38 protein-coding genes and 2 pseudogenes (1 of these 40 only partly in view) are annotated in these 57,671 nt (G+C 72.5%); 26 read left to right on the plus strand and 14 right to left on the minus strand.

What is annotated here, in order from left to right:
• The 9 genes from ACIRST_RS20565 to argS form a co-directional block, all read left to right on the plus strand.
• Window positions 1-1,452, plus strand: a 1,452-nt coding sequence (locus ACIRST_RS20565) for a condensation domain-containing protein (protein ID WP_402803388.1), incomplete at its 5' end; no start/stop codon positions are given.
• Window positions 1,453-1,563: 111 nt separating this feature from the next.
• Entirely contained in the window at window positions 1,564-2,898 is a 1,335-nt protein-coding gene (locus ACIRST_RS20570) for an MFS transporter (protein WP_350520488.1), read from the plus strand.
• A 17-nt stretch (window positions 2,899-2,915) separates the two neighbouring features.
• On the plus strand, window positions 2,916-3,950 hold the full coding sequence (locus ACIRST_RS20575; protein ID WP_350520489.1) for a TauD/TfdA family dioxygenase: 1,035 nt from the start codon (window positions 2,916-2,918) through the stop codon (window positions 3,948-3,950).
• Window positions 3,947-7,729, plus strand: a complete 3,783-nt coding sequence (locus tag ACIRST_RS20580) for an amino acid adenylation domain-containing protein (RefSeq protein WP_402803392.1) — start codon at window positions 3,947-3,949, stop codon at window positions 7,727-7,729. Before ACIRST_RS20575 ends, ACIRST_RS20580 begins: the two co-directional genes overlap by 4 nt.
• A gap of 155 nt (window positions 7,730-7,884) precedes the next feature.
• Window positions 7,885-8,868: a TauD/TfdA family dioxygenase gene (locus ACIRST_RS20585; protein ID WP_350520491.1), complete on the plus strand. Its 984-nt coding sequence runs from the start codon at window positions 7,885-7,887 to the stop codon at window positions 8,866-8,868.
• 131 nt (window positions 8,869-8,999) lie between these two features.
• On the plus strand, window positions 9,000-14,825 hold the full coding sequence (locus tag ACIRST_RS20590; protein WP_402803394.1) for an amino acid adenylation domain-containing protein: 5,826 nt from the start codon (window positions 9,000-9,002) through the stop codon (window positions 14,823-14,825).
• Window positions 14,818-22,089: an amino acid adenylation domain-containing protein gene (locus ACIRST_RS20595; RefSeq protein WP_402803396.1), complete on the plus strand. Its 7,272-nt coding sequence runs from the start codon at window positions 14,818-14,820 to the stop codon at window positions 22,087-22,089. Before ACIRST_RS20590 ends, ACIRST_RS20595 begins: the two co-directional genes overlap by 8 nt.
• 23 nt (window positions 22,090-22,112) lie before the next feature.
• Window positions 22,113-22,907: a thioesterase II family protein gene (locus ACIRST_RS20600; RefSeq protein ID WP_402803398.1), complete on the plus strand. Its 795-nt coding sequence runs from the start codon at window positions 22,113-22,115 to the stop codon at window positions 22,905-22,907.
• A gap of 302 nt (window positions 22,908-23,209) precedes the next feature.
• Window positions 23,210-24,970, plus strand: a complete 1,761-nt coding sequence (gene argS, locus ACIRST_RS20605; RefSeq protein ID WP_350520495.1) for an arginine--tRNA ligase — start codon at window positions 23,210-23,212, stop codon at window positions 24,968-24,970.
• Between the two features lie 353 nt (window positions 24,971-25,323).
• On the opposite strand, the gene ACIRST_RS20610 is transcribed toward argS, so the two are convergent.
• Window positions 25,324-25,737, minus strand: coding sequence for a hypothetical protein (locus ACIRST_RS20610; RefSeq protein ID WP_402803400.1), 414 nt, complete (start codon window positions 25,735-25,737; stop codon window positions 25,324-25,326).
• A 385-nt stretch (window positions 25,738-26,122) separates the two neighbouring features.
• Window positions 26,123-27,010, minus strand: coding sequence for a helix-turn-helix domain-containing protein (locus ACIRST_RS20615; protein ID WP_402803402.1), 888 nt, complete (start codon window positions 27,008-27,010; stop codon window positions 26,123-26,125).
• A gap of 165 nt (window positions 27,011-27,175) precedes the next feature.
• Between ACIRST_RS20615 and ACIRST_RS20620 the strand changes: the two genes are divergently transcribed.
• Window positions 27,176-27,898, plus strand: a complete 723-nt coding sequence (locus ACIRST_RS20620) for an SDR family oxidoreductase (protein WP_402803404.1) — start codon at window positions 27,176-27,178, stop codon at window positions 27,896-27,898.
• Between the two features lie 63 nt (window positions 27,899-27,961).
• On the opposite strand, the gene ACIRST_RS20625 is transcribed toward ACIRST_RS20620, so the two are convergent.
• On the minus strand, window positions 27,962-28,999 hold the full coding sequence (locus ACIRST_RS20625) for an NAD(P)-dependent alcohol dehydrogenase (protein ID WP_402803406.1): 1,038 nt from the start codon (window positions 28,997-28,999) through the stop codon (window positions 27,962-27,964).
• A 156-nt stretch (window positions 29,000-29,155) separates the two neighbouring features.
• On the opposite strand from ACIRST_RS20625, the gene ACIRST_RS20630 reads away from it, so the two are divergent.
• Complete coding sequence (locus ACIRST_RS20630) at window positions 29,156-29,830, plus strand: TetR/AcrR family transcriptional regulator (protein WP_402803408.1); 675 nt, start codon at window positions 29,156-29,158, stop codon at window positions 29,828-29,830.
• A gap of 308 nt (window positions 29,831-30,138) precedes the next feature.
• Window positions 30,139-31,305, plus strand: coding sequence for an alanine--tRNA ligase-related protein (locus ACIRST_RS20635; RefSeq protein WP_402803410.1), 1,167 nt, complete (start codon window positions 30,139-30,141; stop codon window positions 31,303-31,305).
• Window positions 31,306-31,371: 66 nt separating this feature from the next.
• Here ACIRST_RS20635 and ACIRST_RS20640 read toward each other — a convergent pair.
• Window positions 31,372-31,449, minus strand: a pseudogene (locus ACIRST_RS20640) (transcriptional regulator); the annotation flags it as partial.
• A 54-nt stretch (window positions 31,450-31,503) separates the two neighbouring features.
• On the minus strand, window positions 31,504-31,815 hold the full coding sequence (locus tag ACIRST_RS20645; RefSeq protein ID WP_402803412.1) for a hypothetical protein: 312 nt from the start codon (window positions 31,813-31,815) through the stop codon (window positions 31,504-31,506).
• Between the two features lie 275 nt (window positions 31,816-32,090).
• Here ACIRST_RS20645 and ACIRST_RS20650 point away from each other — a divergent pair, with 275 nt between their 5' ends.
• A complete protein-coding gene (locus tag ACIRST_RS20650; protein ID WP_402803414.1) occupies window positions 32,091-34,256 on the plus strand; it encodes a WD40 repeat domain-containing protein in 2,166 nt (721 codons plus the stop codon).
• A gap of 81 nt (window positions 34,257-34,337) precedes the next feature.
• Here the strand turns inward: ACIRST_RS20650 and ACIRST_RS20655 are convergent, their stop codons facing one another.
• On the minus strand, window positions 34,338-34,973 hold the full coding sequence (locus ACIRST_RS20655) for a dihydrofolate reductase family protein (protein WP_402803416.1): 636 nt from the start codon (window positions 34,971-34,973) through the stop codon (window positions 34,338-34,340).
• Window positions 34,974-35,114: 141 nt separating this feature from the next.
• Window positions 35,115-35,825: an alpha/beta fold hydrolase gene (locus tag ACIRST_RS20660; protein ID WP_402803418.1), complete on the minus strand. Its 711-nt coding sequence runs from the start codon at window positions 35,823-35,825 to the stop codon at window positions 35,115-35,117.
• Window positions 35,826-35,981: 156 nt separating this feature from the next.
• Here ACIRST_RS20660 and ACIRST_RS20665 point away from each other — a divergent pair, with 156 nt between their 5' ends.
• The 6 genes from ACIRST_RS20665 to ACIRST_RS20690 all read left to right on the plus strand — a co-directional run bounded on the left by ACIRST_RS20665 (window position 35,982) and on the right by ACIRST_RS20690 (window position 39,964).
• Entirely contained in the window at window positions 35,982-36,446 is a 465-nt protein-coding gene (locus tag ACIRST_RS20665; RefSeq protein ID WP_350520506.1) for an SRPBCC family protein, read from the plus strand.
• A 107-nt stretch (window positions 36,447-36,553) separates the two neighbouring features.
• Complete coding sequence (locus tag ACIRST_RS20670; RefSeq protein WP_402803420.1) at window positions 36,554-37,336, plus strand: oxidoreductase; 783 nt, start codon at window positions 36,554-36,556, stop codon at window positions 37,334-37,336.
• A gap of 72 nt (window positions 37,337-37,408) precedes the next feature.
• Complete coding sequence (locus ACIRST_RS20675) at window positions 37,409-37,906, plus strand: TIGR00725 family protein (protein WP_402803422.1); 498 nt, start codon at window positions 37,409-37,411, stop codon at window positions 37,904-37,906.
• A gap of 172 nt (window positions 37,907-38,078) precedes the next feature.
• Window positions 38,079-38,678 (plus strand): GNAT family protein, encoded by a 600-nt coding sequence (locus ACIRST_RS20680; RefSeq protein WP_350520509.1) that lies wholly within the window; start codon window positions 38,079-38,081, stop codon window positions 38,676-38,678.
• 149 nt (window positions 38,679-38,827) lie between these two features.
• On the plus strand, window positions 38,828-39,259 hold the full coding sequence (locus tag ACIRST_RS20685; protein WP_350520510.1) for a hypothetical protein: 432 nt from the start codon (window positions 38,828-38,830) through the stop codon (window positions 39,257-39,259).
• An 18-nt stretch (window positions 39,260-39,277) separates the two neighbouring features.
• On the plus strand, window positions 39,278-39,964 hold the full coding sequence (locus ACIRST_RS20690) for a TetR/AcrR family transcriptional regulator (RefSeq protein WP_402803424.1): 687 nt from the start codon (window positions 39,278-39,280) through the stop codon (window positions 39,962-39,964).
• A 113-nt stretch (window positions 39,965-40,077) separates the two neighbouring features.
• Here ACIRST_RS20690 and ACIRST_RS20695 read toward each other — a convergent pair whose 3' ends face one another.
• Window positions 40,078-40,467 carry a peptidoglycan-binding domain-containing protein gene (locus ACIRST_RS20695; RefSeq protein WP_350520512.1) on the minus strand — a complete coding sequence of 130 codons (390 nt, stop codon included), beginning with the start codon at window positions 40,465-40,467 and terminating at the stop codon, window positions 40,078-40,080.
• A 766-nt stretch (window positions 40,468-41,233) separates the two neighbouring features.
• On the opposite strand from ACIRST_RS20695, the gene ACIRST_RS20700 reads away from it, so the two are divergent.
• Window positions 41,234-43,174 (plus strand): ABC transporter ATP-binding protein, encoded by a 1,941-nt coding sequence (locus ACIRST_RS20700; RefSeq protein ID WP_402803426.1) that lies wholly within the window; start codon window positions 41,234-41,236, stop codon window positions 43,172-43,174.
• 33 nt (window positions 43,175-43,207) lie between these two features.
• Here ACIRST_RS20700 and ACIRST_RS20705 read toward each other — a convergent pair whose 3' ends face one another.
• Window positions 43,208-43,675 carry an Ig-like domain-containing protein gene (locus tag ACIRST_RS20705; RefSeq protein ID WP_402803428.1) on the minus strand — a complete coding sequence of 156 codons (468 nt, stop codon included), beginning with the start codon at window positions 43,673-43,675 and terminating at the stop codon, window positions 43,208-43,210.
• 220 nt (window positions 43,676-43,895) lie between these two features.
• Here ACIRST_RS20705 and ACIRST_RS20710 point away from each other — a divergent pair, with 220 nt between their 5' ends.
• The 5 genes and pseudogenes from ACIRST_RS20710 to ACIRST_RS20730 form a co-directional block, all read left to right on the plus strand.
• Window positions 43,896-44,033 (plus strand): hypothetical protein, encoded by a 138-nt coding sequence (locus ACIRST_RS20710; protein WP_350520515.1) that lies wholly within the window; start codon window positions 43,896-43,898, stop codon window positions 44,031-44,033.
• Window positions 44,034-44,315: 282 nt separating this feature from the next.
• Entirely contained in the window at window positions 44,316-44,579 is a 264-nt protein-coding gene (locus ACIRST_RS20715) for a hypothetical protein (RefSeq protein ID WP_350520516.1), read from the plus strand.
• A complete protein-coding gene (locus tag ACIRST_RS20720) occupies window positions 44,576-44,917 on the plus strand; it encodes a hypothetical protein (protein WP_350520517.1) in 342 nt (113 codons plus the stop codon). Before ACIRST_RS20715 ends, ACIRST_RS20720 begins: the two co-directional genes overlap by 4 nt.
• A gap of 46 nt (window positions 44,918-44,963) precedes the next feature.
• Entirely contained in the window at window positions 44,964-45,464 is a 501-nt protein-coding gene (locus tag ACIRST_RS20725; protein WP_350520518.1) for a hypothetical protein, read from the plus strand.
• Between the two features lie 471 nt (window positions 45,465-45,935).
• A pseudogene (locus ACIRST_RS20730) lies at window positions 45,936-46,226 on the plus strand (hypothetical protein); the annotation flags it as partial.
• A gap of 83 nt (window positions 46,227-46,309) precedes the next feature.
• Here ACIRST_RS20730 and ACIRST_RS20735 read toward each other — a convergent pair.
• The 5 genes from ACIRST_RS20735 to ACIRST_RS20755 all read right to left on the minus strand — a co-directional run bounded on the left by ACIRST_RS20735 (window position 46,310) and on the right by ACIRST_RS20755 (window position 56,613).
• The gene (locus ACIRST_RS20735; RefSeq protein ID WP_402803431.1) at window positions 46,310-47,218 is read right to left on the minus strand and encodes a glutathione synthase; all 909 of its coding nucleotides are present in this window, start codon (window positions 47,216-47,218) and stop codon (window positions 46,310-46,312) included.
• On the minus strand, window positions 47,215-47,982 hold the full coding sequence (locus ACIRST_RS20740; RefSeq protein WP_402803432.1) for a hypothetical protein: 768 nt from the start codon (window positions 47,980-47,982) through the stop codon (window positions 47,215-47,217). The genes ACIRST_RS20735 and ACIRST_RS20740 overlap by 4 nt, the downstream gene beginning before the upstream one ends.
• Before the next feature lie 7 nt (window positions 47,983-47,989).
• Window positions 47,990-48,922 (minus strand): hypothetical protein, encoded by a 933-nt coding sequence (locus ACIRST_RS20745; protein ID WP_402803434.1) that lies wholly within the window; start codon window positions 48,920-48,922, stop codon window positions 47,990-47,992.
• A gap of 83 nt (window positions 48,923-49,005) precedes the next feature.
• Window positions 49,006-52,764 carry a hypothetical protein gene (locus ACIRST_RS20750; RefSeq protein ID WP_402803436.1) on the minus strand — a complete coding sequence of 1,253 codons (3,759 nt, stop codon included), beginning with the start codon at window positions 52,762-52,764 and terminating at the stop codon, window positions 49,006-49,008.
• A 3-nt stretch (window positions 52,765-52,767) separates the two neighbouring features.
• A complete protein-coding gene (locus ACIRST_RS20755; protein ID WP_402803438.1) occupies window positions 52,768-56,613 on the minus strand; it encodes a hypothetical protein in 3,846 nt (1,281 codons plus the stop codon).
• A 333-nt stretch (window positions 56,614-56,946) separates the two neighbouring features.
• Between ACIRST_RS20755 and ACIRST_RS20760 the strand changes: the two genes are divergently transcribed.
• Window positions 56,947-57,671, plus strand: the 5' portion of a protein-coding gene (locus tag ACIRST_RS20760) for a patatin-like phospholipase family protein (protein WP_402803439.1). Its footprint extends 133 nt past the window's final position; 725 of the gene's 858 nt are visible here — the first part of the coding sequence; the start codon lies at window positions 56,947-56,949; its stop codon lies off the right edge, out of view.

Below are 57,671 nucleotides of genomic sequence, written 5' to 3' on the forward strand. Positions count from 1 at the left end.
CATTCGTTGTTGGCGGTGCAGGCGATGGCGCGTCTGCGTAAGGAGTTGGAGCTGGACCTGCCGTTGTCGGTGTTCCTGCAGGCCACGTCCGTCGCCGATCTCACGGCGCGGATCGAGGAGCTCGGTGGCCCGGGCGGCAAGGCCCAGGCGCCGGCGCAGCCGGTGCCCCTCCCGGTGGCGGGCTGTGAGGGCCCGCTGAGCTTCGCGGAGGAACGTTTCTGGCTGGCCTACACGCTGGAGGATCGCTCCCCGGCTTACCACGTCCCGCTCACTCTGCACCTCAGGGGAGACCTGGACGTACCCGCGCTGACCGAGGCCCTCCGGACGCTGATCGACCGGCACGCCATCCTGCGCACGCGCTACCCGTTCGACGCCGACGGCGACCCCGTCGCGGTCGTGGACGATCCCGAAGGGTTCCACCTCGACGTCGTGGACCTCGACGGGGACCTGCGGGCCGTCCTCGACCGCCTCAGCGCGGAGCCGTTCGACCTGGCGGACGGCCCCCTGTTCCGGCCCGTGCTGTTGAAGGCCGGGGACGACGAGCACTACCTCAGCCTGTTGATGCACCACATCATCACGGACGGTTGGTCGATCGGGACCCTCCTGCGGGAGTTTGCGGCCGCGTACACCGCGCTGGCCCGCGGCGGGCGCCCATCCTTCCCCGGGAGCGCCCTCCAGTACCGCGACCACGCCCGAGCGCAGCGCGGCCGGGCCGACCGGCTCGCCGGGCAGTTGGAGTACTGGGAGCGGACCCTGGAGGGGGCGCCGGCCGAGCTCGGACTGCCCACTGACCGGCCCCGGCAGGAGAGGTCGGAGGGACGGTTCTTCACCGTCGTCTTCCCCGGCCGGGATGCGCGCGAGCTGGCCCGGCGGACGGGATCGACCCTGTTCATGGTGCTGCTCGCCGCTTACTCGGCGGTCCTGGGCGGGGCCGCGGGCAGCGAGGACGTCGTCGTGGGCACGCCGGTCGCCGGCCGGGACGACCTCGCGACGGAGCCGCTGCTCGGTTGCTTCATCAACACCCTCGCCATGCGGACGGACCTGTCCGGGGACCCCACCTTCGAGCAACTGCTCGGCCGGGTGCGGGAGTCGACCCTGCGGTCGTACGACCATCAGGAGGTCCCGTTCCAGCAGGTCGCCGAGCGGGTGGCGGAGCGGGTAGAGGGTCGCAGCTCGCTGTTCCGGGTCTGGCTGGAGCTCCAGAACTACCCCGACTCGCCGCTGGACATGGCAGGGCTGAAGGCCGAGGAACTGGCCGAGGACTTGGAGACGGCCAAGTTTGACCTCGCCTTCCACCTCGCCGAGACCGGCGAGGAGCTGGAGCTCAAGGTCAAGTACGACGCCCTGCTGTTCGACGAGCGGACGATGCGCCGTTACGCCGACCGGTTCGTCGCCCTGTTGTCGGCGGCGGCCGGAGACCCGGCCCGACGGCTCTCCGGCCTGGCGGGGTGACGGTGCCCCGATGACCCCAGCGATATCAGCCGCAACGCTCATGCAACCGCAAGGGAGCCACATGTCCTTCCCCTACACAGCGTCGCTGTGCGCACGTCCGTTGGAGTGCCCGTGACGACCGCCGCGCAGAAGTCCCTGTTCCGGCACCGGAGCTTCGCCCTGCTCTGGTCCAGCCAGTCGATCTCGATGTTCGGTACGCAGATCACGTACGTGGCGCTGCCGCTCACTGCGGCCGTGGTCCTGCAGGCCACGCCGATGCAGTCCGGTCTGCTGGTCGCGCTGGAGCAGTTGCCGTTCCTGCTGTTCGGTTTCGTCGTCGGCGTCTACGTCGACCGGCGGGCGCGCCGGTCGATCATGATCGGGGCCAACGCCGTCCGGTTCGCCACCCTCGCGTGGATCCCGGTCGCCTACTGGCTCGACGTCCTGTCGATCTACCAGCTGCTCGTGGTCGTCTTCGTGGTCGGGACGATGACCACGTTCTTCGACCTGGCCTACCAGTCATACATTCCCGGCCTGGTCGGCCGGGACCGGCTGATGGACGCGAACGGCAAGCTCCAGGTGTCCGAATCGGTTGCGGAGGTGGCCGGGCCCGGTGCCGCCGGGGCGCTGATCGGCGTGCTCGGAGCCCCGGTGGTCATCGCGCTGGATGCCCTGAGCTACGTGATCTCCGCGCTGGCGCTGCTCCGGATGCCCCCGGACGAGGCACCCGCCGCGCCGCCGGTCCCGGTCGGCTCGGGGGAGAAGGGGCCCTCGGTCTGGGCGTCCATGCGTGAGGGCTTCCGCCTGATCGGGCGGCACACCCTGCTGCGCTGGTGCACGGTCGCCGCCGTATCGGCCAACCTCTTCTACAGCGCCCTGATGGCCGTGTTCTTCCTGTTCCTCCTCCGGGAGGCCGGGATCGGGTCGGCCGAGGTCGGTGTGATCGTCGCGGTCGGCAGCGCCGGCGCACTCATCGGAGCGCTGTCCGCCGAGCGGATCACCGGCCTGCTCGGTGTCGGGCCCACGCTGGTGCTGTCGCTCGTGCTTCCGGGAATCGGCTACTTCGCACTCTCGACCGTTCACGGCAACTCACTGGTGGCCGTGGTCGCCGCGGGTGCCGCGACCTTTGTCGCCCTGTTCGGCATCCCGGTCTTCGACATAACCGTCATCAGCTTCCGACAGATGGTGACGCCGGACCACCTGCTGGGCCGGGTCAACGCCACCGTGCGGACGCTCGCCAGGGGCAGTCTGCCGCTGGGCGCGCTGATCGGCGGTGCGCTCGGCTCGGCGCTGGGTCTGCGGACGACCATCCTCGTGGCGGCGGTCGGTCTGCTCCTCCCGGCGGTGATCCTTTTCCTCTCGCCGGTCCGCTCCGTCCGTCAGCTCGACGGTCTGGCCGCGGAGAGCGCGTCCGAGGAGTCCGCCGGCTTGTCGGAGGACGCGCCGAGTCTGCCGTCCGCCCACTGAGACAACCAAGGAGCGTCATGACAATCCCACCGTCCTCGGGTGTCCGGGCGATGCGTCGCCGGGTCGCCGTCACCGCCCAGCAGGACCTGGTTTCCGTCACGGACAGTCCGCACTCGATCTTGTCCGTCGTCCGACCGGCGGCCCCGTCGGTCGACCTGGAGCACTGGATGCGGTCCAACCGCACGCGCATTGAGGAACTGCTTCGCGACCGCGGTGCGGTGCTCTTCCGGGGCTTCCAACTGTCGTCGCCGGAGGAGTTCCAGAGCGTCGTCAAGGCCTGGTCGCCGCAACTCCTCAACTACACCTACGGATCCACGCCGCGCAGCCGCTCCTCAGCGGCGGGCGTCTACACCTCGACCGAGTACCCGGCCGACCAGACGATCCCGCAGCACAACGAGATGGCTTACGCGCGGATCTGGCCGGAGCACCTCTGGTTCTACTGCCACCAGGCGTCGCCCGAGGGCGGCGCGACGCCGCTCGCCGACAGTCACCTGGTTGCACAGCGGATCGACCGCGCGCTGCTCGACTCCTTCGCCGAGCGCGGTGTGCGCTACGTCCGCCACTACGGGACCGGCTTCGACCTGACGTGGCAGCAAGCGTTCGAGACCGACAGCCGGGCAGAGGTGGAAGAGCTCTGCCGTGCGCAGGGGATCGAGTACACCTGGTACGGCGAGGACAAGCTGAAGACCTCGCAGGTGTGCCAGGCTGTGATCGAGCATCCGTCGAACGGCAAGGAGCTCTGGTTCAACCAGGCCCACCTGTTCCACACCTCCGCGCTCGCCCCCGAGGTGCGTGACGAACTCCGCAGCGGCGGTACGGAGATTCCGCGCGAGGTCTTCTTCGGCGACGGCGAGCCGATCGCGGACGCCGTCCTGGAGGATGTCCGGGCTGCCTTCGTCGCCGAGACGATCCGGGAGCCGTGGCAGGACGGCGACGTCATGGTCATCGACAACATGTCGGTCTCGCACGGGCGGGACCCGTACCAGGGCCCGCGCCGCGTACTGGTGGCGATGACCGACGAGCGCAGCGGACACGTGGGAGGCCCCCGATGACCGAGCCCGAGCAGATCGAGGGCTACCAGCTCTCGCCCCAGCAACGAGCGGTCCACCTCCGCGAGGACGCGCAGGGCCGCGCCACCCACCGGATCTCCACCCCTTCGGTGCTCACCCCGGGTGAGCTGGCGGACCGGATGGAAGCCCTGGTGGCGGAGCACGAGGTCCTCCGCACCCGGTACTCGGCGCTCCCCGGCCTGCGCCTGCCCGTGCAGGTGGTCGACCCGGCCGGCCCCGTCATGGTCGAGGAGGACACCGACGGCCGCACCTTGCTGCGAGCCGGCGAGCTGACCGTGGAACACACCCGGAGCCAGGACGGCACGGTCCTGCTCATCGGACTGCCGCGCCTCAGCGTGGACCGGGAGTCGTGGAGCATCCTCACCGGCTTCCTGCTCGGCGAATCCGCGGAGCCCGGACCGGTGGAGGAAGAGCCGCTCCAGTACGCCGACGTGGCGGCCTGGCTGTGCGAGGAACTGGAGAACGCCGGATCCGCCGCTGCCACCGCCACGGATGAGGAGACCCGGACCGCCACCGGACTCCCGTTCCTTCTGCCGGCAGGCCGCCGGGACCCGGAGGCCGGACCCGTGACCGTTGTGACGACGCTGGACGGCCCGGTGCCGGCCAGGTTGCGCGCCGTCACCCGCGAGCTCGGGGTGGGCGAGGAGGCGGTGCTGCTCGCCGCCTGGCGGGCGCTGCTCGCGCGGTACAGGGGGAACGCCGACGACCGGGTGCTCGTGGTCACCCAGGGCCGCTCCGCCGAGGGATTGGCCGGCGCTCTCGGGCTGCTGGAGCGACCGGTGGCTGTGCGCCTGTCGTCCGAGCCGCAGACTCCGTTCGCGCAGGCCGTGCGGGACGCCGAGGAGGCACTTCGGGCCGCGGGGGAGCGGGAGAACCACGCCGATCCGGAGGCTCTCTCCACCACGGACGCCGTCTCCTTCCGCTACCTGGAGGACCGGTGGGGCGCCCTGGCCGAACCCGGTCCGGCGGGCGCGTACGAGCGCCCCGGCGTCATTCATCTGGACTGCGTGCTGGGCCCGGAGACGCTGCTCCTGACCTTCGCGGGCCACGGCGGCCAGGTCGCCAAGCCGGACCTGGCCGCGCTCGCCGAGGCGTTCGGGAACCAGCTGGCCGACGCGCTCGCCGGCCCCGCGCGGGCCGTCGGCGTGCTGCGCCTGCTCACCCCGGCCGAGCCGGCGGACGAGCCGGACGAGCGGCACGAGAGCGTGCTGCACCGCTTCCTGGAGCACGCCGAGCGGAACCCTGACCGCCCCGCTGTCCGCAGCGGGGACCAGGTCCTCACCTACGGCGAGCTGGCGCGGCGGGCCTCGGCCACCGCGGGGCTGCTGCGCCGCCAGGGCGTTCGCGCGGGCGACTACGTCGGCGTCGTGGTTCCGGCGGTGGCCGACACCCTGGTCGCCCTGCTCGGCACCTGGCTGGCCGGTGCGGCCTTCGTCCCGGTCGACCCGGCGTGGCCGCAGGAGCGCATCGAGACCGTCCTCGGCCTGGCCGAGACCGCGTACGCGCTCGTGCCGCAGGCCGCCGCCAGCCTCGGGCTGCCCGTCACACCCCTGCCGCTGCCGGCGGCCGACCCGCAGCCCGAGCAGGAAGCCGAGCTCGCGCTCGCCGGGGCGGGGGACGCCGCGTACGCCGTCTTCACTTCGGGCACCTCGGGGACGCCGAAGGGCGTCGTCATCGGTCACGGGCAGCTGGCCCACTACGCCGCGGCCGTGCTGAAGCAGCTCGGGCTCGGCGAGGGCGCCGAGTTCGCCGCCGTCTCCACCCTGGCCGCAGACCTGTCCTACACCGCCGTCTTCCCGACGCTGGCTGACGGTGGCTGCGTCCACCTGGTCGACGCCGACGTGGCGACGAGCCCGCAGGCGCTCGCCGACCGGTTCGCGGCGCACCCGGTGAGCGCGATGAAGCTGGTGCCCTCGCACCTCTCCGCGCTGCTCGCCGAGGCCCGTGACCCGGCCGCCCTGCTGCCGAGCCGGGTGCTGGTGCTCGGCGGCGAGATCCTGCCGCCGACGCTGCTCACCCGGCTCCGTGAACTCGCCCCGCAGCTCAGGGTGTTCAACCACTACGGCCCGACCGAGACCACCGTCGGCGCGTCCGTCCTCCCATTGGACGGCGGGACCGACGAGCGCTGCGCCTCGGTGCCGGTCGGCACCGGCATGGGGGACAACCTCCTCACCGTCGTCGACGGCGAGGGCAACCCGCTGCCGCCCTGGTGCCCGGGCGAGGTAGTGATCAGCGGACCGGGCGTGGGGCTGGGCTACCTCGCGCAACTGCGTGAGGGCCGCACCGGATTCGGGGAGCGCGGTACGACGCGGCAGTACCGCTCGGGTGACCTCGGCCGACTCGTGCCCGGCGCGGGTGTGGAGATCCTCGGACGCCTCGACGACCAGGTGAAGCTCCGCGGCTACCGGGTCCAACTCGGCGAGATCGAGGGTCTGTTGCAGCAGCAGGCCGGTGTGGCGGCGGGCGCCGTCGTGGCTCGGACGGACGACAGCGGCCTGGTCTCGCACCTGGACGCCTACGTCGTACTCACCGGGGATGCGGACGCCCCCTCGGTCAAGGACCTTCAGACGGCCCTCGGCCGCCGACTGCCCACAGCCCTCATACCGACCGGGTGGCAGGTGCTGGACCGGCTGCCGCTGACGCGCAACGGAAAGCTCGACCGGAAGGCCCTGGCCCCCGTCGAGACCGTCCGCGCCGAGGCTGCCCGGCCGCGTGACTCCGTCGAACAGCGGCTCCTGGTGCTCTGGGCCGAGGTCCTTGGACTGGACGCCATCGGACCGGACGACGACTTCTTCGAGCTCGGCGGGCACTCCCTGAGGGCCATCAAGCTGATGTCCCGCACCAATAGTGCCTTCGGCTGCAAGCTCCCGATGTCGTCGATCTTCAAGGCCCGGACCGTGGCGGCCATGGCCCGCCTGATGCGCGACAGCGAGACCCGGGACTCGAACCTCGTCCCGTTGCGTCCCGCCGAGGGGGGCTCGTCGGTGTTCTGCATCCACCCCGGTGGCGGCAGCACGCTCAGCTACTGGGAGCTCGCCCGGTTGCTGCCGACGGACCGCCCGGTTGTCGGCGTCGAGTCCCTGGGCCTGCACGGTCAGGAGCCGCAGCGAAGCTTCGCTGAGATGGCCGAGGGCTACGCGGCGGAGATCGCCGCCGCGACGGACGGGCCCGCCGTGATCATCGGCTGGTGCTTCGGCGGGATCATGGCACTGGAGACGGCCCAGGCACTGCGCCGGACCGGCCGTGAGGTGGCCAGGCTGATCATCGTCGACTCCTTCGCCCCCGGGTTCGAGGACGAGGAGGACGACGGGTCACAGGACGACCTGCTCTCGGAGTCCGTCCTGATCGGCCGTTTCGCCTGGCACTACGAGCTGGATCTGCCCGAGCCCATCCCCTCCGGGAAGGCTGCGTTCGACCTCCTGCTGGCAGAGATGCAGAAGCACGGGCATCTGCCGCCCACCGCGGGAGAGGACGACCTGCGGAAGCTGCTGGACGTCTACACCTGCAACATGACCGCGATCCGGCAGCACGCCGAGACCACCGACCCGGCGGGCTCGACGCCTGATTACCCCGTGCTCCTGGTCCGCGCCGAGCCGGCGGGTGTGCCGCTGGAGTCGGACCGCACCTGGGGCTGGCGCAAGCTGGTGGGCCCTGGCCTCGCCTTCGCCGCCGTGGAGGCGGATCACCACAGCATCATGCGCCCCCCGGCCGTCGCCGAGCTCGCGGAGCTGGTCTCCCGGGTCCTCGACGCCCCGGCGTAGCCGTAGCGGCTGTCGTCGAATACCACCGCTCCGGCCACTGCTCGGCGCGCACCCGGGCTGCCGGCCGGTACCCGCGTGCGCGCCGAGCGGATTGCACCCGGCCGACGTCGCCGCGCTCGGCCGGCAACAGCACCGCTGAAGACATCACCGAACGAATGGCTCGTGACATGGACGACGTGAAGGAATCCTGCCTCTTCCCCGAGCGGGACCGGGTGGCCCTCTACGAGGCCACCGCACCGGGTGTGAGCCCGGTGGAGTGGGCGACGGCGAACGCCGAACGCCTAAACGAGCGGCTGCTGACCGCGGGAGCCGTCCTCCTGCGCGGTTTCGACGTGCCGGACGCGTCAGTGTTCTCCGGCTTCGTCAAGGTCTTCGGCGAGGAGCTCGCCGAGTACACCTACCGGTCGACGCCCCGCAGCAAGGTGGGCGACGTCTACACCTCGACGGAGTACCCCGCCAGCGAGGTCATCCCGCTGCACAACGAGAACAGCTACACCAGCCGCTGGCCGCAGCGGCTCTGGTTCTACTCGGCGGTCGCGGCGCGGTCCGGGGGCGAGACCCCGCTCGCCGACAGCCACGCGGTCTACCAGCGCATCCCGGCCGACGTGCGCGAGCGCTTCGAGCGCCACGGCGTGCGCTACGTCCGCAACTACCGTGCGGGGATGGGCATCTCCTGGGAGGAGACGTTCCCCGGCATGGACCGCGCCGCCGTCGAGAGGTTCTGCGGCGAGCGGGGGATCGTCGTCGAGTGGCAGTCGGACAACGGGCTGCGGACCACCGAGACCTGCCAGGCGGTCGCCACCCATCCGGTCACTGGCAAGCAGGTCTGGCTGAACCAGGCGCACCTGTTCCACGTGTCGAGCCTGAACGAGGCGACCCGCCTCGCCCTGCTCGAACTCATGGCGGAGGAGGAGCTCCCGCGCAGCGCGTACTTCGGCGACGGCAGCCGCATCGACGACGCGGACCTCGCCGCGGTCCGCGACGCGTACGAGGCGGAGACGCTCGCCTTCCCGTGGCAGACCGGCGACCTCCTCACGGTCGACAACATGGCGATGGCCCACGGCCGGAACAGCTTCGAGGGGCCGCGCAAGGTCCTGGTGGCGATGACCGGCTCCCACGGCAGCCAGCAGACCGGCTGAGGACAGCCGCGCCGCCAGCCGTGCCCGGGACCGCCCTTCACCGGGCCGCTCCAACCCCCGGTCGATGCCGCGCTCCGGGGCTGACCGTACCGGAGCGCGGCAAGGGACAACGGAACGAGATGAATCAAAACATGCACCGTGGTGTGGACCTGACCGGCCCTCATGGCCGACTCTCCTACTGGAAAGACCGCCTGGCGGGGGCCCCGCCCGCGCTCGAACTCGTCACTGACCACGGGCGCCCTGCGGTCCGCCGCGCCGCCGCGGACGCGATCCCCTTCGCGCTCGGGGCCGGCCCGGCCGGCCGCCTCGCCGACCTGGGCCGCGAACACGGCGTGAGCTCGTTCACGGTGCTCGTGGCGGCGCTCCAGCTCGTGCTGGGTCGCTACGCGGGCGCCACCGACGTCAGCCTCGGCACCCTGGCGCCGGACGCCGGCCTGGTGGTCCTGCGCACGTCCTGGGAGGACGCTCCAGCCTTCGCCGACCTTCTGACTCGCGTGCAGGAGGCCGTGTCGGGCGCATGCGAGCACGGGGACGTGCCGTTCGAGGAGGTCGTGGCGGCCCTGGCGCCGCCGCGCGACCCGAGCCGCGCGCCGCTGGTCCAGGTCGCAGTGGCCAAGGGAGAGGCGGTGCCGCTGGCCTTCGCGCCCGCTTCGGAGGAGCCGAGCCACGCTGCCGTCCTCGACCTGTCGGTGACGTGGGAGGAGCGCGCGCGCGAGACCGGCGAGCTGTGCGGTTCGGTGGAGTACGACACCGAGCTGTTCGACCGGGCGACGGTCGAGCGGCTGGCGGGGCACTACCTGACGCTGCTGGAGTCCGCGCTCGCCGACCCCGGCGCCCGGGTGACGGACCTCGGGCACACCACGCCGGAGGAGCTGGCCCTGGCGGCCGCGTGGGGGACGGAGGGCGGCGAGGCCCGGATCGGCAACCTCGTCGACGCCTTCCGCGCCCAGGCGGCCCGGACCCCGGACAGCACCGCGCTGGTCTTCCCGGACGGCGCCTACACCTACGCCGAACTGCTCGCCCGCTCGGAGTACTTGGCGCACGCACTGGTCGAGCGGGGCATCACACCGGAGACCGTGGTCGGGCTGGCCATGGACCGTTCGGCGGCGCTGGTTGTCGCGATGCTCGCCGTCCTCACCGCCGGCGCGGTCTACCTGCCGCTCGATCCCGGCCACCCGGAGGCGCGACTCGCGTTCATGGTGGCGGACAGCCAGGCGTGCCTGGTGCTCGCCGACCGGGAGCTCGGCTTCGCCGGCGACGTGCCGCTCGTCCGGATCGAGGAGTTGACCCAGCGGTCCGGACCGGCCGTGGGGCCCTTCCCCGGGATCCACCGGGACCAGCGCGCCTGCGTGCTCTACACCTCGGGCTCCACCGGGCGGCCCAAGGGCGTCGAGACCACGCACGCCGGGATCGTTCGGTTGGTGCACGGCGCGGCCTACCTCGGTTTCGGCCCCGAGGACGTGGTGGCGCAGGCGGCGAACGTGTCTTTCGACGCGGCATCGCTGGAGATCTGGGGAGCGCTTCTCAACGGCGCCCGCCTGGTCGGCATCCGCAAGGAAGAGGTGCTCTCGCCCGAGCTGCTGCGCGCCCGGATCGAGGAGCACGGCGTGACGGCGATGTTCCTCACCACCTCCGTGTTCCACCAGTGCGCGGACGTCTCGCCCGCCACCCTGGCCTCGCTCCGGACGGTCTTCTTCGGCGGCGAGGAGGCGGACGCCCGGAGGGTCGCGTCGGTGCGTCAGGTCGCCCCGGACCTGCGCCTGGTGAACGGGTACGGCCCGACCGAGGGCACCACCTTCGCCAGCACCTTCGACCCCGTGGACCAGCAGCCGGACGCGGCCCGGGTGCCCATCGGCCGGCCCATCGCCGAGACCCGGCTGCACGTGCTCGACGCGTCCGGCCGGGAAACCGGCATCGGCGTCCCCGGCGAGCTGTACCTGGCCGGCACCGGTCTCGCCCGCGGTTACACCGGCCGGCCCGACCTCACCGCCGAGCGCTTCGTGCCGAGCCCGTTCGGCGTCGGCGAGCGTCTCTACCGGACGGGCGACCTGGCCCGCTGGCGCGAGGACGGACTGCTGGAGTGCCTGGGCCGGGCCGACACGCAGGTGAAGATCCGCGGCGTTCGGATCGAGCCCGAGGAGATAGCCAGCGTCCTCGGGACGTGCCCCGGCGTGCGCGCGGCGGTCGTCGACGTCCAGGGCGAGGCCGGAGACCGGCGCCTGGTCGCCTACGTCGTGCCGGAACCCGGCCAACCACCTTTCGTGGCAAGCAAGTTGCGCGCGTTTTTGGCCACCCGGATGCCCGAGGCGATGGTGCCCGCGTGGTACGTCGCGCTGCCCGAGCTGCCGCTCACCCCGAACGGCAAGGTGGACCGCCGCGCGCTCCCCGCCCCGACCGGGGCGGACGGGGTCCAGGCCGAGAACCACGTGCCGCCGACCGGTCCGACGGAGGAGCTCGTCGCCCAGGTGTGGGCGGAGCTCCTGGGCGTTTCGAACATCTCCGCGCACGACGACTTCCTCGCGCTCGGCGGCCACTCGCTGCTGGCCACGCAGGCCATGGCGCGCGTCAGCGCCCGGCTCGGGGTGGAGCTCGGCGTCCGGGACCTGTTCGAGGCGCCGACGGTCGCGGCCCTGGCGGCCCGCGTCGCCCACGCGCGGCGGGCGGGCGCCGCCGTCCCGGTCGTCCCGGCCGGCCCCGGACCGCACCCCCTCTCCTTCGCCCAGCAGCGGCTCTGGTTCCTCGACCGGCTGGCCACGGGTAGCCCGCTCTACAACGTGCCGCTGGTCCTGGCCGTCGAGGGAGCCCTCGACGAGCAGGCGCTGACCGAGAGCGTACGGGCGCTCGTCCGGCGCCAGGCGTCCCTGCGCACCCGCCTGGTCGGGGACGGGGACACCGCCCGGCAGGTGATCGACGACGACCCGGACGTTCGGCTGACGACCGTCGACCTGACGCACCTGTCCGAGGCCGAGCGGGCGGCGGAGGTGGAGGCCCAGGCCCTGCGCGAGGCGGAGTACCCGTTCGACCTCGCCACCGGCCCGTTGGTCCGGTTCGTCCTGCTGAAGCTCGCCCCGTCGCGCCACGAGCTCCTGCTCACGATGCACCACGCGATCTCCGACGGCTGGTCCGTCGGCGTCCTGGTGCGCGACCTGGGCGCGTTCTACGCGGCAGCTGTGCGCGGCGAGCACCCGGCTCTCCCGGCCCTCCCGGCCCAGTACCCTGACTATGCCGCGTGGCAGCAGCGCCTCCTCGACGGCGGCGCCCGCGACGAGCAGTTGGGTTACTGGAAGGAGCGCTTGCACGGCGCACCACCCGTGCTGGAGCTGCCCACGGACCGTCCGCGCCCGCCGGTGCCCCGCTACCGGGGCGAGGTCTTCCCGGTGCGGCTCTCCCCGGAACTCACCCGTCGGCTCGGCGAGGTGAGCCGCGAGCACGGGGTGACGCGGTTCATGACGCTCCTGGCCGCGTTCCAGCTCGCGCTGGGCCGCTATGCGGGCGTCCGGGACGTCAGCGTCGGCTCGCCGGTCTCCGGGCGCACCCGGCCGGAGTTCGAGGGGCTCGTCGGCTTCTTCGTCAACACGCTCGTCCTGCGCTCCCGGTGGGAGGACGACCCGACCTTCGCCGAACTCCTGGCCCGTGTGCGGGAGACCACGATCGGCGCGTACGACCACCAGGACGTGCCGTTCGAGCAGGTCGTGGCGGAGCTCAAGCCGCCGCGCGACCCCAGCCGCACGCCGCTCTTCCAGGTGATGCTCGCGATGCAGAACATCCCCGGCGGCACCACCGTCCTGCCGGGGCTGTCGGTGGCCGCAAGGGAGTCGGTGAGCCGGGTCGCCAAGTTCGACCTGACGGTCGCGTGGGAGGAGGCGTCCTTCGACGCGGACGAGCTGCGCGGCTCCGTCGAGTACGACACCGACCTGTTCGACCGGGCGACGGCCGAGCGGATGACGCGCCACTACCTGACCTTGCTGGAGTCGGCGCTCGCCGACCCCGGCGGCCGGGTGTCCGGCCTCACCATGACGAGCCCGGAGGAAGCTGGCGTCACCGCCGGCGGCCGGGCGGCCCCGGTCGCGCCTGCCACGACCCTCGACGGACTCGTGACCGCCGCGGCCCGGCGCCACCCGGACCGGCCGGCGATCCTACAGGGCGGCCGGACGCTCACGTACGCCGAGCTGGAGGCACGTGCCGACGCCGTCTGCGCCCACCTCCGCGCCCGCGGGGTGCGTACCGGGGACACCGTCGTCGTGCGGATGCCCCGCGTTCCGGAGTGGCCGGTCACCCTGCTCGGCGTGCTGAAGGCCGGCGCCGCGTACGTTCCGGTGGACGTCGGCGCGCCGCGCGAGCGGTTCGAGTACGTGGTAGGCGACTCGGGCGCCGTCCTCGTCCTGGGATCGCGCACGGACGGCCCGCCGGCGGGCGGGGGAGTGCCGTGGGCCGCCGTCGAGGACGCTCTGGAGAGTCCTGCGGCGGAGGTCGTGCCGGTCCACCCGGCGGCCCTGGCCTACGTCCTCTACACCTCCGGAACGACCGGACGCCCCAAGGGAGTCGGCGTCAGCCACGCCAACCTGGTGCACACCCTCACGGCCGTTGGGGAGCAGTACGGGCTCGGCCCGGACGACCGCGTCCTCCAGTTCGCCGCCCTCACCTTCGACGTGGCCGCCGAGGAGCTCTTCGCGAGCCTGGTGCGGGGCGCCGGCGTCGTCCTGCTCCCGCCAGGGCCGGTGCCCGGCATCGATGAGCTGATGGAGCTCGTCCGGGCGGAACGCCTGTCGGTGCTCAACCTTCCGGCGTCCTACTGGCACGAGTGGGTCTCGATGCTCGACCGCCATCCGGTGTCCGCCTGCCCCGCGTTGCGGCTCGTCGTGGTCGGCAGCGAGCGAGTGGACGGCGCGAAGCTCGCCGACTGGCAGGCCGCCACGCCGGACCGGGTCCGGTGGCTCAACGCCTACGGCCCGACGGAGGCCACCGTCACGGCGACTGTCCACGCGCCGACGAAGGCGGCCCCGCCCGGGTCGGCCATCGGGGCCACCGTCCCGATCGGCCGGCCGCTGCCAGGGGTGCGCGCCTACGTGCTCGACGACGCGCTCAACCCGGTACCGCCGGGCGCTGCGGGCGAGTTGTACGTAGCGGGCGGCGGCGTGGCGCGCGGCTACCTCGGGGACCCGGCGCGCACCGCTCAGAGCTTCCTCCCCGACCCCTGGGGCGGGCCCGGCGAGCGCATGTACGCGACGCGGGACCGTGCCCGCCGGATGGCCGACGGGGTGCTGGAGTTCCTCGGCCGGACCGACGACCAGGTCAAGCTGCGGGGCTTCCGCATCGAGCTCGGCGAGATCGAGGCGGCGCTCGGCTCGCACCCCGCTGTGCGTGAGGCTGTGGTGGTCCTACGCGAGGACACCCCCGGCCGGCCGCAGCTGGCCGGGTACGTGGCACTCGCGGGCCAGGCTTCGTCGGCCGATCTTCGGGCGCACGCCGAGGAGTGGCTGCCGGGATACATGGTGCCGGCCGCGATCGTCGTCCTTGACGAACTGCCGCGCAGCGAACGCGGCAAGCTCGACCGGCGCGCCCTGCCCGCACCCGGCCGTCCGGCCGGCGCGGCTGCGGCCCGGTTGCTGCCCACCGGCGAACTCGAAGTCGAGGTGGCCGCGATCTGGCGCTGGATCCTTGAGGTCGAGGACATCGGCGCCGAGGAGAACTTCTTCGAGGCCGGTGGCCATTCGCTTCTGATGGTGCGGATGCAGAACCGGCTGTCCGAAGTACTCGGCCGGAATGTCCCCGTGGTGGACCTCTTCCGCTTCCCGACGGTGCGCTCGCTCGCGCGCTACCTCGCCGCGGGCGACACGTCGACCGCCGGGGCCCGGGGCCGCAGCCGGGCCGAGGCACGAAAGACCCTGCAAGGGGCGCGAGCGCCGAGAAGGCGAGCGGGCGGCCCCACGACGTTGGAGACGAAGAACGATGACTGATGAGACGATGACCGACGAGAACGACCTGCCCGACAACGCCATTGCCGTCATCGGCATGGCCGTACGCGTCCCCGGTGCCCGGACCCTGGAAGGCTTCTGGCAGAACCTCCGCGACGGGGTGGAGTCCATCGCGACCTTCACGGACGAGGAGCTGCTCGCCGCCGGCGCCACGCCGGAGGAGATCGCCCGCCCCGGGTACGTCCGGGCGCGTGGCGCCCTCGACGGCGTGGAGGGCTTCGATGCACGGTTGTTCGGCTTCTCCCCGCGTGAGGCGCAGCTGCTCGACCCCCAGCACCGCCTCTTCCTGGAGTGCGCGTGGGAGGCGCTTGAACACGCGGGCCGCCCGTCGGAGGCTACCGACGCGGTGACCGGCGTCTTCGCGGGCGTGGGCGAGAGCTCCTACCTGGTGAACAACCTGCTTCGCCGTCAGGACCTGGTCGCACGGATCGGCGAGTTCCAGACCTCGCTCGGCAACGACAAGGACTTCGCGCCGACCCGCGTCTCCTACAAACTGGACCTGCGCGGCCCTAGCGTCAGCGTGCAAACCGGCTGCTCCACCTCTCTGGTGGCAGTGCACACCGCGTGCCAGGCCCTGATCAACGGCGAGTGCGACGTGGCCCTCGCGGGCGGTGCGACCGTCACCGCTGCGCAACGTCGGGGCTATCAGTACGAGGAAGGCGGCGTCCTCTCTAGGGACGGCCACTGCCGGGCGTTCGACGCCGACGCGTCGGGCACTGTCCCGGCCAGCGGCAGCGGCGTCGTGGTGCTGAAGCGCCTGGAGGACGCCGTCGCGGACGGTGACGCGATCCATGCGGTGATCCGCGGCTCCGCGATCAACAACGACGGCGCCCGGAAGGCGGGCTTCACCGCGCCGAGCGTCGAGGGACAGGCCGACGTCATCGCCGAGGCCCTCGGCGTCGCGGACGTGGATCCGTCGACCGTGACATACGTGGAGGCCCACGGCACCGGCACGCCGATCGGCGACCCGATCGAGGTGGCGGCCCTGAAGGCCATCTTCGGCGATGCGCCGCAGCGTGTTGCCCTCGGCTCGGTGAAGACCAACCTCGGCCACCTGGACACCGCCGCCGGAGTCGTCGGGCTGATCAAGACAGTCCTCGCGCTGACGGCGCGCGAGCTGCCGCCGTCGCTGCACTTCAGTCGGGCGAACCCGCAACTCGGCCTGGAGGAAGGCCCGTTCCACGTAAATGCGGCCCTTGTGCCGTGGTCCGGCCGGGTGCTGCGCGCCGGCGTCAGCTCCTTCGGTATCGGCGGGACCAACGCCCACGTGGTGCTGGAGGAGGCGCCCGCACGCGTGTCGACGGTGGGCGGACGCCGTCTGCACGTACTGCCGCTCTCCGCCGCCACGGCGACGGCTCTGCGGGCCACCGGAACGCAGCTCGCCGCGCACCTGCGCGCCCGCCCGGAGGAGGGCGGGGGCCTGGCCGACGTGGCGTACACCCTCCAGCGCGGTCGCTGGACGCTGGAGCACCGCGGTTTCGTCGTGGCCGGCGGCACGGAGGAGGCTGCCGACGCCCTGGCCCTGCCGGCGTTCGACCGGTCCGCCACGCAGGAGACCGCGAAGGACCGTGAAGTCGTCTTCCTGTTCTCGGGCCAGGGCGCGCAGCGGATTCGGATGGGGCAGGCCCTCTACGAGAACGAGCCGGTGTTCCGCACAGAGGTCGACTTGGCGGCCGATGTCCTCGCGCCCGTCCTCAAAGAGGACGTCCGCCGTCTGCTGTACCCCGGGGCGACGGAGGCGGAGCCGACCGAAACGATCCACCAGACCCGTTTCGCTCAGCCTGCGCTCTTCGTGCTGGAATACGCGTTGGCCCGGCTCTGGATGTCCTGGGGCGTCCGCCCGGCGGCGATGCTCGGTCACAGCCTCGGTGAGCTGGTGGCCGCTTGCCTGGCCGGGGTCATGTCGCCCGAGGACGCGCTGAGCCTCGTCGCGACGCGCGGACGGCTCATGCAGGACGCCGCGGCCGGCGCCATGGTCGCCGTGCCGCTCCCGGAGAACGAGGTTGCGTCGCTGCTCGACGGCGAGTTGGACCTCGCTGCGGTGAACGGGCCCCGGGCCTGCGTGGTGTCCGGCCCCTTTGACGCGGTCGTCCGATTCGAGGCGCGCATGGCAGGACAGGGCGTGGCGACCAAGCGCCTGCGGACCTCGCACGCCTTCCACTCCCGCATGATGGAGGCCGCCGCGGCGGCGTTCGAGGCCGAGGTCGCACAGGTCCGCCTGTCGGCCCCGCAGATTCCGTTCGTCTCCAGCGTGACCGGCGTCTGGATCACTGACGAGGAGGCCGTCAGCCCGGCCTACTGGGCGCAGCAGATCCGTGCCACGGTCCGTTTCGCCGACGGTCTGCACACCGTGCGCCGCCCGGGCACGCTGCTGCTGGAGGTCGGCCCGGGCCAGAGCCTGGTGCGCCTCGCGGGCGCGGGCGAGGACGGCCGCGGAGCCGTCGCGTCGCTGCCGTCGAACGGACCGGACTGCGACGCCGAGGCCGAGCTGCTGGCCGCCGTCGGCGAAGTGTGGTGCCGGGGCGCCTCGGTGGACTGGGAGGCCCTGCACGGTGCCGAGGTCCCGCGCCGGACCGTGCTCCCCACCTACCCCTTCGAGCACGAGCGGTGCTGGGTCGACGCTCCCAACGGCACGGCGGCGGCCCCGGTCGTCCCCGGCGCACTCCTGGCGCGCGGCTTCCGTAGGCTGGGCCCGGTTGGCGTGCTGCGTGGCGAGGAGGCCCGGGGGGCGTGGCTCGTGGCCGCGGACCGGACGGACACCGTGGACGCGGTGGTGGACCGGCTGCGCGCCCATGGCAAGACGGTGGTCACCGCCGCGTCTGCCGCGGCCGGTGCGGACGTGCTGGCCTCGAAGGTCGAGGCGGGCGTGCCGGTCGAGGGCGTGCTGGTCGGGATGCTGGACGCACAGACGCTCGCCCCGGCCAGCCTGAGCGCCTGGGAGCAAGCACTGACGGAGCGCGGGGACGCGGACGCGCGGATCGTGGCGGTGACGTCGGGCGCGCTCGACGTCACGGGCGAGGAGCCCCTCGTACCGACTCGGGGAACACTGGCCGCTTGGGCGCAGGGCGGTCGCCGGCGGACCCTGGTCGACGTCACTGTGTCGGGCACAGCGGCCGCGGCGCGCCGCCTCGCCACCGCGCTGCTCGGGGAGCTGTGCGGCGCGGCCCACGCACCCGTGGTCGCGCTGCGCGGCGGGCACCGGTTCGCGCCGGTGCTGGAGCCCCTGCCGGATGCGCCTCGGGAGCCGAACGAGCGGCACCGAGGCGCCCACTTCACGCTCTGGGGCGACGAACCGCAGACGGCCCCGTTCGGCCGCGCGCTGACCCGGGTCGGCGCCTCCGTGCGGACCGGCCCCACCGCCGGCACGGACCTCGCCGGGCCGGCGACCGCCGTGGTGGTGCTGGCCGCGGATGCTGCCGAAGACGACGCCCTCGCGCTGCTCGGGAACGTCGCCTCCGCCGTGGCCCACGGGCACCGGGCGGTCGAGGTTCACCTGGTCGGCCGCACGGGGACCGAGGTGGGCGAGCCGCAGCTCGCAGGTGTGGTCGAAGCCTTCCTCGCGCTGGCCGCCCGGGAGTGCGAGACCCCGTGGACGAGCTACACCTGGCTGGTCGGCGACCCCGCGAGCGTCGAGCGCCGTGCGGCGCGCGTCGTGGGTGCGGTGTCGGGGTGCCAGGTCGTCGTGACGCCGGAGGACGAGCCCGCGCAGTCCCTCCCTTCCGGCGGCGAGGATGTCGCCGACGGTGAGCCGGCGTACGAGGACGAGACCGAGCGCGAGGTCGCGGTGATCTTCGAAGACCTGCTCGGTGTCCGGCACATCGCGCCCACCACCGGGTTCTTTGAGCTCGGCGGCCACTCCCTGCTCGCCGCCCAGTTCGCGACCCAGATGCGCGAGGTGTGCGGAGTCGAGCTGCCGCTGAGCACCCTCTTCACGGACCCGACGATCCGGGGCATTGCCGCTGCCCTGCGTGCCGCGCGCGTCCGGCCCGACGCTGCCGTCGAGCTCTGGCCCACCGTCGTGCCCGACCCCGCCGCCGCGGCGGAGCCCTTCCCCCTCACCGACGTGCAGCAGGCGTACTTCGTCGGCCGGACCGGCGTCTTCGAGCTCGGCAATGTGGGTATGCACGGCTACGAGGAGTTCGACGTCCCGGACCTGGACGTGCCCCGGATGGAGCGCGCGTTCCGGCGCCTGATCCGACGTCACGGCATGCTGCGCGTCATCGTGCTCCCGCAGGGCGAGCAGCAGATCCTCGACGACGTCCCCGACTACGCCATCGCGACCGAGGACGTGCGCGGCCTGACCGAGGAGGCGGCGCGGGAGGTTCTGGAGCGGACCCGTCAGGAGCTGTCGCACCAGGTCTTCGTCCCCGACTGCTGGCCGCTGTTCGACCTTCGCGCCACCGTCATGGACGGCGGCCGGGGCCGGGTGCACTACAGCGTCGATGGGCTGATCACCGACGCTTGGGCGTACGGCCTCCTGATGCGGGAGCTCGTCGAGCTCTACACCAACCCCGACGCCGAGCTTCCCGAGCTCGAACTCACTTTCCGGGACTACGTGCTGGCGGAGCACAGCCTGGAGTCGGGCGAGCGCTTCCGACGGGCCGAGGCCTACTGGCAGGAGCGCATCCCCGAACTGGCTCTCGCCCCCGAGCTGCCGCTGGCCCGAGACCCGCGCACCATCGACACCCCTCGCTTCCACCGCACGGGCGGGGAGCTGCCACAGGAGTCCTGGGCCCGCGTCAAGGCATCGGCCTCGCGGCGCGGCCTCACCCCCACGGCGCTGCTGCTGACGGCATACAGCGAGGTGCTCGCGACGTGGTCGAAGAACAGCCGCTTCACCCTCAACCTCCCCATGGCGAACCGGCTTCCGTTGCATCCGCAGGTCGAGGAGATCATCGGCGACTTCACCTCAGTGACGCTGCTGGAGATCGACGCCCTCAGCGAGGCGCCGTTCGAGACGCGGGCGGTGGCAGTGCGTGACCGACTGGTGGCCGACCTCGACCACCGGCTGTTCAGCGGCCTGCGCGTGATGCGGGAGATGAAAAAGGCCCGCGGTGACGCGGCGGCGGCGATGCCGGTCGTGTTCACCAGTCTGTTCGTCAACCACGGTGACGACGACCAGCTCGGCGAGGTGGTCTACAGCATTTCGCAGACGCCCCAGGTCTGGATCGACGCGCAGGTGTACGAGGCCGCCGGCGCCCTCGTCCTGGACATCGACGCGGTCGAGGGGCTCTTCCCGGAAGGCATGGTCGCGGCGATGCACGCCGCCACGCTGGACCTCCTGGAATGGCTCGCGCTCGACGACGACAACTGGGGCCGTCCGGTGCCCTCGCTCGTACCCCGCACGGACCTGGCCGCGTGGGAGGAGTACAACCGGACCGACGGGCTTCTGCCCTCGGGCCTACTCCACGAGCCGTTCTTCGCCATTGCGGCGCGCACGCCCGAGCGGCCCGCCGTCATCACCCCGAGCCGCACCCTGAGCTACGGTGAACTGGCCGCGCACGCCTGCGGCATCGCCGCCCGCCTCGGCGTCGTCGGGGTCGTCCCGAACGATCTCGTCGCGGTGGTCATGGAGAAGGGCTGGGAGCAGTGCGCGGCCGTGCTCGGCATCCTCGCCGCCGGTGCGGCTTACCTGCCCATCGACCCCGAACTGCCCGACGAGCGGATCCGGTTGCTGCTGGACCACGGACACGTCCGCTCGGTCCTGACGCAATCGCGCGTGGCGGAGGACGGGGCCGACCGCTTCGCGGGCGTGGACACCGTGCTGCAGGTGGACCGGCTCGATCTCGCGTCGGACGCCGAGGCCGCCGCTGCTCCGTCGGGAGCGATCCGTACGAAGCCGGAGGACCTCGCGTACGTCATCTTCACCTCCGGCTCCACCGGGCTGCCCAAGGGAGTGATGATCAACCACCGGGGCGCCCTCAACACGGTCGTCGACATCAACGAGCGGTTCGGCGTGGGCGAGGACGACCGGGTCCTGGCGCTGTCCTCGCTCAGCTTCGACCTGTCGGTCTACGACGTGTTCGGCCCGCTCGCAGTCGGCGGCGCGGTGGTCGTGCCGGACGCCCGGGCCCACCGCGACCCGGCGGCCTGGCTGGCACTCATGGGTGAGGCCGGGGTCACGGTCTGGAACTCCGTGCCGGCGCTGATGGAGCTGCTGGTCGAGCACATGAGCGTGAAGGGGCTGACCGGGGCCGGTACGAATGGCGGCGGGCTCAAGCTGGTGATGCTCAGCGGCGACTGGTTGCCGGTGACGCTCCCGGACCGCATTCGGCAGCTGTTCGCGGCGCCGGAGGTCGTGAGCCTCGGCGGCGCGACGGAGGCCTCGATCTGGTCCATCCTGTATCCGATCGGAGAGGTGCCGGAGCACTGGGCGAGCATCCCGTACGGCCGACCGATGCGGAACCAGACGTTTCACGTGCTCGACGAGGCGCTGCGCCCGCGTCCCATCGGCGTTCCGGGCCAGCTCTACATCGGCGGCGTCGGCCTCGCCGACGGCTACCTGCGGGACGAGACGAAGACCAAGGCCAGCTTCATCACCGACCCGGTGACCGGCGACCGGCTCTACCGGACCGGCGACCTCGGCCGCTTCCTGCCGAGCAGGGACATCGAGTTCCTCGGCCGCGAGGACTTCCAGGTCAAGGTGCAGGGTTACCGAATCGAACTGGGCGAGATCGAGGCCGCACTCATGCAGCACCCGGACATCCGCGCCGCCGTCGCCGTGGTGGACGGGGATCCGCGTGGCACCAAGCGCTTGGTGGCGTTCGTCGTCCCGCAGACCGGTGGCGCGATGCCCCAGGACATTCGGGAGTTCCTCGGGGAGAAGCTGCCGGCGTACATGGTGCCGACAGTCTTCCTGGAGATCGACGCCCTGCCGCTCACGGCGAACGGCAAGGTCGACCGGCGGGCGCTTGTGGTTCCGGAGAACGCGGCCGACGAGACCGCGCCCCCGTACGAGGCTCCCGGCACGCCCGTCGAGGAGGCCATCGCCGAGGTCTGGTCGAGCATGCTGAACGTCGAACGGGTCGGCATCCACGACAACTTCTTCCTGCTGGGCGGCGACTCGCTGATGGCGATGCGCGCGGTGGTCCACCTGCGCAAGGCGCTCGACCTGGACATCCCGATCCGCGTCCTCTTCGACAGCGAGACCTTGGGGGAAACTGCCCTCCTCATCGAGGACCTGCTGATCGCCGAGATCGAGGGCATATCCGACGAGGAAGCCCAGTCGCTCCTCGCCGACGACTGAGACCATCCTGGAGAACACACATCGTGAACCGCACCGCAGTCATCGCGGCGAAGCGCGCCCACGGCTGGATCGTGGGCGCGCGGCGCCCGGCCGCACCCAGCGTCAGGCTCCTGTGCCTGCCCCACGCCGGCGGCGGCTCCTCGGCCTACGCCTCGTGGGCTGCCGCCCTCGACGACACGATCGAGGTCTGCCCCGTCGAGCTGCCCGGCCGCCAGTCGCGCTGGCGCGACCAGGCCTTCACCGAAAGCGAGCCGCTCGTCGACGCGCTCGCAACGGCCATCGAGGACGAACTCGACACTCCCTACGCCCTGTTCGGCCACAGTATGGGGGCACTCCTGGCGTACGAACTGGCGCGGGCCTTGCGCCGACGGGGCCTGCCGGAGCCATGCGCACTCTTCGTCTCCGGTGGACCCGCGCCGCAGCTCCCGCGCGAACAACCCGGTGTCCACGACCAGCCCGACGATGTGGTGGTCGCGAAACTCCGGACACTGGGCGGCCTTCCGGAGGACGTTCTCGCCGAGCCCGAGTTGCTGGAAGTCCTCCTGCCGGCCATTCGTGCGGACCTCTCGGTGTGTGAGAGGTACCACCACCGACCGGAGCCGCCGCTCGGGTGCCCCGTAGTGGCGTTCGCCGGGGCCGAGGACGCCGAGGTGCCGCCCACGCGTATGGAGGCCTGGCGCGAGCAGACGACGGCAGAATTCGAGCTGCACGTTCTTCCCGGTGACCACTTTTTCGTAAGGAGCTCGCAGGCGGCGATCCTTGAGACCGTCCGGGTCGCGTTGGCATCAGTGTCTGGTCGCGGTCGCGGTCGCGCCTGACTGACTGCCCGGCCCGGGCACGGCCCGGGCCGGGCACCCCTGCACCTGCCTGGCTCTGCACGGAAGGCGAAGGACGTCGCGGCACTAACTGATTGCGAGTCAAAATCGTTGAGCCGTAGTTGCCTCGCCGACCACTGCGAGGGCGAGGCGTTGCCGCGCCGTGGAAGATCGAGCGCGTGGATGCCTGCGGGGGCATGGGACAATCGGCATGCATCCCCAACCGTCACGTTGGTGCGGTGGCTGTGCGACTCCCGCGGTATGTCCGCGGAGCCCGCCCTCTCACAGAAGTGGTCCTTCGATCTATGCCTACGGTCCTCTCCATCGCCGACGCGCTGCGCGAGCGCTTCGCACAGGCGATCTCCACTGCGTTCCCCGACGCCGCGGACAGCGACCCCCAGCTGCGACGAAGTGACCGCGCCGACTTCCAGGCCAACGGCATCATGAGCCTGGCCAAGCCGCTGCGGACCAACCCCCGCGAGGTGGCTGCGCGCGTGCTCGAGTACCTCGGGGCTGACCAGGTGATCGCGAACCTGGAGGTCTCCGGGCCCGGCTTCATCAACGTCACCGTCACCGACGCCGCCATCCTCGAGCGACTGGCCGCCCGCGCGGCCGACGCCCGACTCGGTGTCGGCAGCAAGGCCGAGCCAGGCGTAACGGTGATCGACTACAGCCAGCCGAACATCGCCAAGGAGATGCACGTCGGCCACCTGCGCTCCACGATCATCGGGGACGCGCTCGTGCGCGCTCTCGAGTTCAGCGGCGAGAAGGTCATCCGGCGCAACCACCTCGGGGACTGGGGCACCCAGTTCGGCATGCTCATCCAGTACCTCATCGAGCACCCCACCGAGCTCGACGAGGGTACCGAGCCGGACGACTCCGGGCCGTCGATGTCCCGCCTCAACCGCCTCTACAAAGCGTCGCGCGCCAAGTTCGACAGCGACGCCGACTTCGCCGACCGGGCCCGCCGGCGCGTCGTCGAGCTGCAGGCCGGCCACGCCGAGACCGTCGCGTCCTGGCAGGGCATGGTCGACGAGTCGAAGGTCTACTTCGAAGCCGTCTACGCCCGCCTCGGCGTCCTCCTCGAAGACGTTGACGCCGTCGGCGAGAGTTACTACAACCCGATGCTCGCCGACGTGTGCGCCGACCTCGAAGCCTCCGGCGTGGCCGTGCGCTCAGATGGAGCCCTGTGCGTCTTCTTCGACGACATCAAGGGCCCCGACGGCGAACCGACCCCGCTCATCGTCCAGAAGAGCGACGGCGGCTACGGCTACGCCACCACCGACCTCGCCGCGATCCGCGACCGCGTCGGCATGCTCGGCGCCAACCAGCTCCTCTACGTCGTCGACAGCCGCCAGGCCCTGCACTTCCGGATGGTCTTCGAGACCGCCCGCCGCGCCGGCTGGCTCCCCGACGACGTCCGCGCCCTGCACCTCGGCTTCGGCACCGTCCTCGGCAAGGACGGCAAGCCCTTCAAGACCCGCTCCGGCGAGACTGTCCGCCTCATGGACCTCCTCGACGAAGCCGTCGACCGGGCCCGTACCGTCGTCGCCGAGAAGAGCCCCCAGCTCGCCACCGAGGAACTCGAAGACCGGGCCAAGCAGGTCGGCATCGGCGCGGTCAAGTACGCCGACCTCTCGACCTCCCGCACCCGCGACTACATCTTCGACGCCGACCGCATGGTCTCCCTCAACGGCGACACCGGCACCTATCTCCAGTACGCATACGCCCGCATCCAGTCCATCCTGCGCAAGGCCCCCGACGACGTCACCCCGACCGCCCACCAGAACCTCGCCCTGGAACCGGCCGAACGCGCCCTCGGCCTCCTCCTCGACGAATTCGGCACCACCGTGAACCTCGTCGCCGAGACCTTCGAACCCCACCGCCTCTGCGCCTACCTGCACAGCCTCGCCGCGGCGTACACCACGTTCTACGAGCACTGTCCCGTCCTCAAGGCACCCAGCCACGAGGTCATGGAGACAAGGCTGCTGCTGTGCCAGCTGACCGGCCAGACCCTCCGCCAGGGCATGGACCTCCTCGGCATCGGAACGCCCGAGCGCCTGTAGTAGATGACGAGAGCCTTCGAGTGAGCCGGCAGTAGATCGGCTGACTCGAAGGCTCTCGTGCGGTGGCAAATGTTGGTTTGCTCACCCGAGGTCAGCGCCCTGTCCAACAGCTGTGCCGCTACCCCTGGCGCGCATCAGGGTCCCGCTGCGGCGGCCTCGGCTCCCGATGACGAGGTAGGCGTTGACGAGGAAGGGAGCTAGTCTCGGGGTTGTCCGGTCGGCCCCGCCCAGGCCCGAGACGGGCCGCAGGTTGCTGTTGTGCCATGGAGATCGCCTCGGAGTCGTCGTCAGCCATTCCTCCAGTCCGCGCGGCGGGCGGTCAAGCGCCGTGAGTCCCCAGGCCGTCGCCACTCCTACCGCTTGTCGGCCTTCCCGGGAGCCCACCTGGCGAGCGGCGCCTCCACCGGCAGCCCGGACTTTTTGAGCGCTTCGGCGCACATACTGCCGGTAGAGCCGACGAGCAGGTGCTCGGCGACGAGGTGCGGCACGAGCAGCGCGACGGTGCCGGTCTGCCAGTCGGCCGCCACCTGGTACATGGCGAGGACGGCCGCCTCCCACTGCGTCATCGAATCGCGGGTACGACAGCTGTCGGTGTATTTCGGGCGAGGCGGTACCTTCACCGCTACGAGCCGCCGGGGTGCGCCACCGTGCTGCGCGACAACAGCGCGGGCCTCGCCGATCCAGGCGCTCAGCAGCTCATCGAGGGCGGCGTACGCCTCGTCGCGGCCCTTGCGACGACGGTCGAAGGCGTGGTGGAGGACCAGCAACGCGGCGGACTCCTCATCCTCCAATGCCGTCCAGGACCGGGCTGCCTGATCGTGCCACTCCGACCAAGCACGGCGGAGGACGTGGGCCGCATCAGGCCCGAGGCCCGCGAACTCCGGACCCGAACGCACCCGCACCTACGTCGAGAGGCGAACCGCCGAAGGCCTTGCAAGAAGGGCATCATGCGATGCCTGAAACGCCACATCGCCCGCGAGGTCTACCGCGCCTTACTGCGGTCGATCCGCACTCCCGACACCACCCGAAAAACCATGCAAAGCGACCTCATTGAAGCCGCTCGACATCCATAGGAGCATCCCCGGGGCGGTTCACGGCGGAGGGATCGAAGCTGCTTCCCGGCGTCGGTGCCGGGGCCGGCGCGCCCACCGCTCAGGTCCGGCCGGTGGTGCGGGCCGCGGGGTCGGGTGCCGACCAGCTGCCCAGCAGGCGTAGCGCGTGCGCGGAGGGGCTGCCGGGTTCGGCGGTGTAGAGGTAGAGGGCCTGGTCGGGGTCGTCGGGCAGGGTGAGGGACTCGTAGTCGAGGGCCAGTTCGCCGACGAGCGGGTGCCGGTAGTGCTTGGTGCCGTGGGTGTATTCGAGGACGTCGTGGTCGGCCCACCACTGGCGGAAGTCCTCGTCGTGGACGGAGAGTTCGCCGACCAGTTCGGTCAGCCGGGGGTCGTGGGGGTGGCGTCCCGCGTACAGGCGCAGGGCCGCGACCGTGCCGCGGGCCGCGGTGTCCCAGTCGGTGAGCAGGTCGCGGGCGGCCGGGTCGAGGAAGATGAACCGGGCGAGGTTGCGCTCGCGGTGCGGCAGGGTGTCGAAGTCGGTGTACAGCGCCTTGGCGAGGGTGTTGGCGGCGAGCACGTCCAGCCGGTGTCCCATGATCATCGCGGGGGTGTCGGCGAGGGAGTCGAGGAGCCGGAGCAGCCCGGGGCGCACCCGCTGCGGCGCCACCGGGCGGCGCCGGCCGGAGCCCGGCCGCGGGCGGACCAGGTCGGACAGGTGGGCGCGCTCGGCCGCGTCGAGGCGCAGTGCGCGGGCCACCGCTTCGAGGACCTGCGCGGAGGCGTTCGGGTTGCGTCCGCGTTCCAGGCGCACGTAGTAGTCCACGCTGATGCCCGCCAGCCGCGCCACCTCCTCGCGGCGCAGCCCCGGCACCCGGCGCCCGCCGCCGGCCGGACCGAGTCCGGCCTCGTCGGGGCTGACGCGGGCCCGGCGCGAACGCAGGAAGTCGCGCAGTTCGAGGTTGGGCTCGCGCCCGGCCGACGTGCTCATCCGTCCAGGCTAGGCCGCCGCGCGCCGTCGCCGCACCGCGTGAGGGGGTCCGGTGGACCCCCTGTACGTCCCGCCCCCGCTGCCGGTGCCCGCGGCGCTCCGGCCGGTGGTCTGCTGGATCACGACACACCGTTCGTACCGTCCGAAGACCGAAGAGGGACCGCCTTGTCCAAGCCCCTGATCGTCGTCACCGGTGCCGGCTCCGGCATCGGCGCGGCCACCGCCCGCCTCCTGTCCGCCCAGGGACACCCGCTGCTGCTGCTCGGGCGGCGGCTGGAGAAGCTGGAGGAGCTCGCGCTGCCCCGGGCCCTGTGCCGCAAGGTCGACGTCACCGACCGGGACGCGTTCGCGGCGGCGGTGCGCGAGGCCGAGGAGCGGTTCGGCCCGGTGGACGCGATCGTCAACAACGCCGGCGCCATGCTCCTCGGCCGGATCGCCGACCAGGGCGCCGAGGAGTGGGACCGGATGATCGACCTGAACGTCAAGGGCGTGCTGTACGGCGTGCGCGCGGTGCTCCCCGGGATGCTCGCCCGGGGCACCGGCACGATCATCAATGTCGGTTCCGTCGCCGGTCGCAAGACCTTCCCGAACCACACCGCGTACGTGGCCACCAAGTTCGCCGTCCACGCGATGTCGGAGAACCTGCGCGAGGAGGTGGCTGCCGCCGGTGTGCGCGTGGTCACCGTCGCCCCCGGCGCCGTGGAGACGGAACTCCTCTCCCACACCACTGACGAGCGGATCAGGCAGGACTACGAGGCCTGGAAGGAGTCCGCCAGCGGCGCCCTGGACGCGCACGCCGTGGCCGAGGCGATCGCCTACGCCTACCATCAGCCGCAGCACGTCACCGTCCGCGAGATCGTCCTCGCCGCCACCGGCCAGCAGGCCTGACCGGCGCCGCCGCGCCCCCGCCCGCACCGTCGGTCCCCGCATCCTGGCCGGCGGAACCGGACGTCACCCGGTGGGCAGCGCGAGCGCCAGCTTGCCGGTGGCGCGGCCGTCGAGGAGGTGCCGGACGGCCGCGGCGGCCTCGGCGAGCGGGTAGGTCCGGTCCACGACGGGGCGGAGCGTGCCCGCGTCGACGAGCGCGGTCAGCTCGCGCAGCCCGTCCGCGTGTTCGGAGGCGATGAAGGTGCCCAGGTGCTGGTCGGTGAACGGGGACAGCAGCTGGGCGCGGAGCTGGCGGTCGGTGCCGCCGAGCCAGCGGCCGTTCGTCTCACCGCCGGTGATGACGAGTCTGCCGCGGGGCGCGAGCGCGCGGCGCAGGTCCCGCAGGGTGCGGTTGCCCGCGATGTCGATGATGGTGTCGTAGCGCGCCGGGGCGGCGAGGAAGTCCTCGTGGGTGTAGTCGACCACGTGGTCGGCGCCGAGCGCCCGTACGGCGTCGAGCTTGCCGGTGCTCGCGACGGCCGTGACCACGGCGCCCAGGCCGTGGGCGAGTTGGACGGCGAAGGTGCCCACGCCACCGGCGGCTCCGGTGATCAGGACCCGCCGGCCCTCCCGGACCCGGCCCTTGTCGCGCACCGCCTGGAGCGCGGTGAGCGCGCTGACGGGCACCGTCGCCGCCTCCTCGAAGGTGAGCCCGGCCGGCTTGGGGGCGATCCGGTCGGGGCGGGCGACGGCGTACTCGGCGAAGGCGGCGGGGGCCGTGCCGTAGACCTCGTCGCCGGGCGCGAACCCGGTCACCTCGCGGCCGACCGCCTCGACGATCCCGGCGAGGTTGCGGCCGGGGTTGGGGAGCTTCGGCCTGCGCAGCCCGCTCACGGGCCGGACGGCGTACGGCAGCCCGGCCATCATGTGCCAGGTGCCCCGGTCCACGCTGGAGGCCCGCACCCGGACCAGGACCTCGCCGGCGCCGATGCCCGGCAGGGGGAGCCGCCCCGTGCGCAGCACGTCCTCCGGCCGGGCGCCGTAGCGCTCCTGGACGACGGCTGCCATCGTCCCGGTCCCGTCGGTGGTCCCGGTCGACTTGCCCGTGTTCCGCATCCGCATCGTCACTGCTCCTGGTCCTCGCCCGCCACTTACGGCGTAAGTGCTGCACTTACGCCGTAAGTACAGCACTTACGGCGTAAGCTCGCAACGCTGGAGACCGAGAAACGCCGAAGGCCGAGAGACGCCGAAGACCGAGAGAGGACGTGACCACCCACCGTGACCCGACGTACCGCCCCCACGCCGCAGCCGGCCCGCGAGACGCTCACCCGACGCCGGGTGCTGGAGGCGGCCGTCGAACTGGCCGACGCCGGCGGCCTGGAGACGCTCTCCATGCGCAAGCTCGGCCAGGCCGTCGGGGTCGAGGCCATGTCCCTCTACAACCACGTGGCCAACAAGGAGGACCTGCTCGACGGCATGGTCGACCTGGTCTTCGACGAGGTCGAGCTGCCCGTGCCCGGCGACGACTGGCAGCGGGCGATGCGGCAGCGGGCGATCTCCGTCCGCCTTGCGCTGTCCCGCCACCGCTGGGCCATCGGGCTGATGGAGTCGCGCGCCACACCGGGCCCCGCGACCCTGCGCCACCACGACGCCGTCCTCGGCTGCCTGCGCCGGGCCGGGTTCTCCCTCGCCCTGACCGCCCACGCCGTCTCCGCCCTCGACAGCTACGTCTACGGATTCGCCCTGCAGGAGAAGGCCCTGCCCTTCGACACCCCGGAGGAGACCGCCGAGGTCGCGGAGTCCATCCTGAGCGGATTCGACGCCGGCGAGTACCCGTACCTCACCGAGATCGCGACCGCCCACGTCCTGCGCCCCGGGTACGCCTACGGCGACGAGTTCACCTTCGGACTCGACCTCATCCTCGACGGCCTCCGGCGGCAGCAGACCGGGTGACCGGCTGCGGCGGCGTCCTCGCGGCTGCCCGGGCGGCGTCCGGCCGAAAACCGCGTGCGCCGCGCAGACCGGCCGCACTACCCTGGGTGCCATGAACGTCACCGGCCTGGACACCACCACCACCACCACCACCGCGACCGCGCGAGCGACCAGCTCGCCGGTTGCCGCCGCCTGACGTCATTCCCGACTCCCCCCGGCGACCGGACACGGTCCGCCGGCGGTGGCCCGGAGGTGTTTCCTCCCCGGTTCCGACGATCGCGTGGGCCCGTTGTCCGGCGCCTCCCCGTCACACGCGAAGGAGCCACCCCGTGGACACGGACCAGATCGTCCGCACGTTCGTCGAGTACTTCGAGGACCGCGGCCACCGCCGGATCACCGGCTCGACCCTGCTGCCGCCGCCCGGCGACCCCGTGCTGTTCACCACCTCGGGCATGCACCCGCTCACCCCGTACCTGGAAGGACGCCCGCACCCCCTGGGCCGGCGGCTGGTCAACGTGCAGCGCTGCCTGCGCACCACCGACCTCGACGAGGTCGGCGACGCCACCCACCTGACCGTCTTCGAGATGCTCGGCACCTGGTCGCTCGGCGACTACGAGGGCCCGCAGAGCCTCGACTGGGGCTACGGCCTGCTCACCGAGGGCTTCGGCGTCGATCCCGGGCTGCTGCACGCCACGGTCTTCGGCGGCGACGACCGGACGGGCCCCGACACCGCCTCCCTGGAGCTGTGGCAGGGGCACGGGGTGCCGGTGGAACTCACCGTCGAGGACAACTGGTGGTCCAACGGGCCGACCGGCCCGTGCGGCCCCGACTCGGAGATCTTCCTGTGGACCGGCGACACCCCGCCCGAGTCGACACCCACCGGTGACGACCGCTGGGTGGAGGTCTGGAACCACGTGATGATGCGCCACCGACGGCTCGACGACGGCTCCCTGGTGTCCCTCCCGCAACGCAACGTCGACACCGGACTCGGCCTGGAACGGCTGGCCTCGCTGCTCCAGGGCCGACGGTCAGTGTTCGACTGCGACGTCTTCGACCCCTGGCGCCGGACCGTGCCCACCCTGTGGCAGCTGGACGAACCGTCACTGCGGCTGGTCTGCGACCACCTGCGCTCGGCCGTCGTGGTGATCGGCGACGGTGTGCTCCCCTCCAACACCGGCCGCGGCTACGTGCTGCGCCGGCTCGTCCGACGGGTGCTCACCGTCCTGCGCCGCGACCACCCGCAGGGCAGTCTCGTCGACCTGCCCGGCGAGCTGATCCGGCACACCCTCGACCACTTCCGCCAGGAGGGGGACCCGGACGTCGTCCGCCGGGTGCTGCTCGACGAGGAGCGCCGGTTCGGCCGCCTCCTGGAGCGCGGCCGCCAGGTGCTGGCCCGCCCCCGGTTCCGCGGCCCGCTGACCGAGGAGGACCTCCACTACCTCCACGACACCCACGGCCTCCCGCGCGACCTCGTCCTGAACCTGCGGCCGCAGTGACGGGTCCGGCCCGCGCCGACGGGGTCCGCGGGGTCCGCCCCCCGCCGGCCCGGGCGGGCTGCACCACCGGTAGGTGACCGCCACCGGACGGGTGGCGGTCACCTCGCGCTCGACCACGCCGTTGCGTTCCAGTCGGCGCAGCGTCCCGTGGCCGGCGGGCGGCCCTCCCGCACTCTCGGGCCCTCCGGTACGGTCCCGTCAGACCGCGGAGAGGTGCAGCTTGAACGGTGAACCGTCGGACCTCGGCGTCCAGCCGTCCGACAGCGCGGCCCGGATGCCGGCGGCGACTTCGCGCGGCAGGACGAGCTCACCGGGCGCGAGGCTCGGTTCGAAGACGGCCGGCCGACCGGTCTCCACGACCAGCGTCGTTCCGGGCGAGGAAGCGTCCTCCACCCGGTAGCCCAGGGTGACGCCGTCGTAGCTGCAGCACCAGTGCTTCCTGCTCACTCGCCAGCGGTACTCGACGCCGTCGACGACGATGCGGCGGGAACCCTTCTTCGCCAGTGCCACCCTTTCCCCTTCCCCCTTGTGCCTTCGGACTTCGACTGCCCGCGGATGCCCGCGCATGTCTGCGGATGTCTGCGGATGTCTGCGGATGTCTGCGGATGTCCGTCACCAGTCTCCCCGCACCGCACGCGCGTGTCACCGGGTTTGGCCCGGAGCTCAGGAGGCCGGCCTGCCGGTTCGGCGGACCGGGCTGGGCGGGTGTGGTTAGGGTGCCGGTCATGACCGGTGAGTTCCCGGGTGATGGTCCGGGTCGTGACGTTGTGTCGGTGGATGGGCGGTTGGCCGATCCGGAGTGGCTGGTGAACGGCGACCCGGAACAGGTCGTGGCGGCCCTGGACGGCGCTGTGGGACGGGAGGAAGCCGCGGCGGCGGCCGTGTACCGGACGTCAGGGCATCTGCACCGTGAATCCGGTGCGCAGCTGCGACGGCAGGTGCTGGCCCTGGACGCCGCCCGGTACGGACACCGGGAGTTGGCGCGGGGCATCGCCGCGGTGGCGGTCGGCGGGGACACCGGTGATCCGTGGGTCGTGCAGTGGGCGACCGGTACCGGCCTGGACTCCCGGCTGCGGTACGCGTTGCCCGCACCCGCCACGGTGGGTGCGGTGGCGACCGTGGTCGTGGCGGACCGCGGGCTCGCCGTCGCCGGCTGCGAGGACGGCACGCTGCAATGGTGGGACCTCGCCACGGGCCGGAAGCTCGGTACGGCCGCAGTCGGCGACAGCGGCGCGGCCGCAGCCGGTGACAGCGGCGCTGTGCGGGCACTCGTCACGACGGTCCTGGACGGCCGTCCGGTCGCCGTCACCGCGCACTCCGGCGGGTCGGTCCGGGTGTCGGAGCTCGTCGCGGGAGAGGGCGGAGGCGAGCCGGTCGTCCTGCACCCGGGGGAGGGCGGCTCCTGGATCAACTCGCTCGCCACCGTACCGATCGAGGGCCGGCCGGTGGTGGTCGGCGGCAGCGTCGACGGGAGGGTGCGGGTGTGGGACCCGGCCGCCCCTGCCGGCGGCGGAGAACTGCTGAGCATACGCACCGGCACCGTACGCGCGCTCGGGACGGCGGTGGTGGACGGCCGTCCCGTCGTCGTCACCGGCCACGGCTGGGGCACCGTCCGGCGGTGGGACCTCATCACGGGACGGGAGTTCGGCACGGGGAGCGACCTGGTCGAGGAGTCCCACGCCGGCACCGATCCGTCGTCCGACGCCGACGCCGACGCCGACGCCGACGCCGACGCCGACGCCGACGCCGATTCCGAGGTCGACGGCGGCGGCCGCCAGTGCGCCACCATGGAGATCAATGCCATGACGCACGTCGTGGCGACGGACCCGGCGTTCGAGTCCCCGCTGGCCGTCAGCGCCAACGCCTACGAGACCTGCATCCGGGACCTGGCCACGGGAGAGCAGGTGGGTGAGCCCGGGCCGGGGTTCGTGGAGGCGGCGGCCGTGAGCGTGCTGCGGGGCCGCCCCGTCGCCCTCCTCGGAGGCAGCGGCGGGCCGGTCCACGTGTGGGACCTGTCCGCCTCCCGGCACCTGCGCCCGCCGCTGATCGGCCACCGTGGGACGGTGCGGGCAGCGGCGACGGCCCTGGTGAAGGGCCGTCACTTCGCCGTGACCGGAGGCGACGACGAATCGGTCCGTGTCTGGGACCTCGACGGCGAGAGGGACGAGCGGGTCGGGAGCTGGGCAGGCAGCAGGCCGGCCGGTCACACCGGGCCCGTGCACCGGGTCACCACGGCCGTCGTGAACGGCCGTTCCGTCATCGTGACCGGTGCCGAGGACGGAACGGTCCGGGTCTGGGACCTCGACGGCGGGGAACAGCTCGGGGAGCCCCTGGCCGGGCACACCGCCGCCGTGATCCAGGTGAGGGTGGGGACGGTCGAGGGGCGGCCCGTCCTCCTCACCCGCGACCGGACGAGGACGGTGCGGATCCTGGATCTCACGACCCGGGAGGAACTGCACGGACGGTCGACGCAGGAGTACTCCAGCTCGTTCATCGACTTCTTCGGGGCGGTGGAGGACCGCTTCGTCGCCGTGACCTGGGAAGGACGCGTGTGGGACCTGACCGCGAGCGCATGGATCGGCGTGCAGCCGAAGCAGCGCTGCGCCCTCGCCCTGGAATCACTCGAAGGCCGCCACGTCATCCTGACCGGGTGCGCGGGCGAACCGGTCCACCTGTGGGACATGGCCACGGGTGACCGGATCGGTCCGTCCTTCGTGGGACTGACCGGCCGGGTGCGGGCGGGGGCGGCAGGGATGCTGGACGGCCGCCCCGTCGTCGCCGCAGGAGGGGACGACGGCACCGCGCGGGTGTGGGACGCCACCACGGGACGGCAGATCGGCGCCTACACGTTCCCCGCCGATGTCCGTGGACTGGCCCTGACCCCCGACGGGCGGCTGGTGGTCGCCTTCGGCACGGACCTCACCGTCCTGGCCCACCGCGTCCGGAGGTGACAGCAGCCCTCCGGCCGACCGCCCCGGCGGCTCGTCGCGGCCGCTCGCTCCGGCGGCTCGCCCCGGCCCGCGGACCGCTGCTCAGCCCTCGTCTCCGAGGCCTCGGTCGGGTGCGCTCATGTCGCCGGTGCGGGGGGTGCCGTCGGCGAGCCCGTAGAGCAGGCGCACGGTGCCCTGGGGGCCGGCTGCCGGGGGCTGGAGGAGGGTGAGGTTGGTGGGCACCGCGCCGCCGTCGAACACCTTCTTCCCGACGCCCAGCGTGATCGCGTGGACCCAGAGGTCGAGGCGGTCGAAGAGCTTCTCGCGCAGGAGGGTCTGGACGAGGTCGAGGCTTCCGACGACCTTCACCTGCTCGTGCCGGTCCCGGATCCCGCGCACCGCGGCGGGCAGGTCCGGGCCGAGCTGCGTGGAGCCGGCCCACGGCAGCTCGGGCGTGCCGCGGGAGGCCACGTACTTCGGCACCCGGTTGAACAGCTCGGCGATCTCGCCGTCCTTCTGGTGCGGCCAGTAGGCGGCGAAGATGTCGTACGTCCGCCGCCCGAGCAGCAGGGCGTCCGTGCCCTCGTACGCGGCGAGGATCTGCGCCCCGGTGACCTCGTCGATCAGCGGCGCCTGCCAGCCACCGAAGGGGAACCCCACCGGGTCCTCATCGGGGCCGCCGGGCGCCTGCCCGACGAGGTCGAGGGTCGTGAACAGCTCGATGTCGATGAGGCCCATGGCCGACTCCCGTGCGTGCGTCGATTGTCTCCGTCAAGAGATAGACCCGCCGTGGCCCGAAAACTCATCGCCACGACGGAATCGGGTTTCCCCACCCGGACGGACGACCCCGGGCACCGCGCCGCCCTACCGGTTCCGCCGTTACGCGGGCCTCGTGGGCCCCGTGCGCAGCAGTGCGTCCGCGAGTTGTCGGGGGCGGCTGAGTGCGGCCAGGTGGCCGCCGGGGATCTCCTCGATCTCCAGGCCCAGCCGGTCACGGGCGATCATGCGCTGGAACTCCAGCGGGAAGAAGCGGTCGTCCCGTCCCTGGAGGAACCGCGTCGGTACGTCCGGCCAGCGGGTCAGTGGCCACGGCTGCGCGAACAGCGCGGAGGGCGGCTGCGAGGCGCCCAGGGCGAACGCCTCCTCGGTGACCTCGGGCGGGACGTCGTGGAAGAAGTCGGCCCGCAGGTCGAACTCGGGATCGGCGCCACGCCCGGTGGCGGCCGCGTGGTCCGACCGGGCCTCGGCCTGGCCGGTGTTCTCCCACCACTGCCCGGCCGTCTCCCCGGGCGCCGGGACCATCGCGTTGAGCAGCACCAGCTCGGCGACCGGCACCGACAGCCGCCCGCACACCAGCGGAGCCGAGAAGCCCCCGAGCGACTGCGCCACCAGGACCAGCGGCCCGCTGAGCTCGGCACGCCGTTCGACCGCTGAGACGACGGCCTGCGCCGTCTCCTCCAGACCGGCGGATTCGTCGCTCGGCAGGTCCATCGTGACCACGTCGTGCCCCCGGGCCCGCAACTCGGGCTCCAGCCGGTGCCAGAACCAGGCCCGGCCGTCGGCACCGGGAACGAGCGTGAAGGTCGCCATCCTCGTCCTCCCTCTGCGGGTTGCCGCCCACGTTTCCTCCCCGCGCCCTCCGACGCTAGCGGGTGGCACTGACACTCCGCGCCCGGGAGGCGAGGGCCGGGGCCCTCTGGAATCCTGACGGCGAAGCAACCGTCGGGAACCCCGCGAGGAGCCGTCATGTCCGGACAGTTCGAGGCCGCTGTGGAGGTCGACTGCCCCGTGGAGGAGGTCTTCGCGTACCTCGCCGACGGTCGCCACGACCCCGAGTTCAGCCCCCGGGTCCAGGAGATCACGAAGACTCCGGACGGCCCGACCGCCGTCGGGACGGTCTTCCACAGCACGGTGAAGGACGCCGGGATGAAGACCGCCCGCCGGTTCCGCATCACCACCCTGGACGCGCCGCGCACGATCCGCTGGAGCGAACAGAGCAAGAACCTCATCACGGCCGAGGGCGGCTACGACCTCGAAGCGCTGCCGGACGGCCGTACCCGGGTCCGGATCTTCAACGTGCTCGAAGGCCACGGACTCGGCAAGCTGCTGCTCGGCGCGGCCCTCCGCGCGGCCCGCAAGGACGCCCCCGCCTTCGGCGGCCGGATCAAGACCGCCGTCGAGCGGTCCTGCGCCTCGCGGAAGGGCCGGTGACGCGGTGACGTGGTGACCCGCGGCCGGCCCGCCGGCCCGACCACTGGCGCTCCGGGAACAGCACCGCAGCACCGAAGTCCGCCCGCCGCACCACCGAGGAGTCTCCGATGGACCTGCGTCTCTCGGGCAAGGTCGCCGTCGTCACCGGGGCCAGCAAGGGAATCGGTCTCGCCGTGACGCAGGCGCTCGCCGCCGAGGGCGTGAACGTGGTCGCGGTGGCGCGCGGCATCACGAGCGCCCTGACGGACCTCGCCCCCCAGGTGCATCCGGTGGCCGTCGATCTCACGACCGCGGACGGCCCCGCATCCGCGGTCGACCGTGCGGTCTCCCGGTTCGGCGGACTGGACATCCTCGTCAACAACGTCGGCGCGGTGCGTCCTCGGCTGACCGGTTTCCTGTCCGTCACCGACGACGACTGGATCCAGGGGCTGACGGTCAACCTCCTCGCCGCCGTCCGCACCACCCGGGCGGCCCTGCCCCACCTGATCGACCGCGGCTCCGCCTCGATCGTGACCGTCAGCTCGGTCAACGCCTTCCTGCCGGACCCGACGATCATCGACTACTGCGCGGGGAAGGCAGCGCTCACCAACTTCTGCAAGGCCCTCTCCAAGGAGGTCGGGCCGCAGGGCGTGCGCGTCAACACGGTCAGTCCGGGGCCGGTCTCCACGTCGCTGTGGCTCGGCGACGACGGTGTCGCCGCGACGGTCGCGAAGGCGGCGGGCGGTACGCCGGAGGACGTCGCCCGGAGCGCCGTCGCACAGTCCGCGACCGGCCGCTTCAGCCTCCCGCAGGAGGTCGCCGACCTCGTCCTGCTGCTGGCCAGCGACCGGACGGCCAATGTCACCGGGAGCGACTTCGTCATCGACGGCGGTCTCGTCCAGACCCTGTGACGGCTGAGGGCGGGCCCGCCGGTGGGCCCGTGCCGGTGTTGCCGGCTGCGGGCCGTTGCGGAAGGAGCGGTGATGACCCAGGTGATGACCCAGCCGGCGGTCCAGGTGGCGGTGTGCGGGCCCGCGGAGTGCAGTGCGGCCGAGGCGGCGGCGGCCCGGGAGGTGGGTGCCCTGCTGGCACGCTCGGGTGCGGTCGTGCTCTGCGGGGGCTACGGCGGTGTCATGGCGGCCGCCGCGCAGGGAGCGGCAGGGGCGGGTGGCGTCGTCATCGGCATCCTGTCGGGCGCGGACCGGTCCGGGGCTTCGCCCCACCTGACGGCTGCCGTCGCGACCGGCATGGGCCAGGCCCGGAACAGCGTCCTGGTCGGTTCCGCGGACGCGGTCGTGGTCGTCGGCGGGTCGTGGGGAACGCTCTCCGAGGTGGCGATGGCCGTACGGCAGGGCGGCAAGCCGGTGGTGGGACTGGGGACCTGGCAGATCGTCGATGCGCGGGGCGAGGCCGTCCCGGGTGTCGTCGCGGCGGACGATCCGGCCACCGCCGTGGCACTCGCCCTGGAAGGCCGCGACTGACCCGCCGGGGGCCTGCACGACGAGCCCGGTGAGGTTCCTCCGGCGGTTGACGGCGTACGGGCCGGCGCCGGCGGCGGCGTTGATCGGATGTCTACGTGCGCCTGGTGCACTGTGAGCCGCGGTCCCACCGGCCGCAATCACCGATCACCCACCACGTCGTCAGGGCTCGACCATGATTCCCACGCAGATACCTCCGCTCACGACACTCCCGGTGCTGGAGACCGCGCGCGTCCGCCTCCGGGACCACCGTGCCGACGACCTCGACGCCATGCGCCCGGTCTGGGGCGACGAGGACGGCATGCGCCACCTCTCGACGGGCGTCATGGACGACGCCCGGATCCGGCGCAGGCTCGACGAGGCCGTGGCGACCGCCGCCGCGGTGCCGCGCCGCCACTACCAGCTGGCCGCGTGTCTCCGGGGCGACGACCGCCCCGTCGGCGGCATCCGCCTCGACGTCGAGGACGCCACCACCGGGTACTCCGGCGTCTTCACCATGGCCCGGCACCTGCGCGGCTCCGGCTGCGCGCCCGACATCGGGTGGCTGATGCTCAAGCTCGCCTTCGCCGAACTCGGCCTCGCCCGGGTGTGGAGCATGACGTCCGTGGCGAACATCGACGCGGTCCGCGCGATCACCCGCTTCGGCTTCACCCCCACCGGCGAGACCGAGCGCTACTTCGCCGAGGCCGACACGACCATGCGCCTGGTGACCATGGAGGTCCTTGCCGACACCTGGCGCGCGATGCCCGTCCCGACCGGCCCCGGTCCCGCCTGACTCCGGCGCTCGTGTTCGCGGTCGTGGTCGCGGTCCGACCTCGGCCGAGGGAGCCGAGGCCGCCGGGTGAGGTGACGGCGCGTTTGAGTACGGCGTAAGCTTACGGTGTACTCAAACGCGAACGCCCATGACCCACAGGGGGATGCTCCATGCGCACGATCGCCGTCACCATGCCGCTCGTCTGGCTGGCCTGGCTGGTACTCACCGAGTGGGTGCCGCTGTTCCCGCTCAACGACCTGAGAAGCGACAACCGCCGGGAACGCCTCGGCGACGCGGCAGTCAACTACCCGATCCCGCTGCTCATCGCCGGCGGCGTCGCCCTGGACCACCCGGTCTCGCGGATCGCCGCCCTGGTGCTGTGCCTGCTGGTCCTCGTCGGTCACGTGGCCAGCTGGTGGCTGCCGTACGCCGGGATCAGCTCGGCGGCGCAGCGGGAGTCCTACGCCCGGGACTACGCCCGCACGCTGAAGGTCCTGCCCACGCAGGGGCGCGCGGTGGTGCCGGACGTCCAGCACATGGTGGTCGGCGTCCTGAGCCTGGCCATGGCGGGCAGTACCCTGGCCGTCACGCTGACCGGATGAGTCTGACACCCTGAGGGCATGAAGCAGGCATCACGACCCGGCCGCGGAGGTCGCCCCGCCCAGATCAGTGTCGAGCAGATCACGGCCGCAGCCGTCGACCTGCTCGACCGCGAGGGGCTGGAGGCACTGACGATGCGACGGATCGGCGCCCACCTCGGGGTGGCCGCGATGTCGCTGTACCGTCACCTCCCCGGTCGTGACGCCATCCTGTCCACGGTGGTCAACCACCTGTTCGCCACCGCGCTCGCCGACCTGGACGCCGGACCGACCTGGACCGGGGCGCTGACCCGGTTCGCGGTCGCCTACCGTCGCATGCTGCTCGACCACCCGAACGCGGTGCCCCTCCTGGCCACGCACCCGGTCGACCCCGCCACGGCCGTCCCGGTCCTGGCCGGGCTGCTGGAGAGTCTCACCGCCGCGGGCGTCGACCAGGACGACGCACTGATCCGGATCCAGTCCGTCGGGGTCTTCACGCTGGGCCACGCCCTGGCCCAGGTGGGAGCGCACCCGGGCGCCGCCGATGCAGATGCGGATGCGGATGCGGATGCGGATGCGGACGCGGATGCCGACGATGCCGCCGGTGCTGACACCGATGCCGCCGATGCCGGGCAGGACCCTGACGCGCTCGACTACTACCAGCGGTGGTTCGACGCCGGCCTGCAGGCGCTGGTGACCGGCTTCGACCGCCGCGACGCGCCCGCGTAGCGGAGGCCGGACAGCGGAAAACGGGGCCCGTACCGCGCGAACGGTACGGGCCCCGTTCCTCACCCGGGACCCACCGGGGTCAAGGGCGACTCACGACCAGGCGGTCGGGTGGGTCAGGGCTTGGTCGGGAGGACCGAGTAGCAGTACGGGTCGCTCAGGTGGAGATGGGCCCAGTACAGCAGGTCGCCGGTCTGGGGGCCGACGACCCCGTCGGGGTCGAGGTGCTGGGCGATCTGGTAGGCCTTCAGCACCCGCAGGGTCTCGTCACCGAACTGCCCGTCCACGTCCAGGCCCATCTCGGGGTGCGGCATGCCGCTGCGGTTGGAGGTCCAGTGGTTGAGCGCGAGCTGGACGCACGTCACGGCCGAGCCGCGGTTGCCGTAGCGGACGTAGCTCGCGCCGGGCTGGGCGCTCGCCGCCGTGGCGCCGATGCCCACCAGCAGGAGGGCGGCGGAGACGGTGGCCGCGCCCCTGCGCAGGGCCGCCTTGGTGTTCAGCTTCATGGTGCGTTTCCCAACTTCTCGTACAGGTGTGGCGAGCGCCGGACCGCGGGACCGACGCATCGTCAACCGTAGGCGCAGGCAAACCCGTCGAACGCCCGTGAGACGCGGCCGGAGCCGTCCCACAGCTGTCTCACGGCGCTGGTCTGGGCTTTGGGAGAGCCGGGGGCGGGACTTTGGAGACGATCCGTCGGCTCCCGCCGCGCGCGGGCCGGGGTTTCGCCCGCTCCACCGGGGTTCGACCGGGTGCCGGACGGGCCCGATCCGGCCGCCGACCAGTCGATCGGGTGAATCGGGCGACGGCCGCGCGCCGGGGGACGTCCTCGCCCCCGAACGCCCCTGCCACCGCCTTGTACCCGGCGCCGCCAAGGCTCTCGAACGCGCGCTCGCCGCCTGCGCACTGGGCTCCGACGCACCCGCCGGGCGTGTCCCCGCCCGGCCGGTGACTGCCCCGGTCCGGGTCTGAGCCTGCCCGGAAAATCCCTCTTTGCCCTGGGATCGCCTGGAGGTAATCCACTTGAACGCCGCATTCGAACAGCACCATCATCGGACGCCGCTGACCCCGAAACGCTGTGGCCAACTCGGCTGGGAACAAGGCTATTTGAAGCTTTTTGCGGGCCCGGTTCGGCGCTTCCGCACGTCCGCACACCGCTCTGCCTGCTCCTGCCCGCTCTGCCCGCTCTGACCGCTCTGACCGCTCTGCGTCTGGAGGATCTGTGGCCTGTCACCCCGCCCTGGAGGCCCGCGTGCCGCACGAGGAGGCGCACGCATGAGCGCCGCGACGACGTCGGCCGAGAGCGCCGACGAGGAACTGCAGTGGCTCGCCGACGGGCGCCGCATCGAGGCGATCGAGGCGATCAGCGTCAGCGCGATGGCCCGCCGCCTGCCCGCGCTCGTCGTCCGCGCCTTCCGCCTCGGCTGGGGCATCGACCGTGCCTCCGTCGCGCTGCTCCTGGCCTGCCAGGCCGTGTCCGCCGTGCTCGGCGCGGCCGGCCTGCTCGCGACCACCGGCACGATCTCGGCCCTGTTCGGTCCCGGCCCGGTGGGTGACAAGCTCGCCCACGCAGCGCCGTCCATCCTCCTCATTGCGACGGCGGCCGGCGCCCGTTCGCTGCTCGGCATCACCATCCGGACCATCACCGTCCACCTGTCGCCGCGCATCTCCCGGGCGGCGGAGGCCGCGGTGCTGCGTGCCACGGTCGCGGCCGAGCTGACCGCCTACGACCACGCGGGCTACAACGACGAGCTGGAGGCCGCCGACCGCGGCGCCGAGGTGTGCGTCGACATCGTCGGGGAGGCGCAGAACCTGCTGGCCTCGCTCGCCTCCCTCGTCGGCGCGGCCGGCGTGCTCACCGTGCTCCACCCGGCCCTCCTCCCCCTGCTGGTGTCGGCCGCGCTCCCCCAGGGGATCGCCTCGGTGCACGCCGCCCGGGTCCAGTTCCTGGCCAACCGGGCGGCGGTCGGCGACCGCCGGATCATGGCGAACCTGCGCTGGTACATCCACCTCAAGCGCAACGCCGACCAGGTCCGCTCCGACACGATGGGCGGCTTCCTGCTCGACAAGTACGAGCAGGTCGGCCGGCGGCTCGACGCCACGTCGCGGCGGGCGGCGATGCAGAGCGCCCGGGTGTCGGTGATCGGGGCCGCCGCGTCCGGCCTCGGCACCGCGCTGGTGTGGGCGGCGATGCTGTGGCTGGTCGGCACCGGCCGGATGAGCCTGCCGCGCGGCGGTGCGGCGGTGTTCGCGCTCGGCGCGGTCGGCACGAGCCTGCGCGGCATCGTCGGCTACGGCGCGGACCTCTTCCGCACCGGCATGTACCTGGACGACTGGTCAAGCTTCCTGGACACCGCCGGCGGCCACCGGCCGAAACGCGGCACCGAATCGCCGCCCCCGCCCGGGCGGATCAGCGTGGAGGACCTCAGCTACGCCTACCCGGCCTCCGAGCGGAAGGCCCTCGACGGAGTGAACCTGCACGTGGACCGCGGTGAGATCCTGGCCCTGGTCGGCGAGAACGGCTCCGGCAAGACCACGCTCTCGAAGCTCCTGGCGGGGCTCTACCTGCCCGACGGCGGATCGGTGCGGTGGGACTCGCGCGACACCCGCGACCTGGACCCGCACGCCCTGTGGCGGCAGGTCGCGGTCGTTCCCCAGGACTACGCGCGCTGGCCGCTGACCTGCCGGGAGAACATCACGCTGGGCCAGCCCACCCGCGACGGCGACGAGGCGGTGATGCGCGCCGCCGAGGCCTCCGGCGCGGCCGACGTCGTCGCCAAGCTCCGCCGCGGCCTCTCCACCCTGCTGGCGGTGGAGTGGATGGGCGGCGAGGAACTGTCCGGCGGCCAGTGGCAACGCCTGGCCATCGCCCGGGCCTTCCACCGCGAGGCCGGGCTGCTCGTCCTGGACGAGCCCACGGCGGCCCTGGACCCGCGGGCCGAGCACCGGATCTTCCGGAACCTGCGCGCCGTCGCGCGGGAGCGGGCGGTCGTCCTGGTCACCCACCGGCTCACCAACGTGGCCGTCGCCGACCGGATCGTCGTCCTCGAAGACGGCAGGGTCCTCCAGGAGGGCACGTTCGCCGAGCTGGTGGCCGACGAGGGCGGCCGGTTCAGGGAGTTGTGGGACCTCCAGAACGAACGGACCGGTGTCCCCGCCCAGCGGACCCCGGCCGCAGAGCAGAACGCAGAGGCGGACGAGGAGGCCGGCCCGTGACCGACTCCGTGGCCCCGGGCCCGCTCCACCGGTTCACGCCGGCGGCACGACGCGGTGTCGCAGCGTTGCCGAGCTGGGCTCGAAGTCGTCGTCTCCCGAGTGCGTGAGCGTGATCTCGTGGTCGTCTGCCGCGAGGACCGTGGTGCTGAAGGACGCCGAGCCGTGTCCGTCGAGCTGCGCGCTGCCCAGGACGGTCGCCCCGTCGGCGAACGTCAGGGTGCCCTGCAGCGTGCCCGCTCCGGGCGGGGCGGCGCGGGCGACGGCCCGGAAGGTCACCTCCTGTCCGGCCGTCGAGGGGTTCGGTGACGCGGAGAGCGCCACGGTGTAGCCCCCGGGCATCGGCGATCGTGCGGCGAGCGTGCCGTCCAGCTGGAGCTGGAAGCCGAAGCCGTCGGCGAAGGTCCCGTTCGTCGTCTGGGGCAGGTATTCGTACGTCCAGGATGTGGGACCCCAGGCAGGGAGCAGTACGGCGAGGATCGCCCGCGGGCCGATTCCGGTCACCCCAGGGGGACCGGAGAGACAGGAGGTTGCCGATGCCCACCAGGTCGCTGTCCGCCCCGGTGGCGTCGAGCACGACCGGGTACCCGTGGAGGACGAGGGTGTTCCCCCGGGCCGTCGCGAATTCGGCGCAGGTGGGATCGAGGACGACCTGTCCGTCCGGGCTGACGCCGAACATGGGGGACGCGCCCGAAGTGCCGGACTTCGAGCCCAGCAGGTACCCGTGCGAGATCGGGGCGGGAAGGAGCGTCAAGGTGTTCACCTGCGTGCGGAGCAGCTGCCTCCCGCCTTCGGGCTCGACGGCATCCTCGCGGTGGCGACCGAGCTGCCGTACGAGATCGCCTTCGCCACCCGAACCTGAGAGCACCCCGCCCGCCCGTAAACGACGGATGCGCCGGGCCGCCCAGGCTCTCGGCATCACACGGTTCGGCATAAAAGTAACCACTGCCACCCGAAATATCCGACTACAGGCCAATAATGGGAACTTACGATCTCATAGTGAAAATATCTAAATGCAACTTCCGGAAGATCACTTACCGTATTTATATGATTGACGGATAGTTGTTGGTGCTGATACGTTTCATTGCGCGGGGAGTGGAAAGCTCCGCCGAGGCGATCCGCAACAACCACTCTGGGGGGTATTTTGCGCAGCTACATGAAGGCATTAGGACTCAGCGCTGCAGTCATCGGCTTGACTGCAGCAATGGGATCGACGTCGATGGCGAACGCCAGCGAAAAGACCGGCACCAAGAAGCTGGTTTCCGAGGCATCGGCGCCGATGAAGGTGTTCGGCTTCGACGCTGCTGTGGCAGAGCAGAACGGCTACAAGATCGTGACTTTGCCGAACGGCCAGAAGGCCTCGGTTCCCAAATCGGCCCCCGTTCAGCAGACGCGGACGGCGTCATGAGCAATCCGGTCGTCGACGGAGACTACGGTGAGTCTCACGTCCACTTCTGGGCCACCGGTGGTGACTACTACGGCGAGGTCGAAACCGGATACAATGTCAGTCATTCAGTCGCCCATTTCGGGTGGACCGTCGACGTCACCGACAGGTTTGGCGTAGGTTCGCTCAAGAACTCTGAGAACTTCACGCCCGCCAAGTACTCGATGACGTTCTTCACGCACTCTGGAGGGAATGGATATGCGTCCGCCCAGCTGGAGGCGGGTAGCTACGTAGTGCTCATCGACGGCGAGATGTGCCACTCCGGTGCACCCTGGGACGACACGTTCTACTACAAGGACTGATTGTCTCCGGTCATGTGTCGGCAGTAGGTTGCGAGACCAAGGCTCAATGGATGCTACCCCGCCGGAAGAGATGATGCCCAATAACCCCCTCTCTCGAGAAATCGAGATGCTGGCTCACGAGTTCTGTGGGGCAGTGTTTGGACTGCCACAGCAGGACCCGGTGGGGCTGAGGTCGGTCAAGACTGAAGATCTCTATGAATCGGCCTCGATCTCCTATCGCGTGGGTGGCAAGCTGATTACTGTCGGTACTCTGCTGGACGACGTTGATCCCAGCTTCGCATACAGGTGGCTGGCGACTCATCGAAAAAACGACTCGCCGGAAGCGCCTAGTCTGAAATCGGTCGATATCCGAGTCGGACGCGGCGCCATTGATCCATCGGGTCGGATCCCTGGCCATCTCGCAGCATATGGTTTGGGGGGATACTGCGCCCTTACTCCCCAGCTGCGGCCTGTGAACTGGATCATTGCAGGAGACCTTGAAGTAGTGATTCGCTGGTGCGTGGCGGTAGCCACTGTCGCAGGAGGTTACTCCACCGAGGTCGACTGAATCCGAAATAGCCGAGATGATTTTGCGCGCATGGATGTCGGATCAGAGTCTGATGCGACAGGTAGTTGAGACTCGCAGGTCGTGACGGCCGCTCGGTTGAGTGAAGTCATCAAGGTGTGCCCCCGTCGGCGTGTCGACGGGGGCACCGTGCTGTGGACCGGTGCTCTGCGCGTTGTCGGCCTGACCTAGGAAATGCCAAGAATTTGAGACTGAACCCGGCTGACACGGCGTGAGACAGTCGGAGGACGCCTGGCACGTTTCCCCCTCAAATGCGCGTGCGACCGCGAGAGATGCATCGATGCCCACCTCGTCGTCCTGCGACTTGATGACCTCGGTCACGGCGGGCGAGCCTGCCACATGGCCACCTGAGGCTCAACCAATTTTCTGCTTGCTGGCCGAGATCGTGCCTAACATGCCTCCGGGTAGCCGTGCCGTCCGACGTGGACAGATACTTGGCAGCTATAGATAACCCTCGACCCGCGGGCCGAGCACCGGATCTTCCGGAACCTGCGCGCCGTCGCGTGGGAGCGGGCGGTCGTCCTGGTCACCCACCGGCTCACCAACGTGGCCGTCGCCGACCGGATCGTCGTCCTCGAAGACGGCAGGGTCCTCCAGGAGGGCACGTTCGCCGAGCTGGTGGCCGACGAGGGCGGCCGGTTCAGGGAGTTGTGGGACCTCCAGAACGAACGGACCGGTGTCCCCGCCCAGCGGACCCCGGCCGCGGAGCAGAACGAGCAGGCGGACGAGGAGGCCGGCCGGTGACCGACCACCGGTTCGCGCAACGGGAGGACGCGGCACCGCGGGCGGCGTCGGCGTCGGCGTCGGCGTCGGCGTCGGTGTCGGGGTCAGCGGAGGGCGAGGGCGATGGCGCGGGCGATGGGTTGGCCGGTGTGGGATTCGAAGTAGGTGAAGGCCGGGCTGGGGTTGACCTCGAAGCAGTAGACGTCGCCGTCGTCGGTGAGCATCAGGTCGATGCCGGCCAGGTCCAGGCCCAGGGCGTCGGCCAGGCGCAGGCACCGGTGGGCCAGGTCGTCGGGCGGCTGCCAGGGGGAGAGTTCGGCGCGGCCGCCGTCGTGGTGGGCGTAGCGGTAGTCGACGCGGTCGGTGGTGATGCGGGTGGCGAACACCTCGTCGCCCACGGTGTGCACGCGGATGTTGGTACCGCGGACGCGCTGCTGGAACTGGACCGGGCAGGAGCGGATGAGGGGCAACCGGGCGGTGGCCTCCCGGTCGAGGGCGTGCACGACGGACCGCTGGCAGCTGATCGACTTGTAGACCAGCTCGCCGTGGCGCTCCCCGAAGTCGTGGACCAGCTCGGGGTCGTTGGTGACCAGGGTCTCCGGCACCAGGAAGCCGGTCCGGCGGATCAGTTGGGCCTGGTGGGGCTTGGAGGCGTTCGACGCCGATGCGGCCGCCCGGTTCATCACCCGGCCGGGAGCGACTTCGATCCAGCTGCTCAACGCCTCGTGCCAGGCCCGGCACCGCTGCAGGACGTCCTCGTCCGGGTGGCGGGTCTCGGGGAGCCGCCGCCAGTCCATCAGCCGGGCGTAGATGCCGGTCACCTCGGCGCAGTCGACGGTTCCGCCGTCCGCCGTCAGCCGGCCCCGGACGCCCGTGCCGGTGGCCTCCAGCTCGAACGGCAGCTCCAGGAAGTGTCGTTGGTGGAGGACGGTGTAGGGCAGGCCGAGGTCGTCGAGCGCGGCGGTGACCCGGGCGATCGGCGTCTCGCTCGCGATGCCGCAGACGGCGATCATCGGGCTGCCTCGGGGAGGGCGGGGAGGGCGCGGAGGGCGGGGAGCGCGGTGAGGTGGTCGAGCAGGTGGTCGAGGAACGGCTCGCCGCCGGAGCGGAGGTCGGGCAGCGGGCTCGCGCCGCCGAAGACCGGGCGCTGTTCGTCGTCCAGGTGCAGGTCGAGCCCGAGCAGGTCGGTGCCGGCGAGCCGTGCGAGGCGTACGCACGCCTCCTCGTCCTCGGCCGCGAGCGAGGGTGCACCGAAGACCCGATCGCCGAGCACCAGGACACCGTCCGAGTCAGGAACGGCGGCCCGGTCCGGCTCGGGGCCGGGGCTGCTGGAGATCCGCGCCGGCGGCACCGGCAGTCCCGCCCGCGCCGCGAGCACCGTCCACTCCGCCGTCGAGCGCCAGGCTCCGCACAGCCCGGTCGCGCAGGGCCGGTTGACCGCGACCGGGGCGAGGCAGGTGAGCAGGCTGAGCAGCAGGGCGCTCAACTCCTCCTGGGCGTAGAGGGCGTCGCCGTGCGTGTCGAAGGGCAGCAGTCCGAAGGGCGCCGCGGCCACCCGGTTGAGCACGCCCGAGACCTCCCGGCTGTCGAGGAGGCGGCCGTCCGGCAGGACGATCTCGAAGCCCGCCCCGTGCCGGCCGACGCGGTGCGCCGACCGGGTGGAGCCGAGCAGCGCCTGCGGGGAGAGCAGCTCCAGCGGCTCAAGTCCGCGTTCGCGCAGTCCCTCGTGGGCCCACAGCGCCGCCCGGTCGGCGGGGTCGCCGAGCACCAGCCACATGCGGGGCCTACCCCCGGCCCGGACCGGTCTCGGGGTCCTCGTTCCCGAGGGCGCTGTCCGCGAGGTCGGGCCGCTGGTCGGCCGGGATGAAGTGTCCGGCCCCCTGGCCGAGACCATGTCCGCCGACCGGGACGTGCGACTCAAGTTCCTTGCCGACGTGGTCCTTGTGTTCCTTGTCCTTGCCGTCCTTCTCCTTGTCCTTCCACTCCTTCCCCTCCTTCGTCACCTTCCGCCGTTCACGCGTGAGCTGGAACGTCTTCTCTCCCGCGACGGTGTCGTTGCAGTTCAGGGTGAAGTTCGCGGTCGCGGTGTCCGCGGCGAACTGGCCGCCGGAGGCGATCCTGATCACGATCCGGTCGCAGGTGTTGGTGGCCAGACTGGCGGGGAAGCTGTGCAGCACGAACCCGGCGCCCATGTCCGTGTCGGCGGATCCGCCGAAGGTCAGCGTGCCCGGTCCGATGTTCGCGACGGGCACCACCTGGTCGGCCGTCGTCTCCAGTACGTTCACGTGCAGCGACGTGGCCATCTGGATCCGGGGCTGCCGGCCTTCCGCGTCGGACGGGGCCGAGGTCCAGACGAAGCCGAGCTCCTGCGGGTCGTTGTTGGTGATGCGCAGGTTCCAGGTGGAGACTCCGGGATCGGAGATCTCCACTTGCACCGTGAAGACGTCGGCGGTGTCCCGGGTCCAGGACGCGGTCGCGACGGTCCTGCCGGTCTCGTCGGGGACGGCCGCCTCGGCGGGTTGCTTCGGTACGGCCGTGATCAGCCCCTGACCGGCCCGGAGTTCGATGTCCGGGGCCCTGCCGCGCAGCGGCTGGCAGTTCGGCCCGACGGCCACCACGTGCAGGAACCACGGTGACACCGTCGGGTCCACGTCGAAGGCCACCAGGCCGGTGGTGGCCTGGTTCGCGAGCCTGACCTGGCCGGTGTCGGGAAACATCTGGAATACCACCGTGATCGCCTTCTCTGGTTCTCTGACTGTCTGAAGCTCTGCGGCCCGTGGCAACGACGGCGTCGGGCCGCTCACCACGTGCCGAGCGGAACGATGTCGAGGAACACCGGTCGTCCGGTCCCGTCGCCGCCGGCCGGGACGGGCTGGGTCTCGAACTCCCGGACGACCAGGCGCTGGGGCCGTTGCCCGGTGTCGGGGAGGCTGACGGGGGCCGTGTGCCCGAGGACGGCCGTGGTCGTCAGGACGGTGGACCAGCCCGCGACGTCGGCCGTCGCCGGCACGCCCGCGTCCAGGACCTGGAGTTCGGTCCGGACGGTGTTCCCCGCGCCACCGGCGCCGAGGCCGTCCAGGACCACGGTGGCCTGCCCGGGGCTGCGGGTGACTGTCAGCCGCCGGTCGGGCGGCAGCTGGACGGGGTCGGTCAGGGCCACCTGCGACACGGCCGGCACGTCGGTGACGGTGTGCGGCTGGTAGCGGGCCAGCGCGAGCCGGACGAACGGGAAGTAGGACGAGGACACCACCGGGGCGAGGTCGAGGTCGGCGTACCAGCGGTCCTCCTGGTCGTCGAACTCGACCTGGTACAGCCCGGCGTCGAGGACCCGCTGGAGCTCGGGGAGCGTCACCTGTGCCCACTGCGGTGCGTTGACCTGGGAGCGGGTGAGGGTGCCGGGCGGCGCCCCGGTGCCGCGGATCGGGTCGCGTCCGGCGACGCCGACGTAGCGCAGGGCTTCGGCGGGGGCCGGCGCGGTGGGGAAGGCGAGCAGTGCCAGGGCCTCGTCGTCGCCCGACGCGTACCAGGGCCGTTCGAGGAAGACCCGCAGGCCGCCGCCGCGGCGCAGCCGGGTGAGCGAGCGCTGCCCGTCGACGGTCCGGCTCCAGCGGAACGTCGGCATGCCGTAGAGGAGTCGGGGTGCGGGGGGCCGGGCCGAGCTCGGCACGTCGGTGTCCGCGAGCGCTCCGGTGGCGAGGCAGGCGCGGGGATCGGCCGCGAGCGCGCGCCCGAAGAAGTCCTCGAAGCGCGACACCGCCGTGACGGTGTAGCTCACCTTGTGGTGGCGGGTGTCGCCGAACTCCTGGCGGATCACCGGGAGCGCGTCCTTCGGTGGCAGGTGCTGGACTTCGTACGAGCCGACGTGCGCCATCCGTTCGTGCACCGTCGGCGGGGCGGGCGGGGCGTCGTCGTGGTCGGACCACTCGGCGTGGAGGTCGATCCGCCCGGTGCTGGGGATGTCGATGGCGAGGCCGTCCGTGCCGAGGACGGCGTCGTGGTCGCCGGGCTTGCGCTGCGCGGTCAGCTGTCCGCCCGGGTCGGTCAGCGGTCGCTGCACGGCGTGGACCATGGTGACCGTGCGCGGCGGGGTGATCAGCCGGTTCTTCCCGTGCACGACGTCCTGGAAGGTCGCCGGGTTCACCGGGTCGACGCCCAGCCACAGGGCGATGCCGAGGTAGTCGACGTGCTCGTACGGCATGCAGGACGGGATGTCGAAGGTCACCTGCTCCGCGGGGCCGAGCCCGACCGAGAGGTGGCGGCGGTCGAGGTTCCGCACCGTGCAGCCGCTCGCGGCGGCCTCCAGCTTCACGGTCGCGGTCTGGCGGTCGGGCCAGTTGCCCTGCCAGACGGCGATCACCGACCGGTCGGACGGCACGATGGGCCCGGGCTGCCCGGTGGGGCCCAGCGGCCGGGGCCGCGCGTTCAGGGCGATGAAGGCGCCGCTCGGGTCGGCCAGCCAGGGCAGCACCACGTCCGTCTCGGGCAGGGTGACGTACGGTGACGGAGCGCCGGATGCCGGGTCGGTTCCGACGGTCTGCGCACCCGGGACGTCGGTGAGCCCGCGGTCCGCCCGCTTGGCGGTCCCGAAGAGCCGGGTCACGTCGGCGGCGGACGCGGTGGGGCCGAGGGCCTGGTCGAAGGCGCCGTCGTACTGCAGGGCCAGGGCGAGCGAGCACTTCGGCGGCAGGAGGTGCCGCAGGTCGTAGGCGCGGTACCCGTGGTGGGCGGCGTAGTCGGCCACCGACACGCCGCGGTCGCTGCGGATGACCATGCGGTCCTGGCCGTCGCCGTCGTCGAACGCCCGGGTGGGCACGAGTTCCGGTGGGGGCAGCGGTTCGAAGCGCCGGTAGACGAGGTCGTCGCTCTGCTCCTCGACGGCGCCGACCTCCTCGGCGCGCAGGCCGCCTCCGGCCAGGTCGGCGATCCTGACCCGCAGCCGGTAGGAGCGGCCGAAGCGCAGCCGGGGCAGCGAGCCGAGGTCGCACGTCACGGCCGCGTCGAGGGGCGGGGCGGCCGCGGCCGGCCGGGTGTCGCCGGTGGCCACGATCCGCTCGGGCCGCTGGGCGACCAGGCTCCAGCCGTCCCAGCGGGCCACCGTCTGGTGGAGGTACAGCACGTCGGCCGGGCCGGCGCCGGTGGCGGCCCCGCCGGGCCTGAGGTACCCCTCGTCCGGCAGCCCCGCCACGGTGGCGGGCCCGAGCGGCACGCCGCCGACGGTGTAGTGCACCCGGCGCCGGCACAGCGAGTGCCACGTCCTGCTGGTGCCGTCGTACACGTCCAGCCGGTAGCCGCCGAGGAGGGAGTCCGCCAGCAGTGCGGACGCCTGCAGGCCGGACGGTGTCGCGCGCTGCCGGGCCCGCTGGAGCTGCTTGCCGTGCTCCGTCTCCCGGCTCCGGTCGACGAGCGCGAACCCCATCGAGTGCAGGGCGGGCAGCGCGCCGGGCGGAGCGGTGTCGGCGACGGACGGCGGCGCGGACGCGGCGTCCGAGCGGGCGGCGCTCACCAGGCGCAGGGCGGCGCCGTCCACGTCGAAGGGCACGACTTCGAACCGGGCGTTCCCGGCGGGCGCGGCCTCGGCTCCGGTTCCCATGCCGGTTCCGGACAGGGGGAGCATCCCCTGGCTGAAGCCGGTGGAGGTCGGCCCGTCGACGGAGGCCGGCAGGAAGCGCGTCCCGTTCAGCGTGTAGGCGGTGCGCGGCGACAGGTCGGTCTGGGTGGCGCCGGTCCAGCCCGGCGGCGGGTTCGGGTCCGGGCTCGGCCACCGCGGCACCGCGCGCAGCTCCGCCGGGTCGGCCCCGCCCAGCCGGGAGGCCGGCACGGCGAGGTCCGTCAGCAGGCCGAGCGCGCGCAGCACGACGGGGTGGTCGGCGAGGTGCGCGACGGTGTCGTGGAACTCGCGCTCGGGCGGCGCCGCGAGCCTCTCCGGCGGGCTGAACTCGGCGGCGCTGCGCCGGTAGAAGGCGTACGCCCGGGCGAGGGCCGGCTGGTCCTCGGCGGCGCGTGCCGCCCCGTCCCCGGGCGGCAGCAGGCCGGTCTGCCACAGGTCGGTGATCTCCCGCAGGGCGGCCCGGAGCCCGGCGTCGCCCTCCGGCGCCACGCCCCGGTGCACGGCGTGGGCCCGGGCGGTGGCGGTGTAGATGCCGCGGACCTCCGCGCCGGCCTCGCCCGTGGGGAACGCCCGGGTGTCCCGGCCGTCGTAGAAGGCGGCCCGGTACGGCTCGACCAGCGTGCCGGCGCCGAACAGCGCCTGCCAGGCGGCGAGTTGCTCGGCGGGCGAGAACCGCACGACCGTCCCGTCCAGCGCGGTGTACGGGACCGGCGACGCCGGCACGGACGTCCCGGCGCGGAACACGTCGAAGTGCAGGGCGGCGGACCGCTCCGGCCAGCGCTGCATCCCGAAGTCCGCCACCGTGAGCCGGCCCGTCCCCGGGCCGATCAGGCGCGGCGTCAGCAGCACCGAGAACACCGCCATCGGCTCGGACCCGGCGGCCGCCGGCGTCACCCGGCCGGCCGGGACCACCGTCCAGACGAACTGCCGCTCCAGGCCGGTCGACGACATGCGCTACTCCCCTGCGAACGCCTGGCAGTACGTCTGCCAGGGGAACGACGGCCCCTGCGGCCCCAGCGCCGCCTCGACCGACGACGGGTCCGGGCCGGCCGCCAGGGCCGGACCGGCGTGGGCCGCCGGTGCGGCGAGGTGCGAGGAGCCGCCGAAGCTCTTGTGGCACTCCAGCGTCACGGTCTTGGAGAAGAACGTCAGGTCCACCGTGATGACGAGCCTGGCCGAACCGCTCAGCACATTGGTGTCGGTGTCGTACGTCAGGCTGAGCGTCAGCTCGATCGACACGCTGATCAGCCCCAGCACGGAGACGCTGCCGCCGATCCGCAGGTAGCCGGTGATCTCGGTGTCGCGGCCGTTCTTGGCGAAGACGACGCCGCCGAAGACGTGCACCTCCGCCGACGCGATGGCGAAGTCCATGGTGACGGCGGCGCCGAACTCGATCCCGCCGGTGAGTCGCTGCAGCCCGCTGTCCGGGCCCCCGGCGCCGATCCCGAGTTCCAGGTACCCGCCGCCGCCGAAGCCGGAGACCGTGACCAGGAACGGCTTCTCCCGGGTGCCGAAGGCGAAGTCCACCGCGATCGGCCGGTTGGTCAGCGACAGCGTGACCGCGATCCGGATGGTGAGGTTCTGCAGACTGAACACCATCAGGCCGGCGGTCGGCACGGCCAGGGTGTACGACGCCGTGATCGCCGTGGCCGACACGTCGATCCGCGGGCCGCCGCGCCCCGCCTGCGGGATCAGGTCCTGCAGGGTGCGCAGGAACTTCAGCGTCCCGTCGAGCTCCACGTCCGACAGGGTGACGTCGAGGTGCAGGCTCCGGCCGGCGTCGGCGGTGAAGACGACGGACGCGAAGGTGAGCGTGACGAGCGCGCCCGGGCCCTGCGCGGGGATCACCAGCCTGAACTTGTCGATCGTCCCGGTCGCGTGCATCTGCGGCTTGCCGCCGACCAGTTGCGCCAGCGCCTCGATGGACACCGACGACCCGGCGTCGGGGTAGAACGGCGCCAAGGCCTTCTCCAGCGGCTGGCGCCAGGTGAGCTTAGCGGACGGGGTGTCCGTCCCCTCGCCGAGCCACAGCAGCTTCGGCTGGTCCCTGACGACGGCGATCAGGTCACGCAGCGGGACGACGCCGAACAGCGTCGCGTCCGGGGCGAACAGCTTCGTGGGATCCTGCGGGAGCGCGTTTCCGACGGTGGGCCCGAGCGTGCGCGAGATCTGCGTCACGGTCATGTCGGGGGCGGCCAGCGACCCCGCGCGGGCCCCGGCCGCGCCGAAGTCGAGCGGCCTCGGGGTCACCAGGTCCAGCAGCGCCTCCGCCGGGGGCTGGCCCGGCGGGGTGTCGACGAGCGCCTTGGAGAGCGTCGCGGGCAGCGCCGGCAGCGGGCCCAGCAGCTGGCGGGCCGCCGGCAGCCCCACGGCCAGCTGGGTCACCTGCGGGTAGAAGCCCACCCCGGTGGGGGAGTGCCCCGCGCCGAGCCCGCCGAAGGTCATCGACTGCACCTCCTGCACCGCGCCCGCCGCCGCCTCGGTCCGCGACACCATGGCGAGCGGGATACGGCTGCCGACGTCCGAGACCGGCCGCCCCGGGCCCGCGAAGGCGCCCGAACCGGGACCGCCGCCGTAGATCCCGTCGAGGGCCGCGGCGTGCGCGGCGTCGGCCGCCGCGTCCTCCACGAACAGCAGCGGCAGGTGCAGTTCCACCTCCTGCTGCCCCGCGCCGGCCCGGAGGGTGAACACCACGGGTCCACCGCTGCGCCGCGGCCAGAAGCACCGCGGGGCGCCGGGCGACGCGCCCAGTGGGATCCAGGAGGCGTCGTCCAGCTCCGAGGCCTGACCGGGGTCGATCGTGACCCGCTGGAAGGGGAACCGCCGCTCGTGCGTGCCGCCCGCGCCGATGCCGTAGTCGTCGCGGACGGGCTCGGTGACGATCAGGAAGCTCTGCCGGTGCAGCGCGGCCACGGCGGGATCGGTGCCGTCGAACCGCCGGTCGGTCACCTCCACGTAGACCGCGCGGTGGCCGAACGGGAACAGCGCGCCGGTGGCGGCGACCTTGACGTGGAAGTCCCGGCCCAGCGCGGCGTCGTGGGCCCACTCCAGGTGGGGCCAGTGGGCGGAGGCGGAGAACCGGGCACCGTAGGCGCTCAGGATCAGCCGGTCGACCGCCACCGGGATGCCCGGGTTCTGGACCGCGGCCGCGACGATCTGGTCCAGCCAGGCGTCCAGGGGCGTGCCCAGGTTCGTACCGCCGGGGACGGCGCGCAGGGGGCGCGCCGTCAGCCCGCCGGCCGGGTCGTGGACCCGGCTGTGCCAGAGCTCGGTGCCGCCGCCGGTGCCGGTGGCGGGCCGGCTGCGGTGGGCGCAGCGCGGCTGCCCCTGCAGGGCGAGGACGAGGCGCCAGGGGAGTTCCAGCCGGGTCACCTCGTCCGCCGCCGAGGCCGCGGTGGTGACCAGGGGGAGGCGCTCCATCGCGTCGAGCAGGCCCTCCACGGTGAGGACGACCGGGTCCGGGCCGACGGCGAAGGACAGGGTGGACGGTCCGGAGAGGTAGCCCTGGGGCGGCATGCCGGACTCCACCACGGTCTCGGCCAGGTGCTGCGGGGGCACCTCCACGATCAGGCGGCCGCCGCCCGGGTCGGGCACCAGCTGCACCGTGCCGTCGGGCCGGGTCTGCTCGTGCAGGCCCCGGCCCCGGAGGGTCAGGGTGACGAGGTCGTCCGGGCGCAGCACGGCGTAGCTGGTCGGGGCTGCGCTCGGGGCGGTGCCCGGGGCGGTGCCCGGTGTCGTGCCCGGCGCCGCGCCCGGTGTCGCGCCCGGTGTTGTGCCCGGAGTCGCGCTCGGCAGGTCGACCAGGTGCCACGCGGACCACGCGGTGTCGAACCGTCGGTGCATGAGGGCGGCCCCGGCCCAGACGGCGAGCACGTCGATCCGGCCGTCCCCGGACTCGACGGCGGCCAGCAGGGGAAGCCCGGTGTCGGGGGCGGAGAGGTCGCCGCCGAGGTGCTCCCAGCCGAGCCACGGCTCCAGGGCGGAGTGCCACAGGCCGCGGTCGCCGCCGAGGAAGACGTCGTGCTCCGTCGCGGCGATGCAGGTGGGGGAGCGGTCGAGCCCGTCGGGCAGCTCCCCGAGGTCCTCCCACGTCGGAGCGTCGTGGGCCGCGGCTTCGTCGGCCGTCGGTCTGTTGCTTGGTGGTTCGTCGGCCGGTGGTTCGTAGGCCGGTGGTTCGGTGACCGCGAAGTGGCCGCGGAGCAGGTGCCGTTCGTGGGTGTCCGCGACCAGGAGCGCTCCCCGCGCGGCGCCCGCCTCCGCCGCCTCCGCCACGGCGGCGACCAGCCCGGAGGCCCGGCCGCCGACGGGCAGCACGACCGCCCGGCCGGACGGACGCCAGTGCACGATCTGCCGGTCCGGCGCGCCCGTCCACAGGAGGACGTGGACGTCGCTGCCCCCGGCCGTCACGACGGTGAATCCGGTCGGCGCGGAACCCTGGGGGAGCAGACCACGGGGCAGCACGCCGCATGACGTCCACTCCGGCCGCTCCCTGCCCCGCCCCTCGTCGTCCAGGCGCAGGCGTCGCAGGTCGCCCTCGGCGCCGAGGGCGAAGACCTCGACCGCGCCGCCCTCGACCGCCGTCGCGTCCAGCCAGCCGGATCCGAAGCCCGCGGGCGTCCCGGTAACCCCGGGACGCGGCTCCCCGGGCGAGGACCAGGGACTGCCGAGATCGCGCCACGCGCTCCAGGAGCCGTCGAACGTCCGGTGCCGCACCACGCCGTTCTGCGCGCCGACGAAGAGGTGCAGGTCGCCGTGCCCCGGGGAACACAGGGCCAGGGCCCGCGTCGAGTGATCTCGCATGGGGTGCCCCCAGCATCCGACCGGCGACAGTCGGGGGTGCCGCACCTTCCGGCACCCGCCGGCCCTCGGTCTTTCCAGGCTATTCCTGCTTCGCCCACGCATCAACGTCGGTGACCGTGCGTAGGCTCACCCCCCGAACGGCCCGTTCTTCCTGACAGACCGTAGCGGGAGCGGCGTCGGTCGGGGGCGGACGGCCCCAGGTGCGGGTGTGGGTGCGGCCGGGGGCCGTGCCCGCCGGTGCCGTGCCGCCCTCGTCCGGTGTACGCTCACCCGAGAGAGAAACGGGGACCATTCCCCGTTTCTTGTGGTCGGAGAGTCGGGGAGAGGAACGCCATGCATGGGACGGCACTGGTACTGGGCGGCGGCGGACCGGTCGGCGGGGCATGGCTGACCGGCGTCCTCGCGGGCCTGGCCGACGGCGGGATCGATCCGACCGCCGCCGACACCGTCATCGGCACCTCGGCCGGAGCCGTCTTCGGCGCCCGGCTCGCCGGCGGCGAAGACGCCCGCGAGCTGTACGAACGTCAACTGGCCCGGCTCGACCGGGTCGAGATGGGCGTCACCGTCGCGCAGACCCTGCGCTACCTGTGGGCGGCCCTCGGCACCCGCGACCCGGAACGCTCCGTACGGCGCCTCGGCCACGCCGCCCTGACCGCCCGGCCGGCCCCCGCCCAGGACCTCCACGACACCGTGCGCACCCTGCTGCGCGACGCCACCGCCTGGCCCGCGCAGGCGCTGCGGATCACCGCCGTGGACGCGGAGACCGGACACGTCGAGGCCTTCGACGCGCACTCCGGGCTCGACCTCGTGGAGGCCGTCGCCGCCAGCTGCGCCGTCCCCCTGGTCTGGCCGCCCGCAGCCGCCCTCGGGCGGCGGTGGATCGACGGCGGCACCCGATCCACCGGCAACCTCCAACTCGCCGCCGGCCACCGGCAGGTGCTGGCCCTCTCGCCCGTCCCCGCGGCCGTCGGACCGCACCCCGGCGCCCGGCAACAGGCAGCGGAGCTCCGGGCCGCCGGCACCCACACCACCCTGATCACCCCGGACGCCGACGCCCG

This window comes from Kitasatospora sp. NPDC101447 (assembly GCF_044767225.1).
GTDB lineage: Bacteria > Actinomycetota > Actinomycetes > Streptomycetales > Streptomycetaceae > Kitasatospora.

Excerpts from the sequence above, each read along its gene's own strand:
- ACIRST_RS20575 (WP_350520489.1), top strand. The coding sequence starts at position 2,916 with ATGACAATCCCACCGTCCTCGGGTGTCCGGGCGATGCGTCGCCGGGTC.
- ACIRST_RS20580 (WP_402803392.1), top strand. The coding sequence starts at position 3,947 with ATGACCGAGCCCGAGCAGATCGAGGGCTACCAGCTCTCGCCCCAGCAA.
- ACIRST_RS20585 (WP_350520491.1), top strand. The coding sequence starts at position 7,885 with ATGGCTCGTGACATGGACGACGTGAAGGAATCCTGCCTCTTCCCCGAG.
- ACIRST_RS20590 (WP_402803394.1), top strand. The coding sequence starts at position 9,000 with ATGCACCGTGGTGTGGACCTGACCGGCCCTCATGGCCGACTCTCCTAC.
- ACIRST_RS20595 (WP_402803396.1), top strand. The coding sequence starts at position 14,818 with ATGACTGATGAGACGATGACCGACGAGAACGACCTGCCCGACAACGCC.
- argS (WP_350520495.1), top strand. The coding sequence starts at position 23,210 with ATGCCTACGGTCCTCTCCATCGCCGACGCGCTGCGCGAGCGCTTCGCA.
- ACIRST_RS20615 (WP_402803402.1), bottom strand. The coding sequence starts at position 27,010 with ATGAGCACGTCGGCCGGGCGCGAGCCCAACCTCGAACTGCGCGACTTC.
- ACIRST_RS20625 (WP_402803406.1), bottom strand. The coding sequence starts at position 28,999 with ATGCGGATGCGGAACACGGGCAAGTCGACCGGGACCACCGACGGGACC.
- ACIRST_RS20655 (WP_402803416.1), bottom strand. The coding sequence starts at position 34,973 with ATGGGCCTCATCGACATCGAGCTGTTCACGACCCTCGACCTCGTCGGG.
- ACIRST_RS20660 (WP_402803418.1), bottom strand. The coding sequence starts at position 35,825 with ATGGCGACCTTCACGCTCGTTCCCGGTGCCGACGGCCGGGCCTGGTTC.
- ACIRST_RS20665 (WP_350520506.1), top strand. The coding sequence starts at position 35,982 with ATGTCCGGACAGTTCGAGGCCGCTGTGGAGGTCGACTGCCCCGTGGAG.
- ACIRST_RS20670 (WP_402803420.1), top strand. The coding sequence starts at position 36,554 with ATGGACCTGCGTCTCTCGGGCAAGGTCGCCGTCGTCACCGGGGCCAGC.
- ACIRST_RS20675 (WP_402803422.1), top strand. The coding sequence starts at position 37,409 with ATGACCCAGGTGATGACCCAGCCGGCGGTCCAGGTGGCGGTGTGCGGG.
- ACIRST_RS20680 (WP_350520509.1), top strand. The coding sequence starts at position 38,079 with ATGATTCCCACGCAGATACCTCCGCTCACGACACTCCCGGTGCTGGAG.
- ACIRST_RS20685 (WP_350520510.1), top strand. The coding sequence starts at position 38,828 with ATGCGCACGATCGCCGTCACCATGCCGCTCGTCTGGCTGGCCTGGCTG.
- ACIRST_RS20690 (WP_402803424.1), top strand. The coding sequence starts at position 39,278 with ATGAAGCAGGCATCACGACCCGGCCGCGGAGGTCGCCCCGCCCAGATC.
- ACIRST_RS20695 (WP_350520512.1), bottom strand. The coding sequence starts at position 40,467 with ATGAAGCTGAACACCAAGGCGGCCCTGCGCAGGGGCGCGGCCACCGTC.
- ACIRST_RS20700 (WP_402803426.1), top strand. The coding sequence starts at position 41,234 with ATGAGCGCCGCGACGACGTCGGCCGAGAGCGCCGACGAGGAACTGCAG.
- ACIRST_RS20720 (WP_350520517.1), top strand. The coding sequence starts at position 44,576 with ATGAGCAATCCGGTCGTCGACGGAGACTACGGTGAGTCTCACGTCCAC.
- ACIRST_RS20725 (WP_350520518.1), top strand. The coding sequence starts at position 44,964 with ATGGATGCTACCCCGCCGGAAGAGATGATGCCCAATAACCCCCTCTCT.
- ACIRST_RS20735 (WP_402803431.1), bottom strand. The coding sequence starts at position 47,218 with ATGATCGCCGTCTGCGGCATCGCGAGCGAGACGCCGATCGCCCGGGTC.
- ACIRST_RS20740 (WP_402803432.1), bottom strand. The coding sequence starts at position 47,982 with ATGTGGCTGGTGCTCGGCGACCCCGCCGACCGGGCGGCGCTGTGGGCC.
- ACIRST_RS20745 (WP_402803434.1), bottom strand. The coding sequence starts at position 48,922 with ATGTTTCCCGACACCGGCCAGGTCAGGCTCGCGAACCAGGCCACCACC.
- ACIRST_RS20750 (WP_402803436.1), bottom strand. The coding sequence starts at position 52,764 with ATGTCGTCGACCGGCCTGGAGCGGCAGTTCGTCTGGACGGTGGTCCCG.
- ACIRST_RS20755 (WP_402803438.1), bottom strand. The coding sequence starts at position 56,613 with ATGCGAGATCACTCGACGCGGGCCCTGGCCCTGTGTTCCCCGGGGCAC.